Source organism: Paenibacillus sp. GCM10027627 (genome assembly GCF_042675505.1).
In the GTDB taxonomy this organism is placed as follows: Bacteria; Bacillota; Bacilli; order Paenibacillales; family Paenibacillaceae; genus Pristimantibacillus.
This window is the reverse complement of sequence record NZ_JBHTHB010000002.1, coordinates 1-57334: the sequence shown is the minus strand read 5'-3', so window position 1 is coordinate 57334 and position 57334 is coordinate 1. Positions and strand designations below refer to the sequence as shown.

The 57334-nt window shown below is 47.1% G+C and carries 56 protein-coding genes, 1 tRNA gene and 1 pseudogene; 41 read left to right on the top strand and 17 right to left on the bottom strand.

The features are described 5' to 3' along the window. The first annotated feature begins 66 nt into the window (after nucleotides 1-66). The 7 genes and pseudogenes from ACFQZE_RS08295 (at nucleotide 67) to ACFQZE_RS08265 (ending at nucleotide 5286) form a co-directional block, all read left to right on the top strand. Complete coding sequence (locus ACFQZE_RS08295; RefSeq protein WP_379355697.1) at nucleotides 67-624, top strand: O-acetyl-ADP-ribose deacetylase; 558 nt, start codon at nucleotides 67-69, stop codon at nucleotides 622-624. A 380-nt stretch (nucleotides 625-1004) separates the two neighbouring features. Continuing rightward, nucleotides 1005-1784 (top strand): RNA ligase family protein, encoded by a 780-nt coding sequence (locus tag ACFQZE_RS08290; protein ID WP_379355695.1) that lies wholly within the window; start codon nucleotides 1005-1007, stop codon nucleotides 1782-1784. A 36-nt stretch (nucleotides 1785-1820) separates the two neighbouring features. After that, nucleotides 1821-2375, top strand: a pseudogene (locus ACFQZE_RS08285) (tRNA(His) guanylyltransferase Thg1 family protein). A gap of 99 nt (nucleotides 2376-2474) precedes the next feature. Further along, nucleotides 2475-3011, top strand: coding sequence for a 3'-5' exonuclease (locus ACFQZE_RS08280; protein ID WP_379355693.1), 537 nt, complete (start codon nucleotides 2475-2477; stop codon nucleotides 3009-3011). 208 nt (nucleotides 3012-3219) lie between these two features. Beyond that, nucleotides 3220-3663, top strand: a complete 444-nt coding sequence (locus ACFQZE_RS08275) for a phage holin family protein (RefSeq protein ID WP_379355691.1) — start codon at nucleotides 3220-3222, stop codon at nucleotides 3661-3663. Next, entirely contained in the window at nucleotides 3647-4435 is a 789-nt protein-coding gene (locus ACFQZE_RS08270; RefSeq protein WP_379355689.1) for an N-acetylmuramoyl-L-alanine amidase, read from the top strand. The genes ACFQZE_RS08275 and ACFQZE_RS08270 overlap by 17 nt, the downstream gene beginning before the upstream one ends. Nucleotides 4436-4590: 155 nt before the next feature. Beyond that, entirely contained in the window at nucleotides 4591-5286 is a 696-nt protein-coding gene (locus ACFQZE_RS08265; protein WP_379355687.1) for a uracil-DNA glycosylase, read from the top strand. Nucleotides 5287-5393: 107 nt separating this feature from the next. On the opposite strand, the gene ACFQZE_RS08260 is transcribed toward ACFQZE_RS08265, so the two are convergent. Together ACFQZE_RS08260 and ACFQZE_RS08255 are read right to left on the bottom strand one after the other, a co-directional pair. After that, nucleotides 5394-6341 carry an S-layer homology domain-containing protein gene (locus tag ACFQZE_RS08260; protein ID WP_379355685.1) on the bottom strand — a complete coding sequence of 316 codons (948 nt, stop codon included), beginning with the start codon at nucleotides 6339-6341 and terminating at the stop codon, nucleotides 5394-5396. Nucleotides 6342-6436: 95 nt separating this feature from the next. After that, complete coding sequence (locus ACFQZE_RS08255) at nucleotides 6437-6679, bottom strand: translation initiation factor 2 (RefSeq protein ID WP_379355683.1); 243 nt, start codon at nucleotides 6677-6679, stop codon at nucleotides 6437-6439. Between the two features lie 301 nt (nucleotides 6680-6980). Between ACFQZE_RS08255 and ACFQZE_RS08250 the strand changes: the two genes are divergently transcribed. The 5 genes from ACFQZE_RS08250 to ACFQZE_RS08230 all read left to right on the top strand — a co-directional run bounded on the left by ACFQZE_RS08250 (nucleotide 6981) and on the right by ACFQZE_RS08230 (nucleotide 11980). Next, nucleotides 6981-7199 carry an aspartyl-phosphate phosphatase Spo0E family protein gene (locus ACFQZE_RS08250; protein ID WP_379355681.1) on the top strand — a complete coding sequence of 73 codons (219 nt, stop codon included), beginning with the start codon at nucleotides 6981-6983 and terminating at the stop codon, nucleotides 7197-7199. Nucleotides 7200-7274: 75 nt separating this feature from the next. After that, nucleotides 7275-7347: transfer RNA gene (locus ACFQZE_RS08245), tRNA-Val, on the top strand. A 1148-nt stretch (nucleotides 7348-8495) separates the two neighbouring features. Then, entirely contained in the window at nucleotides 8496-8918 is a 423-nt protein-coding gene (locus tag ACFQZE_RS08240; protein WP_379355679.1) for a hypothetical protein, read from the top strand. 1217 nt (nucleotides 8919-10135) lie between these two features. Then, entirely contained in the window at nucleotides 10136-10522 is a 387-nt protein-coding gene (locus ACFQZE_RS08235) for a BC1872 family protein (protein ID WP_379355677.1), read from the top strand. Nucleotides 10523-10984: 462 nt separating this feature from the next. Further along, nucleotides 10985-11980, top strand: a complete 996-nt coding sequence (locus tag ACFQZE_RS08230; RefSeq protein ID WP_379355675.1) for a LacI family DNA-binding transcriptional regulator — start codon at nucleotides 10985-10987, stop codon at nucleotides 11978-11980. A gap of 179 nt (nucleotides 11981-12159) precedes the next feature. Here the strand turns inward: ACFQZE_RS08230 and ACFQZE_RS08225 are convergent, their stop codons facing one another. Next, nucleotides 12160-15849, bottom strand: a complete 3690-nt coding sequence (locus tag ACFQZE_RS08225; RefSeq protein WP_379355673.1) for a metallophosphoesterase — start codon at nucleotides 15847-15849, stop codon at nucleotides 12160-12162. 234 nt (nucleotides 15850-16083) lie between these two features. Between ACFQZE_RS08225 and ACFQZE_RS08220 the strand changes: the two genes are divergently transcribed. Then, a complete protein-coding gene (locus tag ACFQZE_RS08220; protein WP_379355671.1) occupies nucleotides 16084-22020 on the top strand; it encodes a glycosyl hydrolase family 8 in 5937 nt (1978 codons plus the stop codon). Nucleotides 22021-22183: 163 nt separating this feature from the next. Here the strand turns inward: ACFQZE_RS08220 and ACFQZE_RS08215 are convergent, their stop codons facing one another. Beyond that, complete coding sequence (locus ACFQZE_RS08215) at nucleotides 22184-22822, bottom strand: hypothetical protein (RefSeq protein WP_379355669.1); 639 nt, start codon at nucleotides 22820-22822, stop codon at nucleotides 22184-22186. A 249-nt stretch (nucleotides 22823-23071) separates the two neighbouring features. Here ACFQZE_RS08215 and ACFQZE_RS08210 point away from each other — a divergent pair, with 249 nt between their 5' ends. Genes ACFQZE_RS08210 through ACFQZE_RS08200 form a run of 3 tightly spaced genes read left to right on the top strand, consistent with a single transcriptional unit; the run spans nucleotide 23072 to nucleotide 25071 of the window. Continuing rightward, the gene (locus ACFQZE_RS08210; RefSeq protein WP_379355667.1) at nucleotides 23072-24331 is read left to right on the top strand and encodes a DNA polymerase IV; all 1260 of its coding nucleotides are present in this window, start codon (nucleotides 23072-23074) and stop codon (nucleotides 24329-24331) included. After that, nucleotides 24328-24795 carry a YhjD family protein gene (locus tag ACFQZE_RS08205; protein WP_379355665.1) on the top strand — a complete coding sequence of 156 codons (468 nt, stop codon included), beginning with the start codon at nucleotides 24328-24330 and terminating at the stop codon, nucleotides 24793-24795. The genes ACFQZE_RS08210 and ACFQZE_RS08205 overlap by 4 nt, the downstream gene beginning before the upstream one ends. A gap of 15 nt (nucleotides 24796-24810) precedes the next feature. After that, nucleotides 24811-25071, top strand: a complete 261-nt coding sequence (locus ACFQZE_RS08200; protein WP_379355663.1) for a YolD-like family protein — start codon at nucleotides 24811-24813, stop codon at nucleotides 25069-25071. A gap of 78 nt (nucleotides 25072-25149) precedes the next feature. On the opposite strand, the gene ACFQZE_RS08195 is transcribed toward ACFQZE_RS08200, so the two are convergent. Beyond that, nucleotides 25150-25542 (bottom strand): hypothetical protein, encoded by a 393-nt coding sequence (locus tag ACFQZE_RS08195; protein WP_379355661.1) that lies wholly within the window; start codon nucleotides 25540-25542, stop codon nucleotides 25150-25152. A gap of 258 nt (nucleotides 25543-25800) precedes the next feature. Between ACFQZE_RS08195 and ACFQZE_RS08190 the strand changes: the two genes are divergently transcribed. Next, entirely contained in the window at nucleotides 25801-25929 is a 129-nt protein-coding gene (locus ACFQZE_RS08190; RefSeq protein ID WP_379355659.1) for an IS3 family transposase, read from the top strand. A 70-nt stretch (nucleotides 25930-25999) separates the two neighbouring features. Here the strand turns inward: ACFQZE_RS08190 and ACFQZE_RS08185 are convergent, their stop codons facing one another. From ACFQZE_RS08185 to ACFQZE_RS08175, 3 genes are all read right to left on the bottom strand, one after another. Next, a complete protein-coding gene (locus ACFQZE_RS08185) occupies nucleotides 26000-26455 on the bottom strand; it encodes a hypothetical protein (RefSeq protein ID WP_379355657.1) in 456 nt (151 codons plus the stop codon). 39 nt (nucleotides 26456-26494) lie between these two features. Next, nucleotides 26495-26629 (bottom strand): hypothetical protein, encoded by a 135-nt coding sequence (locus ACFQZE_RS08180; RefSeq protein ID WP_379355655.1) that lies wholly within the window; start codon nucleotides 26627-26629, stop codon nucleotides 26495-26497. 251 nt (nucleotides 26630-26880) lie between these two features. Further along, nucleotides 26881-27144, bottom strand: coding sequence for a translation initiation factor 2 (locus ACFQZE_RS08175; RefSeq protein WP_379355653.1), 264 nt, complete (start codon nucleotides 27142-27144; stop codon nucleotides 26881-26883). Nucleotides 27145-27492: 348 nt separating this feature from the next. Here ACFQZE_RS08175 and ACFQZE_RS08170 point away from each other — a divergent pair, with 348 nt between their 5' ends. Both ACFQZE_RS08170 and ACFQZE_RS08165 read left to right on the top strand, forming a co-directional pair. Beyond that, entirely contained in the window at nucleotides 27493-27714 is a 222-nt protein-coding gene (locus ACFQZE_RS08170; protein ID WP_379355651.1) for an alpha/beta-type small acid-soluble spore protein, read from the top strand. 128 nt (nucleotides 27715-27842) lie between these two features. Then, nucleotides 27843-28550: an alpha/beta fold hydrolase gene (locus tag ACFQZE_RS08165; RefSeq protein WP_379355649.1), complete on the top strand. Its 708-nt coding sequence runs from the start codon at nucleotides 27843-27845 to the stop codon at nucleotides 28548-28550. 14 nt (nucleotides 28551-28564) lie between these two features. Here ACFQZE_RS08165 and ACFQZE_RS08160 read toward each other — a convergent pair whose 3' ends face one another. Further along, on the bottom strand, nucleotides 28565-29149 hold the full coding sequence (locus tag ACFQZE_RS08160; RefSeq protein ID WP_379355647.1) for a hypothetical protein: 585 nt from the start codon (nucleotides 29147-29149) through the stop codon (nucleotides 28565-28567). A 175-nt stretch (nucleotides 29150-29324) separates the two neighbouring features. Here ACFQZE_RS08160 and ACFQZE_RS08155 point away from each other — a divergent pair, with 175 nt between their 5' ends. The 4 genes from ACFQZE_RS08155 to ACFQZE_RS08140 all read left to right on the top strand — a co-directional run bounded on the left by ACFQZE_RS08155 (nucleotide 29325) and on the right by ACFQZE_RS08140 (nucleotide 30606). After that, entirely contained in the window at nucleotides 29325-29609 is a 285-nt protein-coding gene (locus tag ACFQZE_RS08155; RefSeq protein ID WP_379355645.1) for a hypothetical protein, read from the top strand. After that, nucleotides 29606-30049: a hypothetical protein gene (locus tag ACFQZE_RS08150; protein ID WP_379355643.1), complete on the top strand. Its 444-nt coding sequence runs from the start codon at nucleotides 29606-29608 to the stop codon at nucleotides 30047-30049. The genes ACFQZE_RS08155 and ACFQZE_RS08150 overlap by 4 nt, the downstream gene beginning before the upstream one ends. Before the next feature lie 83 nt (nucleotides 30050-30132). Beyond that, nucleotides 30133-30282 (top strand): hypothetical protein, encoded by a 150-nt coding sequence (locus ACFQZE_RS08145; protein ID WP_379355641.1) that lies wholly within the window; start codon nucleotides 30133-30135, stop codon nucleotides 30280-30282. Between the two features lie 69 nt (nucleotides 30283-30351). Further along, entirely contained in the window at nucleotides 30352-30606 is a 255-nt protein-coding gene (locus ACFQZE_RS08140) for a DUF3892 domain-containing protein (RefSeq protein ID WP_379355639.1), read from the top strand. 107 nt (nucleotides 30607-30713) lie between these two features. On the opposite strand, the gene ACFQZE_RS08135 is transcribed toward ACFQZE_RS08140, so the two are convergent. Continuing rightward, a complete protein-coding gene (locus ACFQZE_RS08135) occupies nucleotides 30714-31445 on the bottom strand; it encodes an MBL fold metallo-hydrolase (protein ID WP_379356975.1) in 732 nt (243 codons plus the stop codon). Nucleotides 31446-31573: 128 nt separating this feature from the next. Here ACFQZE_RS08135 and ACFQZE_RS08130 point away from each other — a divergent pair, with 128 nt between their 5' ends. The 3 genes from ACFQZE_RS08130 (at nucleotide 31574) to ACFQZE_RS08120 (ending at nucleotide 32935) form a co-directional block, all read left to right on the top strand. Further along, complete coding sequence (locus tag ACFQZE_RS08130) at nucleotides 31574-31777, top strand: hypothetical protein (RefSeq protein WP_379355637.1); 204 nt, start codon at nucleotides 31574-31576, stop codon at nucleotides 31775-31777. A 160-nt stretch (nucleotides 31778-31937) separates the two neighbouring features. Continuing rightward, nucleotides 31938-32510, top strand: coding sequence for a stalk domain-containing protein (locus tag ACFQZE_RS08125; protein ID WP_379355635.1), 573 nt, complete (start codon nucleotides 31938-31940; stop codon nucleotides 32508-32510). Between the two features lie 104 nt (nucleotides 32511-32614). Beyond that, complete coding sequence (locus ACFQZE_RS08120; protein ID WP_379355633.1) at nucleotides 32615-32935, top strand: DUF1292 domain-containing protein; 321 nt, start codon at nucleotides 32615-32617, stop codon at nucleotides 32933-32935. Nucleotides 32936-33018: 83 nt separating this feature from the next. Here the strand turns inward: ACFQZE_RS08120 and ACFQZE_RS08115 are convergent, their stop codons facing one another. After that, the gene (locus ACFQZE_RS08115; RefSeq protein ID WP_379355631.1) at nucleotides 33019-33435 is read right to left on the bottom strand and encodes a DUF1885 family protein; all 417 of its coding nucleotides are present in this window, start codon (nucleotides 33433-33435) and stop codon (nucleotides 33019-33021) included. A 63-nt stretch (nucleotides 33436-33498) separates the two neighbouring features. Further along, nucleotides 33499-34968, bottom strand: a complete 1470-nt coding sequence (locus ACFQZE_RS08110; protein ID WP_379355629.1) for an aminotransferase class I/II-fold pyridoxal phosphate-dependent enzyme — start codon at nucleotides 34966-34968, stop codon at nucleotides 33499-33501. Nucleotides 34969-35153: 185 nt separating this feature from the next. Here ACFQZE_RS08110 and ACFQZE_RS08105 point away from each other — a divergent pair, with 185 nt between their 5' ends. Continuing rightward, complete coding sequence (locus ACFQZE_RS08105) at nucleotides 35154-36341, top strand: MFS transporter (RefSeq protein WP_379355627.1); 1188 nt, start codon at nucleotides 35154-35156, stop codon at nucleotides 36339-36341. Between the two features lie 375 nt (nucleotides 36342-36716). After that, nucleotides 36717-39746, top strand: coding sequence for an efflux RND transporter permease subunit (locus ACFQZE_RS08100; protein ID WP_379355625.1), 3030 nt, complete (start codon nucleotides 36717-36719; stop codon nucleotides 39744-39746). 88 nt (nucleotides 39747-39834) lie between these two features. Here ACFQZE_RS08100 and ACFQZE_RS08095 read toward each other — a convergent pair whose 3' ends face one another. Further along, nucleotides 39835-40482, bottom strand: a complete 648-nt coding sequence (locus ACFQZE_RS08095; RefSeq protein ID WP_379355623.1) for a DUF1054 domain-containing protein — start codon at nucleotides 40480-40482, stop codon at nucleotides 39835-39837. A 281-nt stretch (nucleotides 40483-40763) separates the two neighbouring features. On the opposite strand from ACFQZE_RS08095, the gene ACFQZE_RS08090 reads away from it, so the two are divergent. Beyond that, nucleotides 40764-41360: a hypothetical protein gene (locus ACFQZE_RS08090; RefSeq protein ID WP_379355621.1), complete on the top strand. Its 597-nt coding sequence runs from the start codon at nucleotides 40764-40766 to the stop codon at nucleotides 41358-41360. Nucleotides 41361-41625: 265 nt separating this feature from the next. Next, nucleotides 41626-43038, top strand: a complete 1413-nt coding sequence (gene gndA / locus ACFQZE_RS08085; RefSeq protein WP_379355619.1) for an NADP-dependent phosphogluconate dehydrogenase — start codon at nucleotides 41626-41628, stop codon at nucleotides 43036-43038. Nucleotides 43039-43041: 3 nt separating this feature from the next. Here the strand turns inward: gndA and ACFQZE_RS08080 are convergent, their stop codons facing one another. Next, entirely contained in the window at nucleotides 43042-43347 is a 306-nt protein-coding gene (locus ACFQZE_RS08080; protein ID WP_379355617.1) for a hypothetical protein, read from the bottom strand. A 143-nt stretch (nucleotides 43348-43490) separates the two neighbouring features. Between ACFQZE_RS08080 and ACFQZE_RS08075 the strand changes: the two genes are divergently transcribed. From ACFQZE_RS08075 to ptsP, 5 genes are all read left to right on the top strand, one after another. Next, complete coding sequence (locus ACFQZE_RS08075; RefSeq protein ID WP_379355615.1) at nucleotides 43491-44024, top strand: shikimate kinase; 534 nt, start codon at nucleotides 43491-43493, stop codon at nucleotides 44022-44024. 28 nt (nucleotides 44025-44052) lie between these two features. After that, a complete protein-coding gene (gene aroA / locus ACFQZE_RS08070; protein ID WP_379355613.1) occupies nucleotides 44053-45366 on the top strand; it encodes a 3-phosphoshikimate 1-carboxyvinyltransferase in 1314 nt (437 codons plus the stop codon). 21 nt (nucleotides 45367-45387) lie between these two features. Continuing rightward, nucleotides 45388-45822: a CoA-binding protein gene (locus tag ACFQZE_RS08065; protein ID WP_379355611.1), complete on the top strand. Its 435-nt coding sequence runs from the start codon at nucleotides 45388-45390 to the stop codon at nucleotides 45820-45822. A gap of 217 nt (nucleotides 45823-46039) precedes the next feature. Next, the gene (locus ACFQZE_RS08060) at nucleotides 46040-47926 is read left to right on the top strand and encodes a glucose PTS transporter subunit IIA (protein WP_379355609.1); all 1887 of its coding nucleotides are present in this window, start codon (nucleotides 46040-46042) and stop codon (nucleotides 47924-47926) included. After that, the gene (gene ptsP / locus ACFQZE_RS08055) at nucleotides 47923-49665 is read left to right on the top strand and encodes a phosphoenolpyruvate--protein phosphotransferase (RefSeq protein WP_379355607.1); all 1743 of its coding nucleotides are present in this window, start codon (nucleotides 47923-47925) and stop codon (nucleotides 49663-49665) included. The genes ACFQZE_RS08060 and ptsP overlap by 4 nt, the downstream gene beginning before the upstream one ends. Here ptsP and ACFQZE_RS08050 read toward each other — a convergent pair. Beyond that, nucleotides 49662-50192 carry a type 1 glutamine amidotransferase domain-containing protein gene (locus tag ACFQZE_RS08050; protein WP_379355605.1) on the bottom strand — a complete coding sequence of 177 codons (531 nt, stop codon included), beginning with the start codon at nucleotides 50190-50192 and terminating at the stop codon, nucleotides 49662-49664. The two genes, ptsP and ACFQZE_RS08050, sit on opposite strands and share 4 nt — an antisense overlap. Before the next feature lie 64 nt (nucleotides 50193-50256). Between ACFQZE_RS08050 and ACFQZE_RS08045 the strand changes: the two genes are divergently transcribed. From ACFQZE_RS08045 to ACFQZE_RS08030, 4 genes are all read left to right on the top strand, one after another. After that, a complete protein-coding gene (locus ACFQZE_RS08045) occupies nucleotides 50257-50694 on the top strand; it encodes a VanZ family protein (protein WP_379355603.1) in 438 nt (145 codons plus the stop codon). A gap of 155 nt (nucleotides 50695-50849) precedes the next feature. Then, nucleotides 50850-51263, top strand: a complete 414-nt coding sequence (locus tag ACFQZE_RS08040; RefSeq protein WP_379355601.1) for a hypothetical protein — start codon at nucleotides 50850-50852, stop codon at nucleotides 51261-51263. A 135-nt stretch (nucleotides 51264-51398) separates the two neighbouring features. Further along, on the top strand, nucleotides 51399-52403 hold the full coding sequence (ccpA, locus tag ACFQZE_RS08035) for a catabolite control protein A (protein ID WP_379355599.1): 1005 nt from the start codon (nucleotides 51399-51401) through the stop codon (nucleotides 52401-52403). A gap of 5 nt (nucleotides 52404-52408) precedes the next feature. Continuing rightward, entirely contained in the window at nucleotides 52409-53110 is a 702-nt protein-coding gene (locus tag ACFQZE_RS08030) for a 5'-methylthioadenosine/adenosylhomocysteine nucleosidase (protein ID WP_379355597.1), read from the top strand. Between the two features lie 73 nt (nucleotides 53111-53183). Here ACFQZE_RS08030 and ACFQZE_RS08025 read toward each other — a convergent pair whose 3' ends face one another. Next, nucleotides 53184-54362 carry an acetoin utilization protein AcuC gene (locus tag ACFQZE_RS08025; RefSeq protein ID WP_379355595.1) on the bottom strand — a complete coding sequence of 393 codons (1179 nt, stop codon included), beginning with the start codon at nucleotides 54360-54362 and terminating at the stop codon, nucleotides 53184-53186. Between the two features lie 36 nt (nucleotides 54363-54398). Continuing rightward, nucleotides 54399-55043, bottom strand: coding sequence for a GNAT family N-acetyltransferase (locus ACFQZE_RS08020; RefSeq protein ID WP_379355593.1), 645 nt, complete (start codon nucleotides 55041-55043; stop codon nucleotides 54399-54401). 204 nt (nucleotides 55044-55247) lie between these two features. On the opposite strand from ACFQZE_RS08020, the gene acsA reads away from it, so the two are divergent. Then, on the top strand, nucleotides 55248-56972 hold the full coding sequence (gene acsA / locus ACFQZE_RS08015) for an acetate--CoA ligase (RefSeq protein ID WP_379355591.1): 1725 nt from the start codon (nucleotides 55248-55250) through the stop codon (nucleotides 56970-56972). 240 nt (nucleotides 56973-57212) lie between these two features. Beyond that, nucleotides 57213-57334 (top strand): helix-turn-helix domain-containing protein (locus tag ACFQZE_RS08010; protein WP_379356973.1); only part of this gene is annotated, 122 nt, incomplete at its 3' end.

The window sequence follows — 57334 nt, the reverse complement described above, 5'->3', positions numbered from 1 at the left end:
GACAAGAAATTCGCAATAAAAAGGTACACGGAAGTCACGAAAGCTGCGGAAGGAGTTCTTTATTTTATGGAAATGATATTAAATACAACAACAATCGAAGTAATCCAAGGAGATATAACAAAATCGCAATTAGAATGTATCGTGAACGCGGCCAACACAAGTTTGCTTGGAGGGGGTGGCGTCGATGGAGCTATTCACCGGGCGGGAGGGAAGGAAATCCTGGATCAGTGCATTCGGATTAGAAACGCCCAAGGCAACTGCAAGATAGGGAACGCAGTAATCACAACTGGCGGAAAACTTCATGCCAAGTATGTCATTCACACTGTTGGGCCGGTATGGAACGGCGGAAATAAGGATGAGCCCGAGAAATTAAGCAACTGTTATAGAAACACACTTCATCTCGCTGTTGAAAATGGAATTCAAACGATAGCTTTTCCCAATATCAGCACGGGCATCTATGGCTACCCAAAGGACAAGGCGGCTGAAGTGGCAGTGGCTGCTGTTGCAGACTTTGTAGAGAAAAACGCGGCTGCCATTAGTAGAATACAATTTGTTTGCTTTGATCGTGAAAACTATGAAATTTACATAGAGAAGTTAAAGTCATTGTCGGAACAAATGAAGTAAGAAAGGGGAATTGAAAAATCTATAGAGATTTGAAATAAAGCTCTGAAATGAAGCTCCTTAATGTTCATCGCCTCACATTCGCGTTGTATCGTTTCATTACGATTAATGCGTGAATGGAGGCTTTTTTAGTTTAATAATATCAATTTAATCATTTCATGAAAAAAGGAAGTAATTTTTTCTTTAAATCAATTAATATCTAAATTATCAATTGTAAAATTAATCCATAGGACTTAATATTAAACTATTCTTTTACAAGGGTTTAAAAAAGCTTCTCGTTCGCTATCGAATTATTTTCTAAAGTTCAAGGATGGTTTCAAAACTTTAAATATTTTCAACCTGCAATGAAAATGTATAGCATTCATCATAGAGGAGGAACAAATATGGATCTCAAAAAACTAAACTCACTAACGAAGTACCCTAGCATTTTGACCTACCACAAGCTGGGGGAAAGAGGCAGACTGACGGAGGAGCTGGCAGAAGATCGTGGGTACTTTAAGGAATCTGATCAATTATATGTTTATGAAAAAGTGGATGGAGAAAATGCGCGTATTGTCTTTTTCAAAAATGAATCTGGCGAAATCGATTACGTAATGGGCTCGCGAGAAGAATTGTTATATGCCAAAGGTGACCGGATTGGGAATCCATACGGGAATATCGCCGAGTTTTTAAAGCCAATTGCAGAAAAGTTTGTCGAAAATAACTTCCCGGCAGGCGATTGGGCTTTAACCGTTGTATACCAAGAGTCGTATGGCGGGAAAACAAAAGCCGCAAAAAACTATACCGACAACAAAATTCAATCCTACAGAGTTTTTGATGTTTTTTCCTTATCGGAGTCTGAGCTAGACGAGCTGCTCTCTTTGCCAGCCGAAAAGATTGCGGAATGGAGAGAACATGGGAAGCAGCCATTTTACAACGAGGAAGCGAAGCTAAAATTTGTACAGGACAATGAGCTTGAGTACGCTCCTCTTCTACATGAAATCAGCGGAGCCGATTTCCCTAGAACATTAGAAGACACTTTCAACTTTTTAAAGCAGTTCGAGCGCACGAAAGTTGGAATCGACGCAAATGGCAAGTCGGAGGGCGTCATTGTGCGCACAGTGGATAGAAGGCAAATTAGAAAGATTCGTTTCGAGGATTACGAAAGAACCTTTAGAAAATAAATCACTATAACAACTATGGCGAGTGAGGGGATGCATATGAAAAACGACGATTTTGGAAATAGGATGAAGGTCCGTTATGATTAGAATCGACGGCTGCCATTTTCACACTTTTACGCAAGGGCTTCAGAAACCTTTTGATGAAGGGTTAACTCATGCTCTATAGGAGACGTCGAAGTATCTCGCGGAAAACATTATGGGTTGCAAGCTGGTCTACCATCAAAGCGACGAAATTTCGTTATTGCTTACGAATGATGACAAGCTGACAACTTAGCTGTATTCGACAGCAGGGCGTGGGTATTGCCGCATGATGAAGTGGCCAACTACTTTTTGTGGAGGCAGCAGGATGCAACTAAAAACAGCATTTCAATGGTTGCCCATGCTAACTTCCCGCATCATCAATTGCAAGGACTAAACGGGAAAAAGCTTCAAGATAAGCTCTTTACAGAGCAGGGAATAAATTGGAACAATCTCCCTACTTAGCAGAAACGAGGCGCTTGTATAACTAAACAAACCTATTACAAAGGCGAGGCGTTGCGGTCAAAGTGGGATGTTGATCTAGACATTCCCATCTTCTCGCAAAATCGAGATTAAACCAATTCGTTTATCCTCAAAAGGTCGAATAATAACGATATTAAATGACCAATTTGTCGTCACGAAAATGGATAATCTTTAGTGGGAGGAGGAGTAAAAGTGAACTATATTGTTTTTGATCTGGAAGCCACCTGCTGGGAAAATGATCGCTCTAAACCAAATGAAATCATTGAGATTGGCGCGTTAAAAATAAACGACAGTCTTGAAATTGTAGATGAGTTTCAAACGTTTATTAAGCCAACGCTTAACCCAGCGTTATCCGACTTTTGCAAAAAACTAACCTCCATCACGCAAAGCGACACAGATAAGGCCCCTTCTTTTCCGCAAGCATGCAATGAATTTCGGAATTGGATTGGTGAAGGGAGCTACTTCCTTTGTTCATGGGGCTTTTACGATAAATCGCAATTGAAAAAGGATTGCGCCTTGCATGAGATCGGATCGGAGTGGCTAAAGCATCATATCAGCATCAAACATCAGCATGGGAAAATAATTGGTAACGAGCGCGGCATCGGGATGAACCAGGCTCTTCGGTTGCTGGGGCTGCCTCTCGAAGGGACTCATCACAGAGGGATTGACGATGCCAAAAATATTGCAAAAATATTTATCCAGATATTCGATAAGTTAAAGTTCCAATAGAATAGATGCTCCAAGGAGAGCCGCTTTAGTTTGAGATTTTCCTTCTGTAACGATCAGGGGAAATCTTAACGACTAGCGAGCTCTTTTTTTAAGCAAATCGAATCTACTTTGCTGCTTTTAAACGGGATAAAAGAGGTTTATTGTTACCCTTCTCATTGAGATAATTATAGCAAAGGCTCCTAACAGAATTAAAAAAGGAGGAGTTCGAATGAGCTTGTTTTCCATTAATGTCGAGGCTGGAGTTGTCGCAGGAGGTGTGGGTGCGTTCGTCGCTTTTGCATTCGGTCATTGGACAGAGGCTTTGACGTTTTTGCTGATTGCTATCGGTGCAGATATTGTCACAGGGGTTCATGCTTCCTTTGCGGAAGGGCGAGGGCTTAGTTCTTCTATTGCTTCGGTCGGCTATGCCAAAAAAGGCCTCATGCTGCTTGTCATTATTCTCGCGCATAGGGTAGACATCTTGCTAGGTCTAGATGCTATTATTATGACATCTTCCGTTTATTTCTATATTGTCAATGAGTTGGTAAGCATTATAGAAAACCTGGGGAGGAGCGGCTTGCCTCTTCCCGATAAGCTTCGCGAGGGGATAGAAGTATTGAAGAGATCAGAACCACAGAAACGAAAGGGGAATAAAGGTGAAAATAGCGATTGACGCAGGACATGGATTACATACGGCGGGAAAGCGTTGTCCCGACGATTCCATGCGTGAGTTTCAATTTAACTGTGAAGTGGCACGGCTTATTTATGAAGAAATAAAGGTCTATACGACGGTTGAAGGGGGCGCTGTTCAAGTGTGTTATATACACGCGGAAGACGGTGCCCGTGATGTGCCTCTTCACGAACGGGTAAAATCCGCGAATGAATGGAAAGCGGATATTTATGTATCCATCCATGCTAATGCTGCCGGAACGGGTTGGAATGACGCAAACGGCATTGAGACGTTTACTGCAAAAACATGCTCCGATACGTCGTCCGTGCTTGCCAAAGCGGTGCAAAAGAGGCTGGTGGAGGCAACCGGACGTAAGGATCGTGGTGTCAAACGGGAGGATTTTACCGTCATCGCCAAAACGGATATGCCCGCCATTTTGGTGGAAGCGGGATTTATGACGAACCGCGAGGAAGCGGCCCTGCTTAAATCGACCGATTATCGTAAAACGGTTGCGGCTGCGGTTGTACGAGGGCTCGCGGACGTTTGCGGGCTAAGAGCAAAGAACGCCCAGGAACAAACGGAGGATCCCCATCCATCAGGTGACGCTACGGATAAGACAGCCGCTTCCGTTAACATGTGGGTAAACGGGAAGGAACTGCAGGGAGCTTTTATAACAGATGGAAGCGCTTACGCGCCTGTTAGAGCTCTAGCGGAAATGCTTGGCGCCACCGTGCGGTGGGATGCGTCTACTCGGACTATTTATATTGACAAATGAGGTAGGCTCGGTGCCGCATTCCAAACTAGAGATAGACTGCCCGAAACGATATAAGAGGGCAGTTTTCTTTTTTATCGGGGATGAACATTGCGCATTTCACAAATCAAAAATATAATTTGGGAGGAATGCAAAGATTCAAAGGGGGATTATAATACGTGATTAGATTGCCGGAAAATGATTGGCGGGACAAGCTTCGAGATGAATTCGAGCAGCCCTATATGCAGCAATTAATGAAGTTTCTAAATGAAAAATACGAGCATGAGGCTGTTTATCCTCCTAAGGAGCTGCTGTTTCATGCGCTTCATCTGACGGCATACGAGGATGCCAAAGTGGTTATTTTGGGGCAGGACCCTTACCATGGTGAGGGACAAGCTCACGGGCTTAGCTTTTCTGTGCAAAAAGGAGTGAAGCTGCCGCCTTCGCTGCGCAACATTTACAAGGAACTTGAGGAGGATGCCGGCGTTTCCTCTCCAGAGCACGGCTTTTTGGAATCATGGGCCTCGCAAGGGGTATTGCTTCTAAACGCGGTATTGACCGTCGAAAAGGGCAAGCCAGCTTCGCATCAGAAGTTAGGATGGGAAAGGTTTACCGATAAAATCATCGAGCTGCTTAACGAAAGAGAAACGCCGATCGTTTTTATTTTATGGGGGAACTATGCGCAAGAGAAAGCGGGCCGCATTGATCGGAACAAACATTTGGTCATCGCATCGGCGCATCCTAGTCCGTTTGCCGCGAGAAAAGGCTTTTTTGGCAGCAAGCCGTTTTCGAAATCGAATGAATTTTTGATGCAACAAGGGCTGTCCCCTATTCAGTGGCATTCCATTGATGAAAAAGGCGGCGTACTTCTTTAATATATAAGAAGCTTCTCTTCAAAATAAAAGAGCCGCTCCAGTCGCATAGCCCGGGAGAAACCCAAGCGCTGTGCAAAACTGGAGAGCTCTTTTTTTGTTGAATGCTGTTAATTGTTGATAGGGAATCCTTCGCTGCTGACGGATGTGTCGCTGCTTTTAGCCAATACCGGTTTAAAGGCAGAATCTACATAAGTAGATACTTTAATTTCGGTAATAACTTGCGGGTACATTTTGTCCGGGTCTGGAAGGACAGGTTCCGTATGAATAATGGCTTGAGTCCCATCGAATTGAACGGATACGATACGCAAGCCGTAACCTGGATGAGGCACTGTAGCCGAAATCGTCACTTTGTTAATATCTTTATTGACGGCTTCAACCGTCAGCTTTTGCTCGTACGGAAATTCCGGTTGAGGCTCGATTGGCTTTGTTGTTTCTACAAACTCAATCGCGTCATGCAGCCAAGCTGCTGCTTCGCCGCGTGTGATTGCTTTTTTAGGGTAGAAATAGTTTTTGCTGTCCAAAGCAGCGATTTTGCTGATGAGCAGCTTTTGAATGCTGTCCATGTAAGCGCCGTTTACTTCCTTCTCATCTTGGAAAGGAACGTAGATTTTGATAAACGCGTAGTCGCCTTTAGCCGAGATCGCTTTGAACAAGTGTTGGGCAAATTGCTCTTTAGTCAGTTTGTCGTTGGCTTTCACGTTTGTAGGGATGTCCAATCCGTAAAAATCAGCGATGACAAAAGCTTGGGAATACCAAGCATCGTCCTTCAGGTTAGGGTGGTGGTCGGTAGCTTTTGGCTGTTTAACAAAACGAACATGATTCAGGTTCAGATCGAGGCCTTTTACAATGATAGAAATGCCAGAAGCGTAAGTCAGCGAATCTCCTGGTTTAAACTTGTCGCCTGCATAACCGCCAAGAATGCCTTTTTCTTTCAGAGCATTAATTTTGTCGGCATGCGGATTTCCGGAAACATCGGAAAATGCCATCGCCGATTGGCCCAGTGTGAATAAAAGGATGATCGATAAAGCTATCGTTAACCAAGATTTTCTTTTCACTATGCTCACCTCATTCGTTTTTTTGCAGCTGCAATGATTCTGACGAAAGGGTGTGCAAATAGGTTGCAGGGTATTCCAAGTGAGGAAAATTTTTTTCAAGTTATATTTTTTCTTAGTTTTATTAATTCGTGAATAAAATAATCAAGCTGCTTTTGTGCGGCATCTAGTTGAACGGGCCCTTGGCTCCGGCTGGAGGAGTTATATTCATGCTCCAATAATTCTAGCGCTAGGCCGGCAGAGAGTGCGATGATGCCATCCCCAAGAGTAGCAATGGATGCACCGATAAATTCAAGCTTAGCGATTTCTATTTCCCTTAAAATGCTTTCTTTGTTTTCCATGGGCCCTCTTCATCCTCCGCAACCATAATCATCATTTTATGCGGAATGAACCGCTAAAGTGAGTAGTTTTCATCTGGGGCTTTATAGGAATAAGCCAACCATAAGAAATCTTATTTGCAGTAAAAAATAAATCAGGATAGCGATTATTGGAAAAATATAATAATATATAGGATAAGAGCTATCATAAGAGGATGGTCGAGTTCAATGTTCACTCTAGCTACATTTGTGGGTTTTCCTGTTGCACCCTTTTTGTAGTAAAATGAATGGTGCCGCAAAAATGACTTATAGAGGAGGAGCTACGTTGAAATGTCGATGCAGAGACCAAATTGATAAGCTGAGAACGATTATGGAGCTTACCTTTGACGAATTCCTCTCATTTTCGGATCCCTCGGTATTGTTGGCTAGTCAGGCTCTTGATGACGCTTTAGTCCAATATAGAAAATGCCCGCATTATGAGCAATGCATGACATGGGGACGTACGCCCAAAAAAGAAGATGAGCAGAAACAAATGATTGGATAAATGTCTCAATTGTTATTGAAATAATGGTTGACTCAGCTCCAGTTTTTTGATAAAGTAATGTTTGTCGCCATACACGATCTGTTAGCTCAGCTGGGAGAGCACTATCTTGACAGGGTAGGGGTCAGTGGTTCGAGCCCACTACAGATCATACCTAAAAGTCCTGAGAAATCAGGGCTTTTTTCCTTTTTATTACCCCATGCAAAGGCCTTGGAAATAATATTGGGGACGGAATGGGGACAGAAAAGAAAGTATACATTTGTGCCACTCCAAACCAGTTGCTTCCCCCTCCTACAAGCCCCGATCATTGCTCCTAAAATCAGCAGCCGCCATTTACGTGTTTCCTTGTATAGTGCATCAACCACTTGTTGAGACTCTTCGTCGTAAAATCGTGGGTTTCCTTTTGATTCAATCATTTTTGCATGAGCATCTGTTTCTCTGTTAATGGTTTTTATACGTTTTTAGGAGTACATTGTGCTTCTGGCTTTTCTAAATCATTGAAATAAGTAACTATCCGCATTGTTGTGATTTTGTCCATTTGTACATGTCCAATTTCATGTATTCTTACATATATTCTGCGAAGCTTTTTTATATAGATACCACGTTTTTGAATCGCCTAGGTCTCGATAACATATTGTAATTTTTAATTCTTTTGCTATTTTAAATGGATCATTCGTTTTATGTTTACGTGTTAGTTTGCGAATAATTCCGTCCATCAAGTCCCCTCCGGCTTATTCATCGATAGGCTTTCTTTTATTCTTTTTCTTAGCATCCCAAAAAAACAGTTTCAGGCACCCTTAAGACCTTTTCTTTGTCCTCATCATCCAATGGAACGCCATCAAACATAATAGGTGCATCGCCTTACGACGAGCATTCGCCATTACCAAGCAAGTAGTCGGTCGATACATCAAAAAGCTCTGCAACTTTATTAAACAAAGCGGATCTTGGTTTTGCGTTTCTGAGTTAAAGGCAGTCGAAATCGTGTTATGGAAAATACTTTGGAAATCAACGACCTTACCGTTAACGAGGTACCATGTTTTTTGGTACTTATCTCCTGCCATTGTTTACGCTATGCTCAGTTTGCAACCTTTTTTAATTGGGATTAACAAGTTGATCGCTATTGAAAGGGGGAGGGTTCTAAGGCTTACCAGAATGCTGATTAATTGCTGTTCGAGAGAACGATTCGACCTCCGGAAAGGAACGGAGAGGTTAGGTCAGCGGCTTAGAAGTATTGAAAATTTAATGACTCCATGGATAATGCAAACAATCAAAATTCAATTTAAGGAATGGTGATTTTTAATGAAAAGATCGATGAAAAAACTGACTTTGGTGCTGATGGCCACGATGATGCTCCTGTTCTCGTTCAGCTCTACGACTTCTGCGTCCGGACTCATTCATGAAGAAAATTTGGGATATGTCTTCACCAGTTACCGTGGCATGGATTTCGCAGTGGGTGGAATTGCTACTATCCCACCTTCGCCATATGGCACATATCAACCAGTAACTGTGCTAGTTTGGCAGCTCTATAATGGACAGTGGTATAACGTTCTAGGGGATCAGGCATATGTCATTGCAAATGGTCAAAGCCAAGCTTTTGGTCTGAATGATTTGCGGGTTGATTATAGACAACAAACGCTCAAGTCAGGAATTTATAAAATCACTATTGAATTTCCTGCGGGCAGCACATGGAGTAATATAACCGTAACTCCTTATCACTGGTAATAAGATCAAATCGGACAGTTTGACAAGACTCATATTGTCATGCGATGTGTAATTAATCAATTTCATAAAAACGCAGCTCTCTTAAAGAGAAGCTGCGTTTTTAGCTTGGATAGTTAGGCGTCGCGTAAAACGCGGATTTTTTGTTTTAAGGATACATGTTCTTGTCCGCCGACAACAGGAAAGCTCAACAAACTAAGCAGGATGGAGGAATAACACGAGTTAGAACAAACGTTCAATAAAAGCGGTCGAATTTGTTAAAAAGAGAGAATTTAAAAACCACGGGTGCGAGTCCGATAGGCGAGTGCCTAAGCAGGGGGAATACCGATCGGCAGAGGGGAGGGCTAAATGAGCCCCTTATACGTAACTGTTTCGTCAGTGCTTAGCGTCGTTGATTTAACGCGACTCTGTGCTTTTCCTCATACGTCTTTAATATCCGCCGTATGTTCATACGTGCTCTAAATAGATGGAATGAACAAGTGAACTTTAATAGGGTGGCTTTTTTTAATATACCCTTAAACCCCAAAGGGACGATGCAAATATGAAATGTAGCAGAAAAGAGATACAAAAGAATAATAGGCCGGCGCCGAAAAGTCCGACGGTGGATGCCGTCTACAAATGCGGGCATAGCGGGCAGCGCCGGGAAAGCGTGCATAAGCAGTTTAGAATAAAGCAGCACTTGGAATGGATAAAGGGGTGTGAATTATAGCATGAGCTATTGTTGATTGAAGACGGAATAAAAAAGAAAAAGAGCCGCAGCAAGCGACTCGTTTCCGGCTTGTAATCTCAGTAACAACACATGTGGTGGTCATTTGAAAATTCTTGTTTATTACCAGTCGGATTAATTCTAAAGAATAGTAATGTTTCTTCGGTTCTAATGACAAAACTATTAACATGTTCTGATTCACAAGCAAGCTGGTGTTTTTCATCTACCTCCATTTCTCAAATCTGTTAACTAGTTTAACTCGACCTTGCCCACCACTTACAACTCCACCAAAGTGAAGGAGTAGCAGATCCCCGGAAAAATTGAGCAGAATGCGGATGTCGTCGAGTTCCTTCGGTATGGTCCCTGCGATGTGGAAACGGAGAGTGCTCATTCAATCTGTTTTTGCAAACAATCGCAATATCAGTGCGAACAAGTTTCGCTACATGCTGTAATATGAATCAATTTCCCTTATAATGTAATTGATATTTTACTAGGCGAGTTTAGGGGGTCTTAGATGCTTACTAGAGACATGTTAAACACAATGAAACCGGGGAAAGAGTTAAATGGACTAGTAGCCACACATGTAATGGAAATTACAGAGGTGGACTGGCTATACGATTATCCATGGTTTAAAGATACAGATGGAACTTACCGTGCGGTAAATGAATATTCAAAGGACATATCCGCTGCATGGGAAGTGGTAGAGAAAATCGATGAAGGAAAGAGAGGTATCAGCGTCTCAAAGTCTCCTTATTACGATGACGTTTGGATAGTTGAAATTAGTATCTTTGAGGCTGATGAAGAGGGTAAAATCCACATTGTTGATAAGTTTATTGCAGAAGCGAAATCTGCCCCTGAGGCCATTTGTAAAGCGGCTCTGCTGGCGGTGTTAAGGCTATGAATCCATTGTGGCGGCTAATCGGTACGATGCCTGCGTCAGAGCATTAATGTTAACCTGATCCACTCATGGTATAATATCCCTCAAGGGGGGTGAGTAGTTTGAAGAAGATTGCTTGTTCTGTCTTTGTTTTAACACTATCAATTGCTGTTTTCGCTGGATCTGCATTCGCAGAATCTAATGTTTTGAAGACTAGACATGATACCGCTAAAAATTCCATAGGAAATATTCGATAATTCGTACTTAAGGTTGACTCATAATGGGTCAACTTTTTTTGTGAATTCCAACTCCAATAATTGCTCTCACCGATACGAAGTTGCAGGCATCACCCACTTGTTTTTTATAGAAAATAACAAGCTATTATTGAAGGCTGACGCTCCTCCATAAACCTTATGAACGTAAGTAGTATTTTAGCGGAAAATATGTTAGTTTAGTAAAAATAGTGTTCACGGGAGCGTTTTGTTGATGAAGGTAAGCATTTTTGATGTTGCAAAAAAATCGGGGTTATCGGTTGTAACGGTATCGAGGGTTCTCAATCATTCAACCTCTGTGCGACAGAAAAATAAGGAAAAGGTTCTTCAAGCCATGAAGGAGCTGAATTACCAGCCGAACGCTTCGGCGCGTAGTCTGGCAAGCGGAAGAACCGGCATTATTGGACTCACTTTGGCTACGCTGCATGATACGGTTTTGGATGCGGTCGTACAGGAAATTAATGATTGCTTGGCGGAGCAAAAATACTTTTTAGCGCTTTCGATTACCGAGGGGGAAGAAGACTCCTTCCATCGTTCCATGTTTCAAGAGGATCGGGTGGACGGAGTCATTTTGCTTTCGCCAAGCAATGCGGATGTATACATAATGGAACTGAAGAAACGGAAGGTTCCGTTTGTTGTTCTCGACAATCAGCAGCGCAATCCGTCGGCTCCTTCCGTTCTAGTGAACAATTTCAAGGGCGGATACGATGCGACGAAACATTTGATTGATCTCGGTCATACAAATATTGCGCATGTGAGCGGTCCGGAGAAGTTTTTCAGCAGCAGGGAAAGGGAGAGGGGCTACTTAGCCGCTCTGAAGGAAGCTGGCCTGGCGCCTTTCGATATTGTCATGGGAGGATTCGATATTCCTTCGGGTTATCGTATTGCACGGAGGTGGATCGATGAGGGGCGGCTGCCTAGCGCTGTTTTTGCGGCGGACGACTTTATGGCGCTTGGCGTTATGGACGCCTTCAAAAATGAAGGTATCCGTATTCCCCGCGACGTCTCGGTTGTCGGATTTGATGACCAGATTTATGCTTCGGAGTTTCATCCCAGCTTAACGACCATTCAACTTCCTTTCGAACAAATCGGCCGGCAGGGCGTTGATATTTTAATGAAGCTGATTAAGGACCCGACGAAGCGGAATGTGACGGTGGAATTGGACCCGCAGTTGATTATCAGAGAGTCAACCGGGCGACCGGCCAGTTAGCCGCCAGATGCTCAATTCTAACAAAAGGCGTTCAACGAAGCGTATTCAGCTTCATTGAACGCCTTTTTTGATGAGTGCTAATGATGAAGAGATTCACAAGTCGTCGAACACAACGTAGGGAATGCTATTTTTGCTTCAGCATAAAGTCTGATGGTCCGATTACCTTGCCGCAAGTAGAACTACTGCGAGAGTGCCGGATTGACAGCGCTGTTGCCGGCCTTAACGACAATGTTGCGGATTCTGCTGGAGCCGGAGCTGCCGATAGCGCTGCCGCTTACACTTGTGTTGGAGGTTGGCACCCAGCGAATGTATAACGTGCTTTGGTTGTTTGCCAAGGCAGGCAGCGGAATATCGGTCAGTTTGCATGCATTACCGGAGCAAGAGAAGCTGGAGCTCAGTGTCAAATCGGTGCCCGCCACATCGGTCCAAGTGGAGGTGTCCGTACTTATTTGTACTTTAAAATTTCTTGGGCCGGTGCTGGAAGACATTTGCTCCGATGACAAGGTTAAGTTGCTCTTATTTTCCGTTGAAATTTTGGCCAGCCAATACTTTGAATTCGATCCATTATCCCAGCCGGAGGTGCGGAGACTGCCCTCCGTATTATCATAGGTGTAGCTGGAAGAGGTTCCGATTCCCTGTATGTTCGATTGCGACTTGTAAATGCCGCCGGTGGCTTCATATACGATAACTCCGCCTACCGTTTTGCGAGTGGAGCTTTCGCTGACGCCACTCCAATTCCATACGGCAGCTATGTCGGTAGAACTTTGATTGCCGGGAACCACTTCGGTTGCTTCCGAGTTGTTTCTTACGCCTACCGCTTTAATAATGAACTTGTAGCTGGTTGAGGAATTGACGCCACCGACTGTGTAGCTGTAAGCGGATTGGCCGTTGACCGCAGCAATATAGGCGCTCCAGTTCGTTCCGATTTTGTTGTCGGCCTCGTAAATCCGGTAGCCTCTGGCTGATTCGGCGCCGCCTGAAGGGGCATTCCATACAAGGGTTGCGTTTGTGCCGGATACGGAAGCGCTGGCGTTTGTTACCTTGTTCGGTTTCGTGTCCGTTCGTTTAATGCTGTACTTGTCGTATTGGCTTATGGCCTCCCCTTTGGCAGCCGTGTAGGAGGTGAAGGTCAGAATACTGTCTGTCACGGCTACATCGATGAACATTTTTTTGTTCGGCTGCGAATTCACTTGAGAGAAGTAGTCGTTCACTTGCGGATCGATATTGTAAAATTTGCCCGCCCCAGTATTGCCCATCAAATAGACAGAGCCTTTCGGATTGACGGCGTTGCCCTGGCTGTCGTACGAAACATTGGTAACGGGCGCGTCATTATACATTTGCTTCGATCTCATATAGAGATGATCATGGCCTTCCAGCACGAGATCCACACCGATTTCATCAAAGACGGGAATGAGATATTGACGATAAAATTGGACACGATCAAATTCGGCTACCGTATTGGCACCAGTGGAATACGGGCCTTTATGCATAGCGACAACTTTCCATTTTTTATCGCTTTTTGCCGCAGTGTACCTGAGCCAATCCATTTGCGCCTGAAGCTGACTGTCGATTTTGTATGGCGAAACTCTGCCCTTGTACTGGGTATTGATCGTCATGAACAGCGCGTCCCCGTATTCAAAGGAATAGACCGAACCGTCGAGCGCACCTGTACCAACATCTTGAGGCAGATTGAAGTGGTTGTAAAAATTGTTGTTCGGATAATCTTCTACCTCGTGGTTGCCAACGACCGGAGCAATAGGAAGATTGGCCAACTCATTCGCAGGAGTTCCCAGAAACCATTGCCATTGCTGCTCCAAATCTCCGTCATCGATCAAATCTCCCGTAATGATAGTGAATTTCGGATTGCCGATATGAGTAATAGCTCTGCTTAACGTATCTTGCCAAAGCTCAAAGTTTGTTTTGGAGGAGCCTTGAGTGTCCGTCGTATAAATAAAGTTGAAATTTTGGTTGTTAGCGGAATCTGTTTTGAAAGAGCCGATAGGCCCCCAGTTGTTCGCATCGCCGTTGCCTGCGCGATACTTATATTCTGTGTCCGGCGTCAAATGAGTGGCAATGACTTTATGGCTCGCAAATTTTTGGGTACGATTGGAACTGCGGTCGGCACTCGTCATAAGTGTGTCGATTATGGTCGCGGTGCCGATAAACGTTGTGGCTGAAGCTTCAGGGAATGTTGATCCGGTTACAAGGGAAGCCGGGACAACTTGTAGAACGGTACCCGTTACTGCTTCCGGCGTATACCAACTGAAAGCCATGCTTGTTCTGGGATCGCCATTAAACGTCATATTTAGCAGCGTCGGCGTTACTGGGGTCGTCATGAAATTCCATATAATCGATCCGGCCGGCGAGACATTGTCGGCGCCTTTCACCATTTGCTTTGGAATGGTAACGGTGTACGTTTTGCCGTGGCTGAAGCTGGCATGGTTAAGCTTCAACGTGTTGCCGTTTACGATTTGAGCCGTCACCCCGCTTACCGATGCGCCGCTTTGATCTTGAATGGTGGCTTTATATCCGCCCACTAGAGAAATGGACTTGTTGAAGGTGACGGTAACAGGCGCGTTCGAGACGACTTCCTGCTCGCCCATGGCGGGAGCCTCCAGCACCGGCACGGTAGGATTAACGATGATTGCGCCGCTGCTTCGAACGCCGCGCACAACAATATCCTTCATTCTGCTGGAGCTGCTGTTGTTGATTTCACCGCCGGATACGCTTGTGTTGGAGGACATCACCCAGCGAATATAGAGCAAGTCCTGATTGCTGGCCCCATTAGGCAGAGGCAAATTGGTCAGCTTGCAAGCGTTGCCGCTGCAAGTAAAGCTGGAATTGCTCAGCGTTACTTGGCCATTCGGAATATCGTTCCACGATAGCCGGTCCGTACTGTATTGAACCTTGAAATCGCGAGGACCGGAGGAGGACGAAGTTTGCTGGGAAGAAAGAGTCAAGTTTTCATAATGTTTAGTAGACAGAGCGATCATCCAATATTTGTGATTGGCGCCGCTGCTCCAGCCTTCGCTACGGATGCTATTTTCGCCTGAAGTATACGTATACGTGGCGTGGTTATTGCCGATGCCGCGGAGCGCAGAGGCGGCTTTGTACGAACCGTCGGTTGCCCAGAAAAGACCGTTCGAGCCTGTGCCCGCGAAAATCCATTCCGCAACTTTTTCAGAAGATTGGGACGAGAGAGCCTCGCCCTCGACAACAATATCTTTAATGCGGCTAGAGCCGGAGCTGCCGACGGAGGAACCGCTGACGCTCGTATTGGAATCCATCAGCCAGCGAATATAGAGCTGAGTTTGATTGCTCGCCAAAGACGGCAAAGCAAGCCCGTTCAGCATACAGGAGCTGCCGGCGCAAGAGAATGTGCTTTCCAGCACCAGATTGCTGCTGCTTACATCCGTCCAACTTTGCATATCCGTGCTGATTTGTGCTTTGAAGTTTTTAGGACCTGTACTGGATGAAAATTGCTTGGATGATAAAACGATGTTTTCATAGCCGGTTGTTGACAGTGACGCAAGCCAATACTTGCTGCCCGAGCCGTTGTCCCATCCCGCTGTGCGGACGCTGCCTTCGGCCATTTCATAGGTGTAGCTTCCGGAAGTGCCGATGCCTTTTAAGACAGAGCTCGTATAAAGTGCGCCTCCTGTCGCTTTGTATTGAACAACGCCATTCACAGTAGATTTGGTTGCGCTTTCACTTACATTTGCAAATTTCCATTCGGACAGCACGACCTTCGTTGCCGCTTGTACAGAATCTTTTGGCAGGGCCAAAGGACCTGACAGCAAGGATAACGACAAAAGGATTGCGGCAAAGCAGCGGAGCAAGGTTGCTTGTTTGCGGTGTAACAGCATCATTCAAACCTCCATTTCGAAATTTAAGTTAAAGCGCTTAAACAATTATGATTATAAGCTCTCCCTCCGAAATTTGTAAACAAAAACATAGGTGAGCGAATAAGGGGATCCATTTACTAATTTTTAAAAATGAAGACTGTATTTCGCGATTGACAAGGCACATATATCGGGTTAGACTCATAACGAAAGTTTAAGCGTTTATACTTTTTACAAAAACGGAAAAGTGAGGGGATGGAAATGAAAATTCGCAAAAAGCTCAAGCAACAGCTGACACGCCCCATGTACGTTTTGTTGGCATTTATGATGATGGTGTCCAGTTTCCCGCCGTTCACGCCTGAGGGAACGGCAAGCGCCGCAGGGGCAACCGGAACGGTGGCCGAGTGGACATTCAATACTTCGCACACGGCTGGCGCCGTAGCTGCAACAGGAGGGACGAACAGTCCATTCGCCTCTCTTCAGGTAGCGGGCGGGCCATCCTTTGAGGAAGCGTCTGCAACAGACAGGCATCTCAAATATCAGGGCTGGCATAACGGTGTGAATACGAAATATTGGCTGGCTTCGCTCTCAACGGAAGCTTTTGAGCAAATAACGATATCGTCACAGCAAAGATCCTCGAACTCCGGGCCAAAGGATTTTAAGGTGCAGATCAGCGTCGACAATCAGGCGTCGTGGATGGATGTGGCAAACAGCGCCGTAGAGGTAGCGAACAGCTACGCCTGCGCGCCATGTGTTTTAAACGAGCTTCCGCTTCCAGCCGCGGCCGATAACAAGACACAATTGTTTATTCGCTGGGTGGTTGCTACGAACACCGCTGTTAATGCCGTGGCAAACCCCGGCGGAGTAGGCGAATTTGGGTCCAGCTACATACGGGACATTGTTATCAAAGGTGTACCCATCGACGGAGTGGAACCTCCGGTAGATACAGAGAAGCCGGCAGCGCCAGCCAATCTTGTCGGCAATGGGCTGACGGATACGACAGCCGGTCTAACATGGACGGCATCGACAGACAATATTGCGGTTAAAGGCTATAACATTTATCGCAATAATGCGAAGGTAGGGGCATCCCAGACTCCTTCCTACACGGATACAGGGCTAGCAATCGGCACAACGTACAATTATTATGTGACCGCTTTCGATGCCGCAAATAATGAATCGGATAGGAGCAACGAGATTCAGGCCACAACGAAAAGTACGGCCCAAGCTGTGCTGGCCTCGTGGCAGATTGCGAATAATGGCGAAGACGGCGTTATCGCTGCGACGAATGGCGTCTATAAAGAAGCGGCCGCGCTTCAAAACGTGGGAGGCATATTCGAAGCGGTAAATACAGGCGAATCGGCGATCAGCTATCAGGGCTGGGATAACGGAGAGAACAAAAAATATTGGCAGGTCACTGTGCCGACCAAAGGTTTTCAAAATATTATCGTATCGTCCGAGCAAAATTCATCCGGCTCCGGTCCGCGTGACTTCAAGCTGCAGATGAGTACGAACAATGCGGAATGGACGGATGTGCCAAATACGAATTTGAAAATGTCCGTTTCTAACTTTAATTGCGCTAATCAAGCATGTAAATTGAAAGATGTTCCGCTGCCGTCCGAAGCGAATCAATCCGATCTGTTGTATTTGCGCTGGATCGTCAGCTCCAATGTAAATACGAACGGCGTCGCGGGTGGAATTGGCGGAGCAGGCTCCAGCAGAATTAGAGATATCCGCATTTCAGGGGAAATGATCCCGGGATCGGAAATTGTCGTGCCGACGCTTGATCTCGTGAAAAGTCCCAAACATAACGCTGTTCAAGTGATGAACGATGCGCCTGTAACGGTGAAGTTCAACAAAGCGGTTAAGCTGGGCGCCGGTTATCCAATTACGATTATCGATCAGAACAATAAGGCTATGGCAAATGTGGAGGCCCAGGTTGTTGGAGGAAACCAATTGCAGCTCAGCCATCCTCATTTTACTTATGACCATACGTACACTGTAACGATTCCTAAGGAAAAGGTTAGCGGCATGGATAACTCACCTCTTATTCGCGACATCTCGTGGAGTTTCAAGATCAATGAATCGCCTGTGAAACCTAAACTGTTCAACATGACCTTTAATGGAGATCCGAGAACAAATATGGGCTTCGCTTGGTATACCGACAAAAAGACGGGCTCGGTTGCAGAAGTCGTCGAAGCTTCCGCGGTATCCGGAAACGTATTCCCTGAAACCGGAGCGATGGTTTTTACTGGCTTCGAAGAAGAGGTTAAAACCTTTATGGTGCCTAACGACAGGAGCACTCAAAATAAATCTACATTTTTCAGCCATAAAGTAATTGCTTCTGGACTGGAGCCGGGCACAACCTACAAATTCCGGCTTGGAAACGGGGAAGCGGGATCGTGGAGCCCGATCGGCTCGTTCACGACCGATATGGCAGAGCATCAGGACTATCGGTTTATTGTCGGGGCCGATTCGCAATCGTCGAGCTTATCCGGCTTTGAGCCATGGGGAGACACATTTAGAAAAGCTGCTGATTTCATAGGAGATCCCAAGTTTCTAATTGTAGCAGGTGATCTCGTTGATAACGGCGATCTGGAGAGCCAATGGCAATGGATGTTCAATGTCGCGGAGGACTCGTTCCTGAAGGTTCCCTATGTTCCGGTTCTTGGCGGACATGAAGTGAACGATTACGATGGCGATGTCACAACGGACAACGATAATTTCTATTATCACTTCAATGTGCCTAAGCAAGTTGTTGCGGGTACGCATCCAGGGTCCGTCTATTCTTTTGAATACGGCGATGCGTTATATATGGTGTTCAATTCACAATATCAAGGCGGGCTTGCCGCCAATGGCAAGGACATCGATTGGGAAGACCCGGAGTTTCGGGCGCAAGTCGATTGGATGCGGAATACGGTAGCCAAGACGGATAAGAAGTGGAAATTCGTTACGTTCCACAAGAGTCCTTACGCATCAGGCGACAATTCTGCATTGTATGAAGACTCGCGAGTACAATTTTACAGACAGCATTTGACACCTGTGTTTGATGAAATGGGCATCGACATGGTGTTCGAAGCTCACGATCATATGTATATGAGATCGTTCCAAATGTACGGCAATAAGGTCGTTTCAAAGTCTGACATTGAGTTTGATGCGGACGGCAATGCGGTCAATCCAAAAGGAACCGTATATCTCATGCCTAACGCCATGGGCAATAAGTTCTACCAAAAGCAGCAGTGGCTGCATGAATTTGATGAGAATTGGAATCCCGTTATCAAAAAAGATGAGCACGGAAATCCGATTCCTTATGATCATTTCTTCGCGGACGTAAACGAACAGCCTGGCAAAAAAATGTTTACAGATGTATCGGTTACGGAGCAGGTGCTGGGGATAAAATCTTATACGGCTGCGGCTGCTGACGAAGGCCAGCCTGGCACAGTCGGCAACGGATTGTTCAAATACGATCAATATGGCATTAAACGAACGGACGTTAAACCGGATAAAGCCGAGCAAGTCAAAGTAGAGATGCAGGGGGATAAGGCTGTTCTTACATGGCAAGCCCCTTCCGACAGCAAGGAGCCGGTAAGAGGCTTCAGAGTTTATGAGAAAAACGATAAAGTATCGACGCATTGGAGCATCTATGTTCCAGTTGCGCAAGGAAAGACAGCGTACAGCTACACGATTGAGGGACTAAATCCGGCTAAAAAATATGATTTTATTGTGAAGGCGGTTGGCGCAAGGATTAATTCAGATCCGGTTGAAGTCACGACGATGGAGGGGCCCAACGAGAATGAGCCGCCATCCGCGCCAACGAATATGACCGCCAAAGCGGCATCTTCCTTCCAAGTACAAGTAAGCTGGACGGCATCCGCAGGCAATGTTGTCGTCTCCGGATATGATGTATACCGCAATAATATGAAAATCGGGCATACGCCGCCGTCAGTCACCTCCTTTACGGACAGCGGACTGAAAGCGGGCGCTACGTACAACTATTATGTCAAGGCGATCAATTCCGTCGGCATCGAATCGCTTGCGAGCAATACGGCTCATGTCAAGACGAAGGACCCGGTAGCGGGCGAGGGGCCGCATAAGCCATTCCCGCAGCATCCTGCTTATGCGGGAGGATCCATTAAACCTAATCATATTACGCAAGCGGAAATGGACGCTACGGTCATTCGTCTGTACAAAGAATGGAAAGCAAAATATTTAAAGTCCAACCCATATAATGCTTCGCAAAAGTATGTATGGTATACGGACGATCTTGACATCAACGATCCGAATGATTGGGAAACGGAGAACGGACTCACCTTTTTCCCGATTACCGCTTCGGAAGCACATGGCTACGGGATGTTGATCACCGCATTAATGGCGGGCCATGATCCGGAGACACAAGCGGATTACGACGCTTTGTATCGTTATTTCAGAGCGTTTCCAAGTGAGATTAATCCCCAGCTTATGGCTTGGCGTCAAGGCGATACAGGTAACGAAATTAAGAGCGTCAGCGGGGTAGATTCGGCTACGGATGGCGATTTGGACATTGCTTATTCTCTGCTGCTGGCTGATCAGCAATGGGGAAGCCAAGGAGAAATTAATTATTTGGCAGAGGCGAAACAAATGATCGAAGCCATTATGTACAGCGAGGTGTACAAAACCGACTGGACATTAAGAATTGCCGACTGGGCTACCTCCGGCAAATATGCGGGAGCGACTAGACCGTCCGACTTTATGCTGCAGCATATGAAGGATTTCGGAACGGTAACGGGAGACGGCGGTTGGGATTCCACCGTTGCCGGAACGTACAATTTGATTAACCATATGTATAAAACGTATAGCCCGAATGCAGGTTTGCTTCCGGATTTTGTTATCAAAAACGGAAACAGCTTTGTTCCGGCGACGCCGAACTGGCTGGAGTCGGACCATGACGGCGACTACTACTACAATTCTTCCCGGGTGCCGTGGAGAATCGCGACCGATTATTTGGTAACGGGAGACAAACGGGCCAAGGATCAATTGACGACGATGAATAAATGGATTCGCGAGAAGGCAGGCAACGATCCGAGCCGTATTTTCTCGGGATATAAGCTGGACGGTTCATCGGGATTGCAGCCATCCCAGGCAGACGAGTGGCAGGATATTACGTTTATAGCTCCATTTATGGTCAGTGCGGCAATCGATGCTTCCAATCAGCAATGGCTAAACGATCTGTGGGACTACAGCGCAGCCATTGACACGGAAGAAGAAATCTACTTCGGCAACAACATTCGTATGCTCAGTGCGATCGTTGTGTCAGGCAACTGGTGGTCGCCGACATTTGTCGATACGGAGGCGCCGTCTGCGCCGGTTGTCCATTATGCCAATGCCGCTTCCAGTTCGGCGATCGATTTGAAGTGGCTGGCTGCGACGGATAATTTGGGAGTTGCCAAATATGAAGTGTACCGGGACGGAAAATTAATTGCAACGACAAATAAGTTGGAATACCGCGATACCGGGTTATCGGCCAGTAAGCAATATGCTTATGTAGTGATGGCATACGATGCGGCAGGCAACGCGTCGAAGTCGAGCAATATGAGGCTGGTCACAACTTCCTCAACAGGCGGATCGGTGACGCCGAAAGATCCGAGCGAAGAGCCTAAAAATCCGTCAGAGCAGGAGCTTCCACAGTTTAAAGATATTCAGAAGCACTGGGCTGAGAAAGATATACGCCGGGCTGTTGAGAAAGGAATTATTAAAGGTTACGAGGATGAAACATTCAGGCCGGACAAAGGGATGACAAGAGCGGAATTTGCCGTTATTTTGGCTAGAGTGTTCAATCTTCGGAGCAACGGAACTTCATTTGAGTTCAAGGATGAAAGTAAAATTGGCTTGTGGGCCAAAGAAAGTATAGCGGCAGCTGTGGAAGCGGGAATTATTAACGGCTATTCGGATGGTACCTTCCAACCAGGAAGAGCCATTACCCGTGCCGAAATGGCAGCCATGATTGCTAGAGCCATCGGACTAGGGACTGATTCCAGCCATGCAAACGGTTTTGCGGATGATGGGGATATTCCGTCATGGGCCAAAGGAGCGATTGATGCGCTTAAAGAGCTTGGCATTGTGAACGGACGGGGCGGCAACAAATATATTCCGAATGGCGAGGCTACGAGAGCTGAAGCTATTGTCATTGCATTAAGATTACTTAATCTTATGAAGGCTGAATAATCGTATTGTAAGGATAGTCAGTGTAAAATTGAAGTTATATTTATTGTGGTTAGGGCTGTCTCGCAGGACAGCCCCTTTTCCAAAATGAGGGGATGTGCGGATACGCAACATAGATTTTATTCGAGGCAATCAAACAAGTTGCATAAACTGCCCGGAGGCAGCCTTACTGCTCAGACGCTTCAGGAAAAACCCTCGTTTCAAAAATCTCTTTGGTCGCTTCATCTTGGATGCTAACCGTAATCTTCATTTTCTCTGACGATACGCCGCTGTAGACTTGGTAAGGCGATGCGGCATATGCAATAGCTTCAGATGCCATACCATCTATTTCACTATCATATGTTGTTCGGTCTACGATCAGGGTAAACTCGGAAAAAGATTTATTATGATTCACGTCTTTGATAGACTCAAATAGTTCGCCAGTCTTCAATTTTTTTACATAATCAAGCACGATTTTCTCATATTCTTTCAGTATGCTTTTATACGCGGATTTTGATATTTTGTAAGTGATTGATCCATCTTCATTTTTTGTAACCTCGTCGGCTCCATTTTTTTTGGCCTCAGCAGTAACTTGGTCAAAATCCTGACCTTCAAGCATACTTGCCGGTATCGTGATCTTGTTACTAAACAGCCCTTTGTTTACTTCCATATATTTTCTATTTGTCGTGGCTGGATTCGCTGCTTCAGATACTGTTTCCCCGACATCCTGGGTTTCATTTCTTGCTGGATCTTTTGACTCCGAAGCCCCGCATGCAGATAAGAGCAGGGTCAAAGTTGCTGTGACTGTTATAAGAAGTTTTTTCATCGTGTGCCTCCAAGTGGGTAATTTATCCTATATATTACTACAACCTTCCAAATATGCCTATCAAAATAAAAAAGTCTGAAGTAGGCTTAAAATAATCCAGGCTTTAAAATGGAGGAGCAGTGAAGTCTAATCCGCTGCTTTTTTTGCTTTGTAAGAAATAGGATATAAATATTCCTTGCATCAAGAACGTATGTTCTGTGTATAATAAATACGGATACAGAACGTATGTTCGAAAGGCAGGGTTTGCTTATGCAACAGGACCGCTCAATTTTGCTCGTAGATGGTCAGGCGTTTTATGCATCAATAGAAAAAGCAGCTCACCCGGAATATAAGGATAAACCTGTTGCGGTCGCCGATCCGTCTCGTAGAAGCGGAATCATTCTTGCGGCTTGCTCCATAGCCAAAGAGCGAGGCGTGACGACAGCAAGCAGGGTTGGGGAGGCACTTGCGCTATGTCCCGATTTAATCGTGATCAAGCCGCGGATGCAGCATTACATTACCGTTTCTCTTTTAATAACGGAAATATTTGAATCATTTACCGACTTAGTTGAACCGTACTCCATTGATGAGCAGTTTTTGGATGTGACCGGCTCGGTTGGAATTTACGGATCGGCGGAAGACATTGCTCGTCAAATACAGCAGCGCGTACTTTTATCGACCGGAGTATGGTCGCGGGTCGGCATCGGACCAACCAAAATTCTCGCCAAAACGGCGACCGACAACTTTTCCAAAAAGCGGCCTGACGGTATTTATAGCTTAAATCAACATAACATCGAACGGGATTTGTGGCCGCTGCCTGTCCATAAAATGTTCATGGTGGCTAACCGGATGACCCAGCGCTTTGTTCTGCGTGGAATTCATACGATTGGCGATATCGCCCGGATGGAGCTGGCGGATTTTAAACAATTAATGCGGCGCATGATGGGCAAACAATCGGATATCCAAGCGGAGTATTATTGGCAAACTGCACGCGGCATAGACCCCAGCCCGGTCGTACCGTCGATTAGAGGGGCATTAAAATCCGTAAATAACGGTAAAACTTTGCGCGCATCGCTCTATACCCGTAAAGAAGACGTGGAGGTCGTTATTTTGGAAATATGCATGGAGGTGTGTCGCCGAGCCCGCGATATGGGCGTGCAAGGACGTGTCGTGTCTTTAGGGATCGGTGAATCGGACGGACATCGGGCAAACGTGTTCAACCGACAATGTACGCTGCCGCATCCGACTAATTTAACACATGAGGTGACGGCTGCCGTACTGCGCCTCTTTGACGAGCATTGGCAAGGGCTGCCGACGAGCCATGTCATGATTGCGCTAACCCAACTATCGAGCGACGAAGTGCAGCAGCTCGACCTATTTGACGATCGGGCCAAAATTTATAACCTGGAGCGGACAGCGGACGGAATAAAGGATCGTTTTGGAGATGCGGCCATTATGCGGGCATCGTCGTTGTTGGATGCGGGAGTGGCTCGTGAGCGTGCGGAACAGATCGGAGGTCACTTTAAATGAGCAAATTAGACGGCAACGAGAGATGGAAAACGAAAATGTTGCTTACCGAGCATAAAGAGCAGTATGATAAACGTCATGAGCCAAAGCTGACGGGGCGGCCAACTCTAGAGGAAATGACTCAGATTAGAGATTATATCATGTATCCGTACATGCTCGAAATGATCGAAAAAAGTTTACATGAGATGGCCGTTATACAGGTAGCTTTAAAGAGTGTAATGGTACGATGCATGGAGTATTTAAGGCGAAGAGTAACGGATGATTATTATGCTGTAAAACGCGAGCTCAAAGGTAAAAACATAAAGGTGGCTGGTGAGGAGACCGAAGAGGGAATTTTGTATTACCGATATTTTTGTCGGGGATATGAAGAAAGATTCGGTATTGTACGAGAAGCATTGCGAAACGAGATCGTCGTTCGTATGACCCAGTATACGAAAGAAATCGGAATGCAGCTGAAAAAACAATGAGGAGATAACTAGACTATGGCAAAGGGAACCGCAAAACCGAAACGGCCGACGAGGGACGAATATGTACTGGAAGAATTAGGCGAACGGCTAGTCGAAGCTCACCAAGAGGAAGCGACGGTTCGGATGGATGTCTGGAACTGGGAGGAGCCGGTTCAAGGTCGAATCGTGCATATGGATTCCCGTACAAAACTTGTTCATGTTGAGCAACATGGCGAAATTACAAAAGTTCCTTTTATGGATATTATGTCCCTCCAAAATGCTGGAGCTGATTATTAATAAAGTACCTGAAGCGACAATAAGAAATAAAAAAACACCTGATAAAGGTGTTTTTAATTTTACGATATGAATCACTTATTACAGTGGGTATTTACGTAATACACCTGTTGCCGCGTGAGAAGAATTGTTGCTTTCGGCTTTAATGGACAGTTGGTAAGAACAATTTGAATGCAGTTTTATGTTGTATGTTGCAGAACCGTTCCCCACTTTTTCAAATGCAATTCCATGGGTACCAGCAAGGGGACCTTCAGCGGGGCATGTTTGGTGTACAACTAAATAAGCAGTGCCATTACCATGCGAGCTTACTGTCACTTGACCAAACTGACCATGTCCTTGAATTGTGCCGCTAGCAGTACCCTGATTGTAGGCAGTAACATATAAGGATAAGACGTCACTGTTCGCTGAAACAGCACTTGACCCAACTAACCATATAAGCAAAGTAAGTCCAATAATTCTAAGTTTGTTTTTCATACTTATCCTCCTCGGTATTTTTGGGAAATCGTTTATTATTCCAGTTTATCCCCGCTAGTGGAGGATTTTTAACTCCTTTCTACTAAAAAGGATCGCATAGTTGACGCTTGCTTATTGTACTACTATTACTAATTATGATGTAATATGATAATTAATTGATTTTTTATAAAAATAAGGAAATCAATATATGCAATTAGGGTGAGTTTGTAAAATATGGAGTGCGAGCTTGTTTTACTTTGCGTCATTATTCTTGATTAAGTGGGATTAGTTAATGGGCAGCATTTGCGAGTAAATGAATACATCGGGTATTACAATTCAGATCGCTGCCAATGGACATTAAAAAAGATGACTACTGATGAATTCAGAAGTCATCTTTTGACGGCTTAGTCCACAAGGTCCTTTTATAAACTGTCTACAAATCAGGTTACGTTCACCCGTAATAGTTAGCGGGCTTTTTTTATTTCTTTTCTTTTTGAAAAACGGCCCTGTACTTTTGAACTGCTGCATTGATTTTTCCATCAACGAAAGAAATACCTGGTTCTTGATCAATGATAGTATCGGAGTAATAAACGATTAGATAGTCATTAGCCTGGTAAAACGCATAGAAATCTTGTGCAATTTTTTCAGAGTGCTCTTTTTTAAGCCCAAGGAAGGATTTTTTTTGATGCTCCTCGTTTTTAAAATGAAGAACGGCTAATCTACCTGGATTATTGGATATTGTGAAATATTGAGTTTCCCATTCATTGTTTGCAAGCCATTCAATATTCGTCCTATTATCAGTAATTTGTATATCCATGCCTTTATCAATCAGTATGTCCTTTACGTCTAGACTTTTTTGAGTGTTTGAGCAACTTACAAGTAGCAAAATTAACACCAATAATAAGGGGATTTTTAAGACATTTTTAATTGTCATTCTTCCTCCTTCAAAAATAAAACTGTCATCTACATGATCTCAAAATGAAATACTAGTGCCGGTAAACAGCTTCCTGAAACCTTCTTCGTTAATCTCTTTATGACGTAACGGCACCACAACTTCAGTGACTAAATCATTTATTTCATCTTCAACTTCTAGTATTCTAGCCTTCATGCTAGTAGGTCTCCTTCTTCAAATAGTGCTTCAAAAATGATATGGAAACCTAAAGCCCGTAAGCCAAAAGGTTTCAGGCGTGATTCAATTACCTTTTCGAAATACAAAATCCCCTTTACTTTACCAGAATTAAAAACTTCCCGCAGGTAAAAGTTTCATGTTTAAAAAGCCAATCCAAAAAGCCCGTTGACCACAAGGGAGCACGGACTAGTTAAATCCTTATCATTTAGCTACAAAAAATGTCTCCCTACCTAAGGAATCATCTTTCTAAACTGAATTAACTCATGAATATAATGATCCAGATTTTTTTTGGCCATTGCAAATTGGTTCAAGTCGCGGGGAGGACGATGGCTTCTTTGCTCAAAATCATGTTCAAGGGCTTCTAGAGCAAGTCCTGCGGCTAAAGTGCTTATGCCGTCGCCGATGGTTACGATGGAAACCCCAATAAAGGAAATTCGCGCTATATGTATATCCCTTAAACGGGCTTGCTGCTCGCTTTGCTTATTCTGATCCATTTAAATCCCACTCCTTTTATAAGGGGCATAGTTACTTATAATGCATGCTCTTAAACGTCAGGGCGTTTCCCTTTAGAAATATATGCGTTTGACCATTAGGACATGTTCAATAAAATGGTCAGCTTCTTCTCACACAGTTCTTTTAAACGGCTGACAATTGGAACAGCATTTTCAACAACGTCCGAATGAAGGGATGAATTGTTCAAGTGTTTCTAAGCCAAATTTCTCCCGTATTTACGGCAAAAACAACCCCAATCCAGTTGCTTTAAAAAAAATTTCTACAAGGCCGCATATATTTTCAAAAACGTCACAAAATATAGTCACATCCAACTAAGGAGTGACACACACATGAGCAGAAACAGTTCAAACCAATTGATCGTACCTCAAGCAAAAGCAGCAATTAACCAACTGAAAGCAGAAGCAGCTTCCCAACTGGGCGTTGCGCTTCAACCTGACGGTTACAATGGTAACCTGTCGACTCGTGAAGCGGGTTCCATCGGTGGCTACATCACGCAAAAATTGGTTCAAATTGCTGAGCAACAACTTAGCGGTGGCCAACGCAACTTCTAAGTAACACTTAAGCCCTTCGGTTCTTTTGAGCCGAGGGGCTTTTTATTTTGGCCTGCGCATTTTTTTCTATCCCGCAAACCCGAAAAAGGGTATAGTTGTTAAAAAAAGCAGTAGTGGGAGGAAAAGGGATGACGCTGCAATCAAAGTTTGTGGATAACAATGGCGTTCGCCTTCATTATTTGGATTCGGAAGGAACAAGCTCTGAAGTGCCCCTTTTCATTAGTCCGGGCCTTTCGGAGAGGGCAGAGGAATATGAGGAGCTTATCGCTTATTTGGCTCCCAGAAGATGTGTTGTTTTGTCATACAGGGGCAGGGGGAAAAGTGAAACGCCATTTGCCGGCTATGGGTTAAAAGAGCATGTTTCGGATTTGGATAGTGTGGCGCAAGCTGCGGGGCTGCATCTATTTCATCTATACGCCTATTCAAGGGGCGTATCTTATGCACTAGGGTACTTACAGCAAAATTCGGAAAAGGTGGCTTCAATACTGCTGCAGGACTATCCGCCCGAACATAAAGCCATGACAGAGGATTGGGCCGAAAATTATATCGGCAATTATCTTATTCCTAATAAAAGAACAGGACATATTCGTTCAGAAGCGGTATGGGGAATTCAGCGGGAATCCGAACAAATTCATTTTGATTTTACAATGGACAAGAAAATGCTTCTTTTGCGAGGTTTGCAAGAGGGAAGCTTGCTAAGCGAGCTTGACGTGGATCGATACATAAAACGAGCCTCTAATGCCACCGTTGTAGGTTTTGAACATTCCGCCCATGACATTAGAAGCGTGGAAAAAGAACTCCTTTTTCAAACCATAAAAAACTTTTTGCAAAAATAGGGGACGGGGATGGTTTAATCCCCGCCGCCACCGCCACCGCCGCCATCACTGCCGCTTGACCCGCCACTGCTGCCGCTGTCTCCACCCGACCAGCCGCCAGATCCGCTGCTGCCACCGCTGTCTCCGCCGCCGAACCAGCCGCCGCCAGATTTGCTGCTGCCGCTGTCTTCGCTGCCGAACCAGCCGCCGCCAGATCGGCTGTTGCCGCTGTCTTCGTTGCTGAACGAGTCGTTTCCAGATCGGCTGTTGCCGCTGTCTTCATTGCTGAACGAACCACTTCCAGATCGGCTGTTGCCGCTGTCTCCGCCGCCGAACCAGCCGCCGCCAGATCGGCTGCTGCCGTTGTGTTCGCTGCTGGACCAGGTGCTGGTCGAATGAATGTAATCATCACCATCATCGTCGGCTTTTCCATGTTTTCTTTTTTTAACGGTGTGGGAAATAGTAAAATTGTATTGTATGTTTTCTACATTTCTAGAATGATTGCCGCGCCTGTCGTACTTGTTGCGCCGATGTTTTGAGGCCAATTGAATCCCTAGTACACTTACCGAAATACAGAAGACGACCAAGCAGATGAATATAATAATAATAGTACCGACCATGTGTAGAACCTCCTTTATCCTGCAATCCCACTTTCATCCTAACATAACTTATTACATATGAACCATCGTTTGTTTAAATGGTCTGCACTGGTTTATTAACTTTTTGCCATGACTAGGCGTAAGTAAGTTAGATAGGAAATATAAAAATACATATGGCATTAGGAGGTTAAGCAACTTGAGATGGAGGTTTTTATGGGAAGGATTGCTGCTTAGTGCAGTGCTGCAAGCCGGTTATGTACTTTGGGCGATAATTCAAGGTTTTATTTTGACTAAAAACTACAGCCCGGCCATTTTGGAAAGTTACGAAAATGTAGATCATTTGCAAAGCCAAGTGGAATTTGGCGTAGTAGATCATTATGGATGGATCGTACAAGGTATCCTTTTTATTGGAACAACAGCTGTTTATATGCTTATAAGAAGCTTCATCGCCGCCAAGCGGAACAAGGGGGCTGTAAAATGAAGAAAAGGCATGTAAGAAGAAGCTTTTTTACTCTACTCATCGCGGTGTTCATCCTTGCCGGCTGCTCCAACGAGCACTTGAAAGAGCTTCATTTAATGGATCAGCAATGGACTGAACAGAAATTGGAGGAATACCGACTCGACGTTAAGCCGGGCACGCTGCTGGATGATTACCAGCTTCAAACAGAAGGGCTGAAAACGCAAAGCGCTTATCTGCTTGCTGGGGATGAGAAGCTTTATGTTTATTGCTTTGATTCTGAGGAACAATTGGTGCACGGATTTAAGGCGATAAAGGCTCAGACGGTTCATCTCAGCTTTTTGCCTCAATATTATTTTATTAACAATGTGATGATTGTTTATTTTATGATTGGGCCCGATCAGGAGCAATTCAAGCAAGTGGAACGAATGGTGGATGGATTTTTGGATGAACCCGCCAAATAAACGGGAAATGGCAAAGTTATTGCCCAGACTATTGCTCCTTATTGCCGCATATGGTGATAGAAACGGCATAGGGGGCGATCGGGATGGCGGAACAGGCTGCTTATTTAGTGATCTGGCTTATAGGATTGTTTGGCATTGTAGGAATACTTATTGGCTTGCTGGCCCGGTTAATCCAAAGAGATACATGGGAATACGACGAAACGTTTATTTGGCAAAGAAAAATAAAGGAATAGCGGGAAGGGCGCTTGGGGCATGCTACCTCTTGAATGGATGCAACTCCCATGATGAAGGAGGAAAGCAACATGGACCAAGTGAATAACGAGGCAGCAGAGAGCCGCGAATCCATCGTAGCCGTACAGAAAAACGGCGATGGAGACTTGACCGCATTCAAAACGTCCTCTGGCCGCGAACTGGATTATGCAGCAGCACTTCAAGAGGTTCAAGCGGGACGTCTTGCAGGCGTTAACGCGTTTAAAGGAAGAGACGGAGAAACGTATATTCGTGGCGATGCCGACGGAGATCCAACCAACAACCTGGATCAGCTTCCGTTATTTTAAGGAGTTTAACACTCAAACAAGTTCATTTCGCTTGAAAAAAACGGCTGCACTGCGTCTCCGATATGGAGGCAGGCGGCCGTTTTTTACATATATTCATCTGTTAGCTTTTATAAAAGATAAGTTTTTCGCTGCTCGACAATGGTCATCGCACCCGTTTTGCCTCTGAATTGGTCCAAGGCATCGCCATAATGCATGAGCCATACCCGCTTTTGAATCTCCTCAGGCAACGTTAACAGCTCGTCCAATGAAGCGTGAACGACCCCTGGCGGCTCTAACTGGCAGTCGTGATAAATCGTCTCTACTCCGTCTTCGATAAGAGCCTCCAGCAGCTTTTGGTCAAATTTCATATCTGCGGAGTAAAACCATTTCCGGTTGAAACGGAAGGAAAAGCTCGCTTTCCCTTCAATGTGTTTCGTTTGAATGAGCTCCACCGAAAGCCCTGGAGCAAGCTCATGCTGGATACCAGGCGCTAGCGGCCGAACTTCGAAAAAGTCGGACAACGCGTTTAAAGGTCCTTGCGTCAGCCCTCCCCGAAGCGTCGTCTCCCAAATCGGTTCAACCAGTTGTTCCGCGATGTACAGCACGGGTTTCCGATTATATTTAAACATCATTTGAAAAGCATACTCTTCAAGCCCCCCAACATGATCCCCATGGATATGGCTGATCAGCACGGCATCCAGCTGCGAGAAATCGAGTCCCGCCTCATGCAGAGCTTTCGGCAAAGTAATGCCGCAATCCACGAGCAGGCGGTAGCCGTCTACTTCTATTAAGGCGTTGTTATTGTCATACTTTTTGGCAAATGCACTGCCTGTTCCGATCATCGTCACCTGCATCCGGATTGTCCCCTCCCCAATACCATTCAAGTTAACTGTAACAAATTAATCGACCCTTGCCAATTAGAGGAACCACCTCAGCTTATGCCGACATACAATGTCAATGCTAAAGGATAAGTGAAGGGGATGGCGGTATGAGCAAAGGCAAAGGGAAAGTGACGAAAAAGAAGCAGCAGGCGAGTGATCGGAAGCATGTGTCCTATAAGCTTGTGCTGTCGGATACGTGTGCGGTGTGCAAAACGCCTTGCGCGCGAGGCCTAAACTATTTGGCTCGCCTGAGTGAGCCGGGGGCGGTAGGCAAAGGCGTTCCTTGCATTTTAACCAAAACGTACGTGTAGCCCTTTCATTTCCCGGGGAAGCGCAGTTTTCAACAAGTTTTGACAGCTGCCCGTCTTTCCACGCTCCATGAACAGAAATTGTTCCGGCAGCGGCGCAACTTTGTACAGGGAGACGAGTATAACCATACATCCAACATATTCGGACGGAGGTTATACATTGATGAAATGGCGGAAAGTAGCGGCTTTGATTTTGCTGCTCTCCCTGTGCGGCAGTACAGTTATTTTTGCTAATGCCGCCGTACAAAAGGTGCGAGTGCTGATTAACGGGGCGGAGCAGGACGACGGCGGCATTGTTTTCGACGGGAAAACTTATTTGCCGCTAAGGCAAGTTGCCGATTCTTTGCTGGCGATTGTAAACTGGGATAACGCAAGCAAGCGGGCAACCATATACAAGCCGAATGTCCACATGTTCCTTTATAAAGGAAACAGCCCATTTGGCGTTGTCGACAAAGGGTTTCAAGGGAAAATTAAAGTGTTCGCCCAGGTGGACAATTTGCAAACGAACATCGAAGCTGTAAAAGTATCGATTGCAGACCCAGGGGGCAAAGAAAGAAGCATTGAAAGCAAAAAAGTGCCTCGCGGCACCAAAGACATTTTTTGGTTTGTATCGGAAGAGTTCGATTACAAATTTGATTCGGCAGGACAATATACCGTCCGTTTTTATGTGCAGCTGGACGGTTCCGATGACTGGTCGGCCGTCTCTGAAAAAGTGGTAACGTCCAGAAATCCGTAATTCGCCGGGCCCCTCGTATTTGAGGGGCTTTTCGTTTGACCCGCTTGCGCTCGGCATGGTACGATGAGAAAGTATGATTAATTTTGTGAAATGGGGTAACAATCATGAGCGAGCACAAGCATGATCACGAGCACGGGGAAGATTGCGGCTGCGGACATGATCACGATCACGACGAGCATGTCTTTATCGTAACAAACGATGAAGGCGAAGAGCGCGAAATGGTTATGGTCTATACTTTTGAATCGGAAGAAAACGTATATGCTGTTTTGCTGGACCGTCAAGATCCTGAACAAGACGGCGTTATTTTCCGCATTGAAGAAGAAGGCGAAGAATCTTTCCTTGTTGGCATCGACGACGACGCCGAGTGGGAGCGCGTTACAGCTATCTACGAAGAGATCGCACGTACCGAGAACGAAGAGGAATAATCTCTTTTTGTTTTTAGGAACGCGACATGACAAAGGGGCTCCTCATCAGGCGTTGGCCAGAGTGGATGCCCCTTTTTTGTCATTTATTTTCTAGGATTGTAATAGACCGTTCTGCCGTTGAACATGGTTAACTCCGCTTGGAGTCCTTTGGCCATGTACTTGCAAAGCTCATTTGCTTTCGCTTTGTCTCCATGAGTCGCTTCGTCCGGCAGCACCACTTGAATGCATTTCACTTGCTGGCCGCTTGCGCTTGCCGTTTCGCTTGGCCCGATAATGATATGTTTGTAGTGGGAGCTTACGCCTTTTAAATAAAACCACCGGTCATCTCCTTTTGTTTCAATCGTGTAAGGAAATGCGGCTCCGGCGTAATCCCATCCGAGCTGCGTGCCGGTTAAGGCGGTTTGATCCCTGTACCGATGCAGCCGGTTTTGAATGTCTTGAAGCGTAATGTCTTGGTCCGTCGAGCCTTGCACAAGCTTAATGAAAGCACTCTGACTCATCAACCATCACCTCAAGCCCATCATAGCACGGGTCTGGCAGGCTGACAATAAGTCCCATTGCCCTTAAGAGATAGCAGTTTCTTCGACAATGACTTTGACAAACTCGATGCTGCGATCCTCTGGACCTTTCACGGGAAGACCGACTTCAACGTGGTCGACAATGTAGTCGATGTTTTTTTGCGAGATGACTTCACCCGGCAGCAAAATAGGAATGCCCGGCGGATACACATAAATAAATTCGGCGATAATCCGTCCGGCGGACTCTTTAAACGGAATGACTTCCGTCTCCCCATAGAAGGCGTCGCGCGGCGAAAGCGAAAGCTGAGGGATATCGGGAATTTTGACGACCAGCTCGCGGGATTCTGCTCCATCATGGAACGCATCCGATAAGCCTTGAAGCGCTTCAAGCAATTTTGCTACCGTTTCTGACGTATCTCCCGGCGTAACTAGGCAAAGAATGTTATACATATCGCTTAGTTCAATTTCTAAATTATAGTTGTCTCTTAGCCAGTTTTCCGTCTCGTAGCCCGTAATGCCGAGATGACGGACATGGACCGTAAGCTTTGTCGGATCGTAATCATAGGTAGCCTCGTCACCCAGAATTTCTTCGCCAAAGGAATACAGCCCTGGAATTTCGTTAATTTTTTTGCGGGTGTCTTGTGCTAGCTCGATCGCTTTGTCCGCAATATTCCGTCCGTTCAAAGCAAGGTTCCGCCTTGAAGTATCCAGCGAGGCGAGCAGGATATAGGATGTGGAGGTAGTCGTCAGCATGCTGATGATCGTTTGCACCCGATGCGGATTGACGCGGCCTCTCCGAATGTTAAGCACGGAGCTTTGCGTCATGGAGCCTCCCAGCTTGTGCACGCTAGTGGCAGCCATATCGGCTCCCGCCTGCATGGCGGACATCGGCAGCTTGTCATGAAAATGAATCAACACGCCATGGGCTTCATCGACGAGCACAGGGATATCGTAGCTATGCACGAGGTCGACGATTTCCTTCAGGTTGGCGCAAATGCCAAAGTAAGTCGGATTAATGACAAGAACGGCTTTGGCGTCGGGATGTTTTTCAAGCGCCCGCTTCACGGAACGGGTTGTAATGCCATGATCGATGCCCAGTTTGCCGTCTCTGGCCGGCGAGATAAATACCGGTCTTGCGCCGGCAAAAATAATAGCGGCCATAATCGATTTATGAACGTTGCGCGGCACAATGATTTTGTCTCCTGGAACGCAAACGGACATAATCATCGTGATGATCGCGTTGCTCGTCCCCTGCACGGAGAAATACGTATAGTCGGCGCCGAATGCGTCGGCCGCCAGCTTTTGCGCTTCTTCAATGACGCCGGTTGGCTGATGCAAATCATCGAGCGGGGCTATATTGATAAGATCGATCGACAAAGCGTTGTCGCCGATAAACTCTCGGAATTCCGAATCGCTTCCTACCCCTTTTTTGTGTCCCGGAATATGGAACTGAACCGGGTTTTGCTCCGCATGATGGCGAAGCGCAGTGAAGAGCGGGGTTTTATTATGATCCATCGCTGTCATCCCTGCCTTTCGTAAGTTGTACAAACAAGGTTGAGTATAACAAAAACAGGGGTGAATGCAAGTAAAAAAGGGCCGGGGACGCGCTTACAAAGGGATTGCATGGAAATTGTTTAAAAATTGTTCATACATCGTCTCTTTATAGTTATGTTACGATAGTTTGATGGAGGGATTGCATCATGAAGGATAAACGATTGCTAATAGTTATGGCTGTTCTTATGATTACTTTTATCGGCTTCGGCATTATCATTCCGGTCATGCCGGAAATTATCCAAGATGTGGACCCGAAAGCGGCGGAGCTGCATACGGGCAGAATGCTGGCGCTGTATTCGCTTATTTCGCTGCTGTTGTCGCCGCTATGGGGGACTTGGTCGGACAGAATCGGCAGAAGACCCATCATTTTGACGGGACTGATCGGATTTTCGGCTAGCTTTTTGCTGTTTGGCTTGGCAGCTGACAATTTAACGCTTATGTATGTGTCCCGTGCTTTGGGCGGCTTGTTTTCGGGAGCGGTTGCATCCGTTATTGTCGCTTACGTTGCGGACATCACCCCGCCGGATCAGCGGACAAAAGGGATGGGGCTCGTCGGCATGTCCATCGGACTCGGTTTTACGCTTGGGCCGGGCATTGGCGGATTGCTTAGCGTCGTTTCCATGCCGATGCCGTTTTTTGCCGCTGCTGCATTGTCGTTTATTACGTTTTTGCTGGCGGCTTCTATGCTTAAGGAATCGCTGGACCCGGATAAGAGAAAAAGCAAGAATGAAAAACGGGTATCGCGCTGGACAGCTTTCCGCGGTCCTTTGAAGCATCTTTATGTGCTGGCGTTTTTTGTTACGTTTACGCTTGCCGGAATGGAAGCCACGTTGCAGTTTTTCGGGATGAGACGTTTCGATGTGACTCCGCTTCAAGTAGGGATTCTCTTTTTTGTTTGCGGTCTCGTCGGCGCGCTTGTGCAAGGAGGCGTCGTACGTCGCCGTATCAAAAAGGGAGAAGAGCCGAAATACATCGCGATCGGTCTTGTCGTGTCCGCGCTTGGGTTTTTCCTGCTGCTCTTCGCTCACTCGCTGGCATGGGCCATCTTGTCGCTTGCCGTATTCGGCATCGGCAACGCCCTTATCCGTCCTTGCGTCACTTCGCTTATTACGCAGAAGACGACAGTTGGGCAAGGCGTCGCATCCGGACTCAGCTCCTCAATGGACAGTCTTGGACGCATTGCCGGTCCTTTGCTGGGATCGATGCTGTTTACGATCCAAATGGGGTTGCCTTATTTAATCGGAGGCATTTTGTGCTTGGCGGCGCTATTGTTGATCGTTCGCTTCCGGCAGCTTGACGCTCGCGAGCAAAATGAACCGTCCGTATCGGGATAAAATAAAATGGACCGGCTTGCCGGACAAAGGACCAGCCAGATGTTGCGGCTGGTCCTTTTTGTTATGACTGGAGTCATGGTTTTGAAGCAAACCGATGACGGAAGACAGTGGGGCTTCATTCTTTTTGTATATAAACTAAAACCGTAAACCTAATGGGATCAGATCCTCAGTGGAAGAAAGGGGGAAGAGGGATCGTTTTCACAAAATGGGCGGCAAGCGGTTTACGGCCCTTCTCCTTCTAGGGATGTAGACGAGCTGCGACCAATGATGGGGCTTGAATTTAGACCGCAGACGTTTTTCCAACCTTTTACCAAACGCTACGATAAGAAAGACAAAAAAAGTTATCCATGTTGGAGAGGGAGAATGAGCAGTAGGATGAACAAGATAACAGAATGGTCTTTTCGAAACAAAGCGGCAATTGGATTGTTAGTTGTGATGGCGCTCGTCATGGGAGCGTTCAGCTATTTCCGTCTGCCAATGGAGTTTTTGCCTGCGGCCGATCAGCCGCAAGTGATGATTACGGCAATCGGGCAAGGAAACAGTGCAAAATCAATGGAAGAGCAAGTGACGAATCCGCTTGAGGAAGCGGTTATGTATACGAAAGGAAAAACTTCTGTATTTTCTACTACCGGAGACGGTTATTCGCAAATTACGGTTCATTTCGATTCCAAAACGAATATGAAAGCGGCGAAAGCGGAGATCGAAGGATCGATCGAAGGGGTAAGCTTGCCGGCGAACGTCATGAAACCTTTTGTTCTCCATTTAGATACAACGATGATTCCGATTAGCTGGGTTACAGTTTCATTTGATGAAGGACTTAGCCAGCAGGAAAAAAATAAAAAGTTGGATAAAATCGAAAGCGAGTTTAAAAACATCGAAGGTACGGGACAAATTACCGTCTCCGGCAGAGCGAGCTCCGTCGTGACGGTTACGCCTTCAAAAGAACGATTGGAAGAAGCCGGACTTCCGGTTCAATCGTTAATGAATGTGCTTCAAGGAAGAGGGGCTTCCGTTTCACTCGGGGAAAAAGTAGTGGACGGATCGGCGATCAATGTTCATTTGACGGCCGAAATTTCCGATGTGGCAACGCTTCAATCGCTGCCTGTCACACCAGAGCTGAAATTAAGTGATGTGGCGAAAGTAGAGCTTTCGGATAAGCAGGAGTCCGTTAACCGGATGAACGGCAAAGATGCCATCATGTTCACAATAGCCAAATCGGGTAATGCCAATGCTGTTGCAGTAGGGAAGCTGGTCGAAGAGAAAATTGCCGAGCTGAACAAAGCGGATTCCGCCATTGAAGCAAGCCTGTTGCTCAGCAGCGCCGATTCCGTGGTGACCTCGGTCAACAGCATGCTTCGCGAAGTGCTGCTTGGCGCTTTGTTCGCCACCATCGTAATCCTTTTGTTTATGCGCAATTTTAAAGCGACGATTGTCACCATCGTCTCGATCCCTCTGTCGCTGGCCATCACGCTTTATTTGCTGCAATTGTCCGGCGTTTCTCTCAATATTATTACGCTTGGAGGCGTAGCGGTCGCCGTCGGCAGGCTCGTAGACGACAGTATAGTCGTTATAGAAAATATTTACCGCAGACTTCAGCGCGAGTCGTTCTCCGTCAAGCTGATTATCGATTCGACAAAAGAAGTCGCTCTGGCGATTACGTCGTCCACAATCGTTACAGTCGCCGTATTTCTGCCGATGGGATTGCTTCGCGGCTCTCTGCAAGCGTTTCTGCTGCCGTTTGCGCTTACCGTTACGTACTCCCTGCTTGCTTCGCTTGTCGTTGCGCTTACCGTCGTGCCGCTGCTTAGCGCCGTCATGCTGAAAGGGACCAAAGAGAAGGAGCATAAAGGCTCCCCGCGGTTCGCTGCGTTTATTGCATGGAATTTGAAGCATAAATGGATACCGCTTTTGCTTTCTGTGCTGCTGCTGGTAGGTTCGGTAGGAGCTTACGTTTCAATGCCAAAGGGGGCGCTTGACTCCTCCTCCGCGCAAAATGCCAACGTACAGCTGCAATTTCCAAGCGATACGCCGTATGAAAAAGTGCTTGAAGCGGGAGAACAGCTTGACGAATATTTAACGAAGCATGAATCTGTAGAATGGGTCATGATGACGTTCGGCAACAGCGCGGACAATGCCCGTTTCGGCTCCGTATCGTCGCCTACTCTAGTTTCTTATATGGTTGATTTTAAAGATCATGTCGATGCCGAAGCCTTTTTGGAAGAGGTTCGGGGGCAGAAGGGGCAGTTCGCGAATGCCGATCTTCAGGCCGATGCAGCCGATTTGATGATGGGCGGCGGTTCCTCCGTTATTTACATGGACGTAACTGGAGATGACGCATCGCAACTAGCGGGTACGGCAGACCAAACGATGAAAGCTGTCTCCTCTATAAAAGGTGTCCTGAAGGTCGAGAGCAACCAAGAAGAGAAGAAGTCGGTTTATACGTATAAAATGAAGCCGGGCGAGGCAAAAGGCGAAGAGGTGGCTATGCAGCTGCACAGCCTGATTAATCCGATGCCGATTGGCGTCATTAAAGTGGACGGAGCAGACACGCCCGTCATGCTTCAGCCGATTGCCAACCCTTCGACGGAAGCGGATTTAAAGGCATTGACCGTCATGACGGAAAGCGGGCCAAAAGCGGTATCGGAAGTGGCCGTTCTGGAGAAAGCGGAACAACCGAGCTCGTATTACCATAAAGACGGCAAAACGTATATCCGCATCTCCGCCAGTGTCGAGCCAAAAGAGCTTTCGGTTGTCGGAACGGAAGTCAACAAAGTGATTGCGGATTTGAAACTGCCGGAGGGCGTAAACGTTTCGGTTGGCGGAGCTTCCGCCGAACAGTCCAGCGATTTCGCCGATATTGGCTCTACAGCTCTTATCTCTATCGGTATCGTCTATCTCATTATGGTTTTGACGTTCAAAACGCTTCGCGCTCCGCTGGCGATCATGTTCTCGTTGCCGCTTGCCGCGATCGGCGCGGTTGTCGGGCTGCTCGTATCCGGCGTAACTCCGGACTTTACGGCCATGTTCGGCGCATTGATGCTGATCGGCATCGTCGTCACCAATGCCATCGTGCTTATTGACCGCGTGAAGCAAAATGAAAAAACGATGTCGATCCGCGATTCCTTGATCGAAGCCGCAACCACGAGAATGCGTCCAATTGTGATGACCGCTCTTGCGACGGTATGCGCGATGCTGCCGCTTGTATTCGGCAATCACGAATCCGGCAGCATCGTATCGCAAAGCCTCGCAATCGTCGTTATCGGCGGACTGACCGCAGCAACGCTGCTGACGCTGATTATCGTGCCGTGCGTATATGAGCTGATGTTCTTCCGCAAATCGCGCAAGGAAAGAAAGTCGGCTCGAGTGGTCAGCACGGCGGAAGCGGCTTCCACTTTGGAGCATTAACTTATAACCGGAAAAAATGAATCTCAAAAAGGCGGTGCAGAATTTCATTCCTGCATCGCCTTTTTTATGCTGCTAATGGGAAGCAGGTCTACACCGAGCAAGCTATCTGATAAAGAGGCATAAGCTGACGGTAGGTCGACGATGCGAAATCCAGTAATGCTTCCCCGTCTTGCAGCAGCTTATCGTCTGCTTTCACGTGACGCCCGATGAGCAATTCCGCTTTCTGCACGTCGCGGAAGCGGACAAGGGCAGCACGCCATTCTTCGTCCGACATTTGCGAGACGGCTGTACAATCCTTTTTCATATGATCCATAGAAAACACGTAGTCGTCAGGCACCATAGACTGCACTTCATCGATCCGGTTCAGCAAATGTGACGCGATCCCTTTTTTATTCGGCAATTCGTAAATCATGGCCAGCCATAAAAACAAGTGATCGTCGAACAGGCCAAGCTGGAAATGGGGGTGGGCTTTGTAGCCGCGTTTATTGCTGCAAATCGCCAGCCAAGTGTCTTTCGGCGGATTGACCTTGCGTCTGGCGTGCCTCGCGATATGGAGGTGCATCTCGTTGCCGGCGTATACGGCCAGCTCCCCGGCAAGCCGCTCGCCGATTGCACGAAACTTGGGCTGAATAAGAGTTTGGATGCCGGTCATCCTCTCTTCCAAACCTTGAAGCTGAAACACATCAAAATCGGATGGGGCAAAGCCGGTTAGACCGGCGGATATCGTGTTTGTCATAAGTGTTCTCCCTAAACAAAGATCAATTATAAAATAAGAATCATTTTAATTATAAAAAATACAGCTTCGGATGGCAACCGTTTGGACGAAGCTCCTTTGAGATTGTCCTGTGGAACACAAGCGACCAGCGGGGCAAAAGCGTTTATTTTCAAAAATGGGAGCTTTCTTTGTAAAATTAGTCAATAATCCAAGTTGCCATAACATAAGATGGAGTATAAGATATGGATAAGAACAAATTATCAGAACATTTCGTCAACTAATTGACAAAGGGAGGGATTGCCGTGAACAAAAGCTATGAAGTCGAATATTGCAATTTGGAGCTGCGATTCGAACGTCGGCAAATCCAAAATCTCATCCGTGATCTTATTCAGGAAGGGTACTCCTTGTATTGGAGCGAAACGGAGGGTCAGTTTCTCGTATCGATTCGAACAGGGCGCAAGCTCGTGAAGCTGCATTTCCAACGTATGAAAAACCGGTACAAAATTGTAGGCGATTATATTATCAAGGATGAAAAGTTGTCTGAGCTGCTGGAAAAGCTGATTAATGACACACGTGGACATGCGGTCGTGAAGCGGATCAAGGATCGTCAAATCGTCATCGAAAACATTATGTTCGGCGAGATTATACGACTTGTGGAGGTGTCGGGGATGGAGCATCGCATCATCTATCAGAAGAAACCTTTCGTCACGATAGAGGAAATGATCAAGGCGTTCCAATCAAAACGCGGCGAAGAACGAGCGGCCGTACTCCGTTATGAGCTGGACTATGAGCTCTCCGTTTTGCACGATGCTTTAGAGGCTAAAGATGAGGAAGCGGTTGCATTGTCCAAAGAGCGACTGCTCTCACTACGGTCGGAAATGCTGCAATTGGAGCTGTAACGGATGATTCAAGCGGGTGCCGTCCTTTTTTAAACGACTGTATGCCTATAGCTGGCAGGCTAAAGGTGTAGAGTCGTTTTTTTGCGTTCATATAAGGGGTATGCCTCTTTCGCCTATCTTCTATAAGAAAAACTTTGCCTACTTCTCAATAAATCTGATGCGATGGATGCGACATTTTTCCATTCAAACGGTTTTCATATCGATTCAAAAGGAGTAGAATATAGCTATTGCGATTAAATATATAGACGAAGGATGGAAAAACCAGATGTCAAAACAACAAATCGGCGTAATCGGTCTGGCAGTCATGGGCAAAAATTTGGCCCTTAATATTGAAAGCAGAGGTTTTACGGTTTCCGTATTTAACCGCTCCCGCGAAAAAACGGACGAGCTGGTGAAGGAAGCCGCAGGCAAAAATCTTGTTCCCGCATATACAATAGAGGAGTTTGTTCAATCTCTAGAAGTGCCTCGCAAAATTTTGATCATGGTTCAAGCAGGAGCCGGTACGGATGCAACGATCGACTCTCTTGTGCCGCATTTGGATCAAGGCGATATCATTATCGACGGAGGCAACGCCTATTTCCCTGATACGCAGCGCCGCAGCAAGGATCTTGAGGTAAAAGGCTTCCGATTTATCGGAACTGGCGTCTCCGGCGGCGAAGAAGGCGCGCTGAAAGGACCGTCCATTATGCCGGGCGGCCAAAAGTCCGCATATGAGCTTGTAGAGCCGATTTTGACGGCGATTTCCGCTAAAGTAGGCGAAGACGCTTGCTGTACGTATATCGGACCGGACGGCGCTGGCCATTATGTGAAGATGGTTCACAACGGCATCGAATACGGCGATATGCAGCTAATTTGCGAAGCGTACGACCTGCTCCAAAACGTTCTCGGCGTCAGCACGGAAGAGCTGCACGAAATTTTTACAGAGTGGAATAAAGGCGAGCTGGACAGCTACCTGATTGAAATTACACGCGATATTTTCTCCAAATACGACCCGGAAACGGGCAAGCCGATGGTGGACGTTATTTTGGATTCCGCCGGCCAGAAGGGCACAGGCAAATGGACAAGCCAAAGCTCGCTTGATCTTGGCGTCCCGCTTTCCATTATTACGGAATCCGTATTTACCCGCTTCCTGTCCGCGATGAAGGAAGAGCGCGTTGCGGCAAGCAAAGTGCTGAAAGGGCCTGCAAAAGCGCCGTTCCAAGGCGACAAGGCCGCATTTATCGAAGCGGTTCGCAAGGCGCTGTTCGCCAGCAAAATTTGCTCGTACGCGCAAGGCTTCGCGCAAATGCGCGCTGCTTCTGAAGAATACGGCTGGGATCTACGCTACGGCGATATCGCGATGATATTCCGCGGCGGCTGCATCATCCGCGCGCGTTTCCTGCAAAACATCAAGGAAGCTTACGACCGCGATCCGGAGCTGCGCAACTTGCTTCTTGATCCTTACTTCCAAGAGATCGTGGAGTCGTACCAAGGCGCATGGCGCGAAGTGGTATCTGTGGCCGTTACAAACGGCGTGCCGGTCCCAGCATTCGCAAGCGCACTGGCTTACTTCGACAGCTACCGTACAGAGCGTTTGCCTGCCAACCTGCTGCAAGCGCAGCGTGACTATTTTGGCGCTCATACGTTCAAACGTGTGGACAAAGAAGGTAGCTTCCACTTCAACTGGCTGCAGTCCTAACGATTATTTCTCCGGGATCAGCCCGTGGGCCGCTTCCTTCAGCCAATGTCTGAGCCGGCTGGCCTCTTGATCGCAGTAATGTCTGCGCCCGATGAGCGCCATGGAAGCTTCGGCGAAATTTAAAAAGTTTTGCATTAGGCGTGGCTGCGATAGACCAAGTAACAACGGGTCTTCGTCAGCCACCTTTTTTTTGATATAACCGAGCATCCAAACGACGTCGTCCCGGCATAGAGGATGCTCGGGGTCCAAAATTTGGCCGATTCTGAGCTTGGCCGCATTTGGAGTTTGCGGATAGGGCTCGCTAGTCATAGGCAGAGTCACTCCTATCATGGGATATGCATCTATTATGCATCATTATCATCCATACGGCTTTATCAACTTTTTTATACCCTCCGCTTGCAAAAAAATGATATGATATGGAAGAAATCATACGTAAAAGGATGGATTTTTACATGGAATCCGAAATGCGCGACAAACTGATATTGATTGGGTTCATGGGAACCGGCAAATCAAGCGTCAGCCGCGGGCTGGCGGAGCGGCTCGGCTGGGAACGCGTCGATGTGGACGAAGAGATTGAGAAGGCCGAAGGCCGCACGATTGCTTCTATTTTTTCGGATGCCGGCGAAGAGGCTTTTCGCACTATAGAATCAAGCATGCTGCGTACCATTGCGGAAGACGATCGTCCTGCCGTTGTAGCTACTGGCGGCGGAGCTGTGTTGAGCAGTGAAAATCGCGATTGCATGAAAACAAACGGTTTTGTTGTCGCGCTTCAGGCCAGCCCTGAAATGATTATATCCCGAGTGATGACGGATAGTTCGCGTCCTTTGCTTGCGGGGGGCGTCTCCGAGCGGGTGCATCGTCTGCTTGAGGAGCGCCGGGGCGCTTACGATTTTGCGCATTATTCCATAGATACGACGGAACTGTCCGTCGATGATGTTGTATCAGCCATTTTAAGAGAATGGAATTCCTATTCCGTTATCCAATAAAACCATATAGAAGGGGACCTACCTAAAAATGGACGTAATCGTAACGCCGACACCGAAGCTAACTGGAAAACTAGAGGCATTATCCTCCAAAAATTATACGACCCGCTATTTGCTCGTTGCAGCGCTTGCGGAAGGTACAAGCACTATCTATTTCCCCGCACATAGCGAAGATAGCGACGCGATGCGCCGTTGTATCCGTGATCTTGGCGCTATCGTGGAAGAAGATGACGAAAAAATCGTCATTACCGGATTTGGCCGGAATCCGAAGCCGGTTGAGCAACTCGACGTTGGCAATGCAGGAGCCGTCTTGCGGTTTTTGATGGCGATTGCGGCTTTGTGCCCGGACGTTACGTTTATTAACCGTTACCCGGATTCCCTTGGCAAACGTCCGCATGACGATTTGATCGAATCCTTAAGCAAAATGAACGTGCAAATTGAACATAATAACGGAAAGCTGCCGATTTCGATCAAAGGCGGTCAGCCAAAGGGCGGGCATATTCAAGTTTCCGGCAATATCAGCTCCCAGTTTTTGAGCGCGCTGCTGTTCCTTACCCCGCTCCTGGAGGAAGACAGCGAAATCGAAGTGCTTCACGATTTGAAATCGAAAGTGGTTGTCGGCCAAACTCTTGAAGTGCTGGAGCAAGCGGGCATCATCATTCATGCGGACGAAGATTATATGAGATTCCGCGTGCCTGGACGCCAGAGCTATGAGGCCAAAACGTACACCGTACAAGGAGACTACCCTGGTTCCGCAGCGATTCTGGCCGCGGCTGCCGTAACGGAATCCGATGTGACGATCAACCGCCTGATGGAAAACAGCAAGCAAGGCGAACGCGCTGTCGTTGACGTTTTGCGGATGATGGAAGTTCCGCTTACGCATGAAAACGGAGTTGTGCATGTACAAGGAAACGGCAAGCTAAAAGCGGTGGAGTTCGACGGCGACCATGCGACGGATGCCGTTCTTGCCATGGTAGCGGCTGCCGTATTTGCAGAGGGTACTTCCCGTTTTTACAACGTAGAAAATTTGCGTTACAAGGAATGTGACCGGATTACCGATTATTTGAACGAGCTTCGCAAGGCAGGGGCAAATGTGGAAGAGCGCCAAAGCGAAATTATCGTTCATGGACGTCCGGAAGGAGTGGAAGGCGGCGTAGATATTAATGCGCACTACGACCACCGTGTTATTATGGCGCTGACGATTGTTGGCCTTCGTGCCAAACAGCCGCTTCGCATTCACGACGCTCATCATGTCGCCAAGTCGTATCCGATTTATTTTGACCATTTGAAAGCGCTGGGCGCAAATGTAGAATGGGTGGACGGAGCGCCCGGCTCTTCCCATTAAACCACGAAATGAGGTGTCGGCATGGCTTTTCAAAACCCGGAACGGGAACAAATTAAAGAAATTTTGAGCGGCAGCCAGACGGTTGCAGTCGTTGGATTGTCCGACAATCCGGAACGAGTTTCTTATATGGTGTCCGAGGCTATGCAAGCTAAAGGCTACACCATTATCCCTGTCAATCCCAATGCGGAAACGATACTGGGGCAAAAGAGTTACGGAAAGCTTGCGGATATTCCCGTGCCTGTCGATATTGTCAACGTGTTTCGCCGCAGCGAATTTACGCCTCCCGTTGCCGAAGAGGCGGTCGCCATTGGCGCGAAGACATTATGGCTTCAGCTCGGCGTTGCGAGTGATGAAGCCGCCAACATCGCATCCGAAGGCGGTCTGAACGTCATTATGGACCGCTGCATTAAAGTGGAGGATTCCATTTTGCTTCCAGGAGGCAAAGCCAAAACCTGACGCTCATAATTTAAGAGCGTGTTCTCCACAATAAGAAAGTCTTTTGATTTAAGGAAAGAATCATCAACAGGGCGGGCCCCTTCAGGGACCCGCCGTTTCTTTTGACAAATACAAGGCGAGCGCCTAACATTGAAGAAGAAAAGCTGGAATGAAGCATGTTCTTTACATGTTGATTTTAGGACTGCTTTGCTTAAGAAGCGGGTAGAGGAGGTTTGCGATGACGTTTTTAGGAAGCCTGCAGCAGCTTGGCAGAGCTTTCATGCTGCCGATGATCGTTCTTCCTGGCGCGGCTGTGTTTCTTAGCTTGAGCCAGCTGCCTTGGGATTACATAGGATTGCCTGGCATGCCCGATCATTTGCGGGCGGCCAGCGAAATGATCTTTTTATATTTGCCGTATTTGTTTGCGGTAGGCGTAGCGCTTGGATTAACGGGCAATGCGCTGGCGGCTGGCATGGCGGCTTTGGTCGGAATGATTATTTATACGGGCATAACGGGAGCCTCCAGCCTGCAAATCGAGCCGACCGTACTCATTGGCGCCATCATTGGCATAACGGCGGGCTTTAGCCACGAACGGTTTAAAGATTTACGGCTGCCGGAATACATACAGTTTTTTGGAGGACCGCGTTTTGTCCCGTTATTCGTCAGCTTCATTTCGTTTATCTTTGCGATCGGGATGGTCAATGTCGCCCCGTACCTGCATCGCTTTTTGTTTGATTTGGGTGAGATTGTAGCATCCGGGGGCGGTTTCGGCGTTTTTCTTTATGGTTTCGTGCTTAGAATTTTGGTCGTGTTCGGGCTGCACCATTTGGTTAGCCATGTGTTCTGGTTTCAGATTGGCGGGTATGAGACGGAAGCCGGAAATATCGTTTACGGCGATTTGCCGCGCTTTTTTGCAGGCGATCCAACGGCGGGCGCCTTTATGGCCGGTCTGTATCCTACCATGATGTTTGCTTTGCCGGCCATTGCTTTTGCTATTATTCATGAAGCGCGAGAAGACTTGAAGCCTAAAATACGCAAAACGTTTGTGTATGCGGCTTTAGCTTCCTTTTTAACTGGAGTGACCGAGCCGGTCGAATTCGCCTTTTTGTTTGTTGCTCCTTTTTTGTACGTGATACATGCCATCTTGTCTGGCATCATTATGTGGATTACTTATGAGCTTGGTATTTTACACGGCTTCTCGTTTTCGGCGGGGGCGATTGACTTTATTATTAACGAGCATTTGGCGACCAGAGGCTGGCTCATTATTCCGATTGGCATCGTCGTAGGAATCGTTTATTACGTGTTGTTCCGCTTTGCGATTCGAAAATTCCGCATTCCGACACCGGGTCGCGAAGAAGGATCGCAGCTTGACGAGTGGGCGGGAGATATCCCATACCGGGCTCCGCTTATTTTGCAAGCGATCGGCGGCAAAGACAACATTGTTCAGATGGAGTCATGTATAACGCGGCTGCGGCTTAAAGTTTCAAACGAAAAAGTCATTGACTCGAACGCGCTGCGCAATCTCGGCGCTGCTGGAGTCATCCGTTTAGGCGGAGGCCATGTCCAGGTCGTCTTCGGCACTTATTCGGAGCTGATTCGCGAGGAAATGCTGAAAGCAATCAGGCGGGATCAAGCTCAAGTATTGTTCCATTCTCCGATGCAAGGGCGGATGATTCCGCTGGAAGAAGTGCCCGATCCTATTTTTGCGGGCAAGCTGGTGGGCCAAGGGGTAGCTTTTTTCCCTGACAAAGGGGAGCTTGTTTCGCCTGTAAAAGGAAAGGTCATTCATATTTACCCTACCATGCACGCCATCGGCATCAAAACGCCGGAAGGGCTGGAAGTGCTTCTGCATATCGGAATCGACACCTCGCGGCTTGCGGGCAAATCTTATTTCCAAGCGTTCGTAAAGGAAGGGGACGACGTGCTGCCGGGAATGCTGCTTATCCGGTTCAACCTGCAGCGGGTGCGCAAAGAGAGCAAATCGCTTGCGACGCCAATGGTCATCACCAATTCCGATGTCGTTCATTCTTGGCGTTTTGCGCCGTTTAAAGCTGTAAAGAAGGGACAAAGCTCGGTTATGTCAGTTGTACTTAAAGAGAGCAACGGTGGAGGGGAAACACAATGATTCAAGGTATTGGCGCATCTATGGGCATCGCCATCGGGAAAGCGTTTGTGCTGCCCAATTGGGAATGGGAAGTGCCGGATCAGAAAGTTGACGTTGCCGATTTTGCCCGGGAGTTCGAAAGAGTGTACGAGGGCATTCGGACGTCGAAGCATGAAATTGAACAAATTAAAGATGAGCTCCGCGAAGTGGTTGGCTCTGAAGAAACTCATATATTCGACGCGCATATCGCCATTTTGGACGATCCTGTCTTTATGAACGAAATTCAAGGCATTATCCAAAGGCAATACAAAGCGGCGGAAGTAGCAGTTAAGGAAGCGATCGACCATTTTGTGACGATGTTTGATTTGCTGGATGACGATTATATGAAGGAGCGGGCGCTGGACATTAAAGATGTAGGCAACCGGTTATTGAAGCATCTGCTCGGCGTTCCGGAAATTCAGCTGCCGGCAGATACGCAGCCCTTTATTTTAATAGCGAAGGAGCTGTCTCCGTCCCAGCTCGCCCATATTAATCCGGATCATGTGCTTGGCATCGTTACGCTGGCCGGGAGCACAACTTCACACTCCTCCATCATGGCCCGCGCACTAGGCATTCCGCTCGTGGTCGGCGTGGAACAAGGGCTTGAGGAAACGATACTGACGGGCCAAACGATCATTATCGATGGCGGGGAAGGCGCTGTGTTTATTGAGCCGGGGCCCACCGTCATTGAGCAGTACAACGAATTGCAGGACAAACAAAACGAAGCCAAAATAAAGCTGCAGCATTTTGCGGGCCAGCGCTCTGTTACGCTAGACGGCAAACCGCTTAGACTAGAGGCGAATATCAGCTCAATTAAAGAGCTTGAAATTGCGCTTACGAGCGGAGCGAATGGAGTCGGATTGTTCCGGACCGAATTTTTGTATATGGACCGCAATCGGTTTCCGCGGGAAGAGGAGCAATTCGATGTTTACCGGGGGGTAGCGGAGAAGCTGGCCGGAGATCCGCTAGTGATTCGAACGCTGGATATCGGAGGCGACAAGCAGCTCGATTATTTCGACTTGCCGGAGGAGGATAATCCGTTTCTCGGATATCGGGCCATCCGTATTTCGCTCGACCGCAAAGATTTGTTTAAAACGCAGCTGCGCGCCATTTTGCGAGCAAGCGTATACGGTCAAGTCAAACTCATGTACCCGCTTATTTCATCGGTGGAAGAGGTGAGGGCGGCCAATGCGATTTTGAATGAGGCAAAAGCGGAGCTTGATCGCGAGGGGCTTCCTTACGATGACGGGATGAAAGTAGGCATAATGATCGAAGTGCCGGCTGCCGTCATGATCGCGGATTTGCTTGCGCAGGAGGTCGACTTTTTTAGCATAGGGACAAATGATCTGGTGCAGTTTACACTTGCGGTGGATCGGATGAACGAAGAGATTTCTCACTTGTATGAGCCATTCCATCCTGCGCTGCTCCGAATGCTGACCCATACGGTCGAAGCGGCCAAGCGATGCGGCATTACGGTTGGCGTATGCGGAGAATTGGCGGGAGATTTAAGAGCGTTGCCAATTTGGCTAAGTTTGGACGTTGACGGACTGAGCATGTCCGCGCATTCCATTCTTCAAGTGAAAGAACGGCTGCTCGGCTCTAGCCAGACAGAGGGCAGAGTGCTGTTCGAACAATTAAAAAGCTGCCGGACGAGCGGTGAAGTTATCGCTATGCTTGAGGCGTTTTCGGAGCGCAGAGACGAAGAAACAGCGAATGGTTAACCCATTCGCTGTTCTAATGCGTCCACAAATGCTTTTGCGTAAGGAGGAAGGTCTGGCGGACGGCGGGCCGAAATGAGATTTCCGTCTACTACAACCGGCTCGTCAAACCATGTCGCTCCGGCATTTTCCATATCGTCTCTAATGCCAGGAGTAGAGGTGACTTTGCGTCCTTCCAAAATTTTGGCCGAGATGAGCACCCACCCGGCATGGCAAATTTGGCCGATCGGCTTGTTCGCGGCATCCAGTTCCTTTACTAGCTGCAATACTTTCGGGTAACGTCTCAGCTTATCCGGCGCCCAACCGCCCGGCACTAGAAGGCCGATAATGTCGTCGCCGTTCACCTCGTCGAAGGACAAGTCGGCAACGGCCGGCACGCCATATTTGCCAATATGGGTTTTACCCTTTTCGGGACCGGCGTACAGAACCGTAGCGCCCGCTTCGCGAACGCGATAGACAGGATACCATAGTTCCAAATCTTCAAACTCGTCATCCAGCAAGCAGATGACCGTTTTGTTTTGCAAGGACATTTTCCATTCCTCCATTGTGATGGATAACTTATCATTTCAACTCTATTTTATCGAAGGAGATCGCATGAATCAAATGACCGGACAAAAAGAGACCTCCAAAGCGCGCAGGCTGCTCCGATTCGTACCCGCGATCGTTTGGATGGCCGTTATTTTTGCATTGTCCTCTCGAACGGGCGACGAAGTTAATTCCGCCCTGCCCTTTTTTCAAAAGCTTTTTCCCGGCATGACCAGCTTTGATTGGGGTCATTATGTTTCTTATTTTATTCTTGCCGCAGCGTTCGATTACGGGTTTGGGAAACGTTCCGAACGGATAAGGATGAAGGCTATTATCGTTTTGTTGTGTGGCCTGTACGGGGTTACCGATGAAATTCATCAATATTATGTAGGCGGAAGAATGATGGACATTATGGATGTTCGCAACGATATTATTGGGGCGACCGTATGGGTTTTGTTCGTTTCGATTCCTCCGGTTTTGCGCATTTGGCGAAAAATATCGACTTAATGTAGTTTTTTCGCATATTTTATGCACGTAGTAAAAATTACAAAGCCGCATTAGCAGGAGTTTTGACAAAAAAGGTCGAATAATTTACTCGTTCTCATTATGAATAAGGCAGGAATGATAGCGGCACCCGCCGTTATGAGAGGGAGATGACCATTTTGCGTAAGAAATGCCTTTGCGGCGAGATGATGACGATGAAGCTTCGGACCGTCATCTATTCGGGAAAAGTAGAGATTGACAATGTTCCGATCTTTTCATGCGCGTTTTGCAACCGAAGCGAAGTCATTCCGGAAGTGAAGCCCGACTTGACGGGATTGATCGCCCAGCTTGGCGCTACACCCGATAAGAGCACTTTTTTGTTTAACGAATGTAACGAGTGGGCAGATTTGTTAGTAGAAGCGAAAGTGAATCGCGGACATACGGAAGTCCATGAAGTAGAAGCATTGACGCAGCAAAGAATCAATACGCTGCTCGACTTGTATTTAATGGCCCAATCGCTGAATGACGAAGCATGGATAGCCGATCTGAACAAAAGGCTGGAGCAAATTAGCAGAAGAACGCTGCATACATAAGCAAGGCCCCTTTAGAGGATATCCGTACTTGGCGATTCCGGCTTCACATTGCGAAAAGTAATAATTTGTCGTATCATTACGTTAATCATGCGGCGTACGAACAAATAAAATTCTGAGCAAATGGAGAGAGAATCCGTGACGGTAACCATTTATGATGTAGCAAGAGAAGCAGGAGTGTCCATGGCTACGGTTTCCCGGGTTGTAAACAATAACCCCAACGTGAAGCCAGCCACTAGGAAAAAGGTTTACGAGGCGATCGAGCGTCTGGGCTATCGTCCAAATGCGGTTGCCCGCGGTCTAGCAAGCAAAAAAACGACAACAGTTGGCGTGGTTATTCCCGACATCTCCAATGCCATTTTTGCGGAAGTGGCGCGCGGAATTGAAGACATCGCTAATATGTATCATTATAATATTATTTTATGCAACGCCGACAAGAAGAAGGATAAAGAAATCCGCGTCATCAATACGCTGCTGGAGAAGCAAGTGGACGGTCTTCTGTTTATGGGAGGCGCGGTAACGGAAGAGCATCTTCAAGCGTTCCGCACCGCTAACGTGCCAATCGTGCTTTGCGCGACGAGCGATGACAACAACCAAATTCCGTCGGTCGATATCAATCATGAAGAAGCGGCTTACGACGCAGTCAAACTGCTCGTTGCCGAAGGCCACAAACGGATTGCGATGATTAGCGGGACGCTTCAGGATCCTTCGAACGGTTATGCGAGATTCCAAGGCTACAAGCGCGCTTTGGATGCTTCCGGCATTACATATGACGACACTTTGGTTCGCATAGGCAATTACCGGTATGAGTCCGGTGCGGAAGCGATGAAATATTTTATCGGGTTGGATGAAAGACCAACGGCCGTATTTTCGGCGACGGATGAAATGGCGATTGGCGCCATCCATTGCATTCAGGATTCCGGCTTGCAAGTTCCGTCCGATATTTCCGTCATCAGTGTCGACAACAGCCGGATGGCGTCAATGGTGCGGCCGCAATTAACGGCGGTTGCCCAGCCGATGTACGATATCGGCGCCGTATCTATGCGTTTGCTGACCAAGCTGATGAAAAAGGAAAATGTCGAGCAGTCCAAAGTCGTTTTGCCCCATGAAATCGTTGTCCGTCAATCGGTTGGAGGAAAATAGCATATATGTCTACCGGGAAAATTGGAATCATTGGTGCTATGGCAGAAGAAATCAAGCTGCTTCATGAGCATGTGGACGTAGCGTCCAGCTTTACGAAAGCAGGAATTACTTATTACGAAGGAACGCTTCATGGGAAGTCCGTCATTTATTGCAAATCGGGCGTCGGCAAAGTCAATGCGGCGGTTTGCACGCAGCTTCTGCTGGATGCGGGCGCTGGAAGTGTCCTGTTTACCGGTGTAGCCGGCGCGCTTGATCCAAGGCTCAATATCGGCGACATTGTCGTGTCCACTTCTTGCATTCAGCATGATATGGATTGTACGCCGCTTGGGTTTGCCAAAGGCGAAATCCCATTCCACCCGAATTGGGAGTTTAAAGCGGATGAAGTTTTGGTGCAGCTAGCGTCAAGCGCAAGCGAGAAGCTGTTCTCTGGCCGCAGCTTGAAGGGGAAGGTGCTCTCGGGCGATCAGTTTATTGCCAGCCGCGAAACGGTTGAAGCTCTTCACGTAGCTTTCCAAGGCGCCTGCGCTGAGATGGAAGGCGCTTCAGTCGCCCAAGTATGTGAGATGAACGGCATTCCATTTGTCATCATCCGGTCCATGTCCGATAAGGCGGACGGTTCGGCTCATGTTAATTTTCCTGAGTTTACGGTAGAAGCTTCAAAGAACTCCTATCAAATCATCAACGAGATGGTTAAACATATGCAATAGCCTTTTTAAAAGGAAGAACCTTCACTATCCGCTTTGTCGCGGAGTGAAGGTTCTTTTTTTGCGGGTACAAAAGTTATAAGTCCTGAATAACAATGGTTTGAACGTTGCGATTTTGCTCCGTAATCACTTCTCTTCTAGGAATAGCCTGAACATTCGTCAAGTCGTCAAGCCAGCAATCCGGCAGGGGGACGGGGCTTTCGTTGCCCCATCGTTTCAGCCAAGCCTCCGGCAGCGGGGAGGAGCCCTCTGATGATATAGAGGCAACGAGAGGATGCTCCGTCATCTCGAGCCAAACAAGCGCCCATGCGCGCGGCACAACACGCCAAATGTCGTAGCCGCCCCCGCCCACCGCAATCCATTTCCCGCCGGTGTAGGAGTGGGCCAGCTCGTGTATAATAGCTGGAATTTCACGATAAATCCGCATGCTGCAATGAATGTGGGAGAGCGGATCGAAGGCATGCGCGTCGCAGCCATGTTGGCTGAGAATCACATCCGGTTTATAAAATTCAATGACTTTGCGGAGCGTCACGTTAAAGCTTTCAAGCCAAGACTCATCTTCGGTATAAGGTTCGAGAGGGACGTTAAAGCAGCTGCCGTATCCTTTATCGACGCCTTTTTCGTAGGCAAAACCTGTCCCAGGGAACAAATATTTACCCGTCTCATGAATGGAATAGGTGCAAACATCAGGGTCGTCGTAGAAGCTCCACTGCACGCCATCGCCATGATGGACGTCAGTATCGATATAGAGCACTCTCGCCTTGTAATGCTGGCGGATATGTTTGATGGCGATTGCGGCGTCGTTATAGACGCAAAACCCAGCCGCACGATCCGGAAAAGCGTGATGCAGGCCGCCCGCCAAATGGAACGCATGCAGGTGGCGTCCGCTCATCACGGCTTCGGCAGCGGCTACAGAACCCGTCACAATAGCCGAAGCTGCTTTATGCAGCCCTGGAAAAAAAGGAGTGTCCTCCGTTTGAAGTCCAAATTGATCCGCAAGGACGGACTTGCGGCGCGGGTCGTCTTCCGTATCCAGAGCCTTGACGGCTTGTACGTAGTCGGGGCGATGGACGAGCTCCAGCATATGATCGCCGATAAGCTCCTCAGGATAATAAATGTCTTCATCGGTAAGCGCTTGCGATTCCTTCAATAAATCCATCGTCAAGGATAGGCGAATAGGATCGAAGGGATGGTCTTCATGAAATTTATAGCCGGTTGAATCGGAATGATGAATGAAAACAGCGTTGGATATCATTCTAAGCTCATTTCCTTTCCCTAATATATGTACGGCTTAGTACATGAATCGTCCTCGGAAGCGCACCCGGTCGAACTTTTCGATCGAACTAAGAGGTACTTCTTTGCCAATACGAACCATGAGGCAATTGGCAGGATGGGAGCATATTTCCGGATCATCGGTAGCGTACCAAATCATGCCTACCGATTTCATCAAGTTTTCCATCATGTTGCGATAATCCCACACACTTAAGCCCGTTCCTTCCAAATCCCAATGCCAATAATATTCTGTCGTATAAACGATCATGTTTTCGAGCTGCTCTTCGACGAAAGCCATCTCAATCATTTTTTTTCCGAGTCCAAAAGCGCGATAGTTGTCGGCCACCTCGATAGCGCCGAGCTCGATCAAGTCGTTCATTCCGCCTTCCGACCAACGTTCAAGCTCATCGGGATAGTGGAAAGTGACGTAGCCGACAATGAGATCGCCGTCTCTAGCCAAAATAATTCTTCCTTCTTCCAAATCCGCTATTTCCACTAGCGCTCCATGCTGTTCGGCAGGCCTTCGGAAGGCGTCGAGCTTGGGATGCATAACGTATTCTGACAATCGGCTCGCTGGAACCGGTCCTTCAATAACTAGCTCCCGGTAGTGATCGATTGAATCAATTGTAATCATTTCTCTCTGCAGCCGCTTGCGGTGCTCCATCCGTAGGGTCCCCTTTCGTCTCAACTGTCGAGAAAACTGATTAAATCTTCCACAAAATGATTATTTCCTACTATTCTTTATAACAAACAATCAAGAAAATGAAAAGCGTAGTCGGAAGTAAACAAATTGTGGTATAATGATTGTGGTCAATTGAAAGCGCATACCTATACTAAAGATTTACAGATTTGATGGGAGAGTGATAGTATGATCAACTTGCATCAAGAGCGTGTACCGGCAACAGCAACAAATCCAAACTTAATCAATTACGAAGAAGCCGCTTCTTCATTCCAATGGGAACAAGTGGAGAAACAGTTCAGCTGGCACCAAACTGGAAAAGTAAACATGGCGTATGAAGCAATTGACCGCCATTTGGAGCTAGGCAAAGGCAACAAGACAGCTCTGTATTACAGCGACAACGAGCGTGATGAGTCGTACACGTTCGAGCAGCTAAGCAAACAATCCAACCGCTTCGCCAATGTTTTGCGCGGGCTCGGCATTGGCAAAGGCGAACGTGTATTCATATTTATGCCTCGTACGCCTGAGCTTTATTTCAGCGTCCTTGGCGCTCTTAAGATCGGTGCGGTTGTAGGACCTTTGTTTGAAGCGTTTATGGAAACGGCCGTGAAAGACAGATTGCAAGACAGCGAAGCGATTGCGATCGTTACGACTCCTGCTCTTTTGCACCGGATTAAACGCGATGAGCTGCCTGGCTTAAAACATGTTATTGTTTTTGGCGATGAGGTTCCAAGCGAAGAAGGCATCGTGAATTACAAGGAAGAAATGGGCAAAGCGTCCGAAGAAGCCGAAATCCAGTGGCTGGACCGTGAGGACGGCCTTATTTTGCATTACACTTCCGGTTCCACGGGCAAGCCAAAAGGTGTTTACCATGTACAGAACGCGATGGTTCAACATCTTTTTACAGGCCAGGCTGTATTGGATTTGAAAGAGAATGATATTTACTGGTGTACGGCTGACCCAGGCTGGGTAACGGGCACTTCATATGGTATTTTTGCTCCATGGCTTAATGGCGCTACCAATGTCGTGCGTGGTGGACGCTTCAGTCCAAGCGACTGGTACAACGTCATTCAAAAATATAATGTAACGGTATGGTACAGTGCGCCTACCGCCTTCCGCATGCTGATGGGAGCGGGCGACGACTTGTCCAAGCAATTTGATTTGTCCAGCCTTCGCCATGTGCTAAGCGTTGGCGAGCCGCTCAATCCCGAAGTTGTAAGATGGGGCATGAAAGTATACAACCAGCGCATTCACGATACTTGGTGGATGACGGAGACGGGCGGTCAATTAATCTGCAACTATCCTAGCATGGATATTAAGCCAGGTTCCATGGGCAAGCCGTTGCCAGGCGTAAAAGCGGCCATTATCGACGACAACGGCAATGAGGTTCCGCCTTACCGTATGGGCAATTTGGCGGTTCGCACCCCTTGGCCGTCCATGATGCGCAAAGTTTGGAACAATCCGTCCAAATACGAAGAGTACTTCCGTTTGGAAGGCTGGTATGTATCCGGCGACTCCGCTTATATGGACGAAGACGGCTATTTCTGGTTCCAAGGCCGTATCGACGACGTTATTAATACGGCTGGCGAGCGGGTAGGCCCGTTTGAAGTCGAGAGCAAGCTGGTTGAGCATCCTGCTGTTGCGGAGGCGGGAGTTATCGGCAAGCCGGATCCAATGCGCGGGGAAATTATTAAAGCTTTTATTGCGCTTCGCGAAGGGTTCGAGCCGTCCGAAGAGCTCAAGAAGGAGATCGCTCAATTTGTGAAAATAGGTTTGTCCGCACATGCGGCGCCTAGAGAAATTGAGTTTAAGGATAAGCTCCCTAAAACGCGCAGCGGCAAAATTATGAGACGGGTGCTGAAGGCTTGGGAATTGAACTTGCCGACAGGCGACTTGTCTACAATCGAAGATTAAGATTATTGCAATCCTATATCGACATATAAGGGAACCGGCAAACCTCGCTAAGAGGCTTGCCGGTTTTTGTTTCACAAAAAAAAGCCTATGCAGCCTCCGAGAAGGAGGGGAACTGACCCCATAGTGTGAGACAAATCAAAACACCTTCAAGAAAATGCCGAGACATCGTAAGATGTGGAGGACAACTTTGGAGGTGTTTTTGTTTTGGCAACGAGAGTTAGTTATCCGTTAGAAATCAAAATGAAAGCTATTGAAATGAAGTTAGCCGGTGCTACGAAGAGAGAAGTATTAGAGCAATTAGGCATTCGAAACCGAACTCAAGTGGAAACGTGGCTACGCTGGTACAGAGCAGGAGAGTTGCA

Bases quoted from the DNA above. Each gene is read 5' to 3' on its own strand.
- ACFQZE_RS08025 (WP_379355595.1), bottom strand. From the start codon at position 54,362: ATGATATCCAACGCTGTTTTCATTCATCATTCCGATTCAACCGGCTAT.
- ACFQZE_RS08215 (WP_379355669.1), bottom strand. From the start codon at position 22,822: ATGAAAAAACTTCTTATAACAGTCACAGCAACTTTGACCCTGCTCTTA.
- ACFQZE_RS08120 (WP_379355633.1), top strand. From the start codon at position 32,615: ATGAGCGAGCACAAGCATGATCACGAGCACGGGGAAGATTGCGGCTGC.
- ACFQZE_RS08235 (WP_379355677.1), top strand. From the start codon at position 10,136: ATGCTTACTAGAGACATGTTAAACACAATGAAACCGGGGAAAGAGTTA.
- ACFQZE_RS08185 (WP_379355657.1), bottom strand. From the start codon at position 26,455: ATGACAATTAAAAATGTCTTAAAAATCCCCTTATTATTGGTGTTAATT.
- ACFQZE_RS08115 (WP_379355631.1), bottom strand. From the start codon at position 33,435: ATGAGTCAGAGTGCTTTCATTAAGCTTGTGCAAGGCTCGACGGACCAA.
- ACFQZE_RS08105 (WP_379355627.1), top strand. From the start codon at position 35,154: ATGAAGGATAAACGATTGCTAATAGTTATGGCTGTTCTTATGATTACT.
- ACFQZE_RS08075 (WP_379355615.1), top strand. From the start codon at position 43,491: ATGGAATCCGAAATGCGCGACAAACTGATATTGATTGGGTTCATGGGA.
- ACFQZE_RS08275 (WP_379355691.1), top strand. From the start codon at position 3,220: ATGAGCTTGTTTTCCATTAATGTCGAGGCTGGAGTTGTCGCAGGAGGT.
- ACFQZE_RS08165 (WP_379355649.1), top strand. From the start codon at position 27,843: ATGACGCTGCAATCAAAGTTTGTGGATAACAATGGCGTTCGCCTTCAT.
- ACFQZE_RS08225 (WP_379355673.1), bottom strand. From the start codon at position 15,849: ATGATGCTGTTACACCGCAAACAAGCAACCTTGCTCCGCTGCTTTGCC.
- ACFQZE_RS08050 (WP_379355605.1), bottom strand. From the start codon at position 50,192: ATGTCCTTGCAAAACAAAACGGTCATCTGCTTGCTGGATGACGAGTTT.
- aroA (WP_379355613.1), top strand. From the start codon at position 44,053: ATGGACGTAATCGTAACGCCGACACCGAAGCTAACTGGAAAACTAGAG.
- ACFQZE_RS08295 (WP_379355697.1), top strand. From the start codon at position 67: ATGGAAATGATATTAAATACAACAACAATCGAAGTAATCCAAGGAGAT.
- ACFQZE_RS08210 (WP_379355667.1), top strand. From the start codon at position 23,072: ATGCAACAGGACCGCTCAATTTTGCTCGTAGATGGTCAGGCGTTTTAT.
- acsA (WP_379355591.1), top strand. From the start codon at position 55,248: ATGATCAACTTGCATCAAGAGCGTGTACCGGCAACAGCAACAAATCCA.
- ACFQZE_RS08180 (WP_379355655.1), bottom strand. From the start codon at position 26,629: ATGAAGGCTAGAATACTAGAAGTTGAAGATGAAATAAATGATTTAGTC.
- ptsP (WP_379355607.1), top strand. From the start codon at position 47,923: ATGATTCAAGGTATTGGCGCATCTATGGGCATCGCCATCGGGAAAGCG.
- ACFQZE_RS08230 (WP_379355675.1), top strand. From the start codon at position 10,985: ATGAAGGTAAGCATTTTTGATGTTGCAAAAAAATCGGGGTTATCGGTT.
- ACFQZE_RS08150 (WP_379355643.1), top strand. From the start codon at position 29,606: ATGAAGAAAAGGCATGTAAGAAGAAGCTTTTTTACTCTACTCATCGCG.
- ACFQZE_RS08100 (WP_379355625.1), top strand. From the start codon at position 36,717: ATGAACAAGATAACAGAATGGTCTTTTCGAAACAAAGCGGCAATTGGA.
- ACFQZE_RS08095 (WP_379355623.1), bottom strand. From the start codon at position 40,482: ATGACAAACACGATATCCGCCGGTCTAACCGGCTTTGCCCCATCCGAT.
- ACFQZE_RS08080 (WP_379355617.1), bottom strand. From the start codon at position 43,347: ATGACTAGCGAGCCCTATCCGCAAACTCCAAATGCGGCCAAGCTCAGA.
- ACFQZE_RS08160 (WP_379355647.1), bottom strand. From the start codon at position 29,149: ATGGTCGGTACTATTATTATTATATTCATCTGCTTGGTCGTCTTCTGT.
- ACFQZE_RS08255 (WP_379355683.1), bottom strand. From the start codon at position 6,679: ATGGAAAACAAAGAAAGCATTTTAAGGGAAATAGAAATCGCTAAGCTT.
- ACFQZE_RS08045 (WP_379355603.1), top strand. From the start codon at position 50,257: ATGAATCAAATGACCGGACAAAAAGAGACCTCCAAAGCGCGCAGGCTG.
- ACFQZE_RS08205 (WP_379355665.1), top strand. From the start codon at position 24,328: ATGAGCAAATTAGACGGCAACGAGAGATGGAAAACGAAAATGTTGCTT.
- ACFQZE_RS08145 (WP_379355641.1), top strand. From the start codon at position 30,133: ATGGCGGAACAGGCTGCTTATTTAGTGATCTGGCTTATAGGATTGTTT.
- ACFQZE_RS08130 (WP_379355637.1), top strand. From the start codon at position 31,574: ATGAGCAAAGGCAAAGGGAAAGTGACGAAAAAGAAGCAGCAGGCGAGT.
- ACFQZE_RS08195 (WP_379355661.1), bottom strand. From the start codon at position 25,542: ATGAAAAACAAACTTAGAATTATTGGACTTACTTTGCTTATATGGTTA.
- ACFQZE_RS08170 (WP_379355651.1), top strand. From the start codon at position 27,493: ATGAGCAGAAACAGTTCAAACCAATTGATCGTACCTCAAGCAAAAGCA.
- ACFQZE_RS08200 (WP_379355663.1), top strand. From the start codon at position 24,811: ATGGCAAAGGGAACCGCAAAACCGAAACGGCCGACGAGGGACGAATAT.
- ACFQZE_RS08220 (WP_379355671.1), top strand. From the start codon at position 16,084: ATGAAAATTCGCAAAAAGCTCAAGCAACAGCTGACACGCCCCATGTAC.
- ACFQZE_RS08140 (WP_379355639.1), top strand. From the start codon at position 30,352: ATGGACCAAGTGAATAACGAGGCAGCAGAGAGCCGCGAATCCATCGTA.
- ACFQZE_RS08240 (WP_379355679.1), top strand. From the start codon at position 8,496: ATGAAAAGATCGATGAAAAAACTGACTTTGGTGCTGATGGCCACGATG.
- ACFQZE_RS08065 (WP_379355611.1), top strand. From the start codon at position 45,388: ATGGCTTTTCAAAACCCGGAACGGGAACAAATTAAAGAAATTTTGAGC.
- gndA (WP_379355619.1), top strand. From the start codon at position 41,626: ATGTCAAAACAACAAATCGGCGTAATCGGTCTGGCAGTCATGGGCAAA.
- ACFQZE_RS08125 (WP_379355635.1), top strand. From the start codon at position 31,938: ATGAAATGGCGGAAAGTAGCGGCTTTGATTTTGCTGCTCTCCCTGTGC.
- ACFQZE_RS08290 (WP_379355695.1), top strand. From the start codon at position 1,005: ATGGATCTCAAAAAACTAAACTCACTAACGAAGTACCCTAGCATTTTG.
- ACFQZE_RS08060 (WP_379355609.1), top strand. From the start codon at position 46,040: ATGACGTTTTTAGGAAGCCTGCAGCAGCTTGGCAGAGCTTTCATGCTG.
- ACFQZE_RS08030 (WP_379355597.1), top strand. From the start codon at position 52,409: ATGTCTACCGGGAAAATTGGAATCATTGGTGCTATGGCAGAAGAAATC.
- ACFQZE_RS08110 (WP_379355629.1), bottom strand. From the start codon at position 34,968: ATGGATCATAATAAAACCCCGCTCTTCACTGCGCTTCGCCATCATGCG.
- ACFQZE_RS08020 (WP_379355593.1), bottom strand. From the start codon at position 55,043: ATGGAGCACCGCAAGCGGCTGCAGAGAGAAATGATTACAATTGATTCA.
- ACFQZE_RS08175 (WP_379355653.1), bottom strand. From the start codon at position 27,144: ATGGATCAGAATAAGCAAAGCGAGCAGCAAGCCCGTTTAAGGGATATA.